Annotated in this window: 57 protein-coding genes (1 of these 57 only partly in view); 24 read left to right on the top strand and 33 right to left on the bottom strand. The window is 64.9% G+C overall.

Translation table 11 applies throughout. The features are described from left to right. The 4 genes in view from QQS38_RS18830 to QQS38_RS18815 are tightly spaced (each overlapping or abutting the next) and all read left to right on the top strand, a layout consistent with a single transcriptional unit that may run on beyond the window. On the top strand, positions 1 to 257 hold the final stretch of the coding sequence (locus QQS38_RS18830; RefSeq protein ID WP_479646864.1) for a carbohydrate ABC transporter permease. 679 nt of this gene lie to the left of the window's left edge; only the last 257 of its 936 coding nucleotides appear in the window; the start codon falls outside the window, past its left edge; its stop codon occupies positions 255 to 257. After that, positions 254 to 1,117, top strand: coding sequence for a carbohydrate ABC transporter permease (locus QQS38_RS18825; RefSeq protein ID WP_479646863.1), 864 nt, complete (start codon positions 254 to 256; stop codon positions 1,115 to 1,117). The genes QQS38_RS18830 and QQS38_RS18825 overlap by 4 nt, the downstream gene beginning before the upstream one ends. Then, positions 1,114 to 1,878: an HAD family hydrolase gene (locus QQS38_RS18820; RefSeq protein WP_479646862.1), complete on the top strand. Its 765-nt coding sequence runs from the start codon at positions 1,114 to 1,116 to the stop codon at positions 1,876 to 1,878. The genes QQS38_RS18825 and QQS38_RS18820 overlap by 4 nt, the downstream gene beginning before the upstream one ends. After that, positions 1,866 to 3,014, top strand: a complete 1,149-nt coding sequence (locus tag QQS38_RS18815; protein WP_479646861.1) for an ABC transporter ATP-binding protein — start codon at positions 1,866 to 1,868, stop codon at positions 3,012 to 3,014. Before QQS38_RS18820 ends, QQS38_RS18815 begins: the two co-directional genes overlap by 13 nt. Before the next feature lie 142 nt (positions 3,015 to 3,156). Here QQS38_RS18815 and QQS38_RS18810 read toward each other — a convergent pair whose 3' ends face one another. Beyond that, entirely contained in the window at positions 3,157 to 3,414 is a 258-nt protein-coding gene (locus tag QQS38_RS18810) for a BrnA antitoxin family protein (RefSeq protein WP_479646860.1), read from the bottom strand. Continuing rightward, positions 3,392 to 3,670: a BrnT family toxin gene (locus tag QQS38_RS18805; RefSeq protein ID WP_479646859.1), complete on the bottom strand. Its 279-nt coding sequence runs from the start codon at positions 3,668 to 3,670 to the stop codon at positions 3,392 to 3,394. The genes QQS38_RS18810 and QQS38_RS18805 overlap by 23 nt, the downstream gene beginning before the upstream one ends. A gap of 283 nt (positions 3,671 to 3,953) precedes the next feature. Between QQS38_RS18805 and QQS38_RS18800 the strand changes: the two genes are divergently transcribed. Then, the gene (locus tag QQS38_RS18800) at positions 3,954 to 4,400 is read left to right on the top strand and encodes an SRPBCC family protein (RefSeq protein WP_479646858.1); all 447 of its coding nucleotides are present in this window, start codon (positions 3,954 to 3,956) and stop codon (positions 4,398 to 4,400) included. Between the two features lie 126 nt (positions 4,401 to 4,526). On the opposite strand, the gene QQS38_RS18795 is transcribed toward QQS38_RS18800, so the two are convergent. The 10 genes from QQS38_RS18795 to kynB all read right to left on the bottom strand — a co-directional run bounded on the left by QQS38_RS18795 (position 4,527) and on the right by kynB (position 15,034). Then, a complete protein-coding gene (locus tag QQS38_RS18795; protein WP_479646857.1) occupies positions 4,527 to 5,528 on the bottom strand; it encodes a sugar-binding transcriptional regulator in 1,002 nt (333 codons plus the stop codon). 40 nt (positions 5,529 to 5,568) lie between these two features. Continuing rightward, positions 5,569 to 7,050 carry a xylulokinase gene (gene xylB, locus QQS38_RS18790; RefSeq protein WP_479646856.1) on the bottom strand — a complete coding sequence of 494 codons (1,482 nt, stop codon included), beginning with the start codon at positions 7,048 to 7,050 and terminating at the stop codon, positions 5,569 to 5,571. Between the two features lie 121 nt (positions 7,051 to 7,171). Then, complete coding sequence (dalD, locus tag QQS38_RS18785) at positions 7,172 to 8,569, bottom strand: D-arabinitol 4-dehydrogenase (protein ID WP_479646929.1); 1,398 nt, start codon at positions 8,567 to 8,569, stop codon at positions 7,172 to 7,174. Positions 8,570 to 8,704: 135 nt separating this feature from the next. Continuing rightward, positions 8,705 to 9,487 carry a metal ABC transporter permease gene (locus QQS38_RS18780; protein ID WP_479646855.1) on the bottom strand — a complete coding sequence of 261 codons (783 nt, stop codon included), beginning with the start codon at positions 9,485 to 9,487 and terminating at the stop codon, positions 8,705 to 8,707. Beyond that, a complete protein-coding gene (locus tag QQS38_RS18775) occupies positions 9,480 to 10,433 on the bottom strand; it encodes a metal ABC transporter ATP-binding protein (RefSeq protein WP_479646854.1) in 954 nt (317 codons plus the stop codon). The genes QQS38_RS18780 and QQS38_RS18775 overlap by 8 nt, the downstream gene beginning before the upstream one ends. Next, a complete protein-coding gene (locus QQS38_RS18770; protein WP_479646853.1) occupies positions 10,430 to 11,344 on the bottom strand; it encodes a metal ABC transporter solute-binding protein, Zn/Mn family in 915 nt (304 codons plus the stop codon). Before QQS38_RS18770 ends, QQS38_RS18775 begins: the two co-directional genes overlap by 4 nt. Positions 11,345 to 11,373: 29 nt before the next feature. After that, positions 11,374 to 11,847, bottom strand: a complete 474-nt coding sequence (locus QQS38_RS18765; protein WP_479646852.1) for a Fur family transcriptional regulator — start codon at positions 11,845 to 11,847, stop codon at positions 11,374 to 11,376. Between the two features lie 227 nt (positions 11,848 to 12,074). Further along, complete coding sequence (kynA, locus tag QQS38_RS18760; RefSeq protein WP_479646851.1) at positions 12,075 to 13,046, bottom strand: tryptophan 2,3-dioxygenase; 972 nt, start codon at positions 13,044 to 13,046, stop codon at positions 12,075 to 12,077. A gap of 19 nt (positions 13,047 to 13,065) precedes the next feature. After that, positions 13,066 to 14,316, bottom strand: coding sequence for a kynureninase (kynU, locus tag QQS38_RS18755; RefSeq protein WP_479646850.1), 1,251 nt, complete (start codon positions 14,314 to 14,316; stop codon positions 13,066 to 13,068). Between the two features lie 91 nt (positions 14,317 to 14,407). Next, a complete protein-coding gene (gene kynB, locus QQS38_RS18750; protein ID WP_479646849.1) occupies positions 14,408 to 15,034 on the bottom strand; it encodes an arylformamidase in 627 nt (208 codons plus the stop codon). 130 nt (positions 15,035 to 15,164) lie between these two features. Here kynB and QQS38_RS18745 point away from each other — a divergent pair, with 130 nt between their 5' ends. Continuing rightward, complete coding sequence (locus tag QQS38_RS18745; protein WP_479646848.1) at positions 15,165 to 15,653, top strand: Lrp/AsnC family transcriptional regulator; 489 nt, start codon at positions 15,165 to 15,167, stop codon at positions 15,651 to 15,653. 326 nt (positions 15,654 to 15,979) lie between these two features. Here the strand turns inward: QQS38_RS18745 and QQS38_RS18740 are convergent, their stop codons facing one another. Beyond that, positions 15,980 to 16,489 (bottom strand): flavin reductase family protein, encoded by a 510-nt coding sequence (locus QQS38_RS18740; RefSeq protein ID WP_479646847.1) that lies wholly within the window; start codon positions 16,487 to 16,489, stop codon positions 15,980 to 15,982. 286 nt (positions 16,490 to 16,775) lie between these two features. Between QQS38_RS18740 and msrA the strand changes: the two genes are divergently transcribed. Further along, entirely contained in the window at positions 16,776 to 17,327 is a 552-nt protein-coding gene (gene msrA, locus QQS38_RS18735; protein WP_479646846.1) for a peptide-methionine (S)-S-oxide reductase MsrA, read from the top strand. Between the two features lie 66 nt (positions 17,328 to 17,393). Here the strand turns inward: msrA and QQS38_RS18730 are convergent, their stop codons facing one another. The 3 genes from QQS38_RS18730 to pdxH all read right to left on the bottom strand — a co-directional run bounded on the left by QQS38_RS18730 (position 17,394) and on the right by pdxH (position 20,650). Beyond that, entirely contained in the window at positions 17,394 to 18,575 is a 1,182-nt protein-coding gene (locus QQS38_RS18730) for a DUF72 domain-containing protein (RefSeq protein ID WP_479646845.1), read from the bottom strand. A gap of 35 nt (positions 18,576 to 18,610) precedes the next feature. Beyond that, positions 18,611 to 19,831: a class I SAM-dependent methyltransferase gene (locus QQS38_RS18725; protein WP_479646844.1), complete on the bottom strand. Its 1,221-nt coding sequence runs from the start codon at positions 19,829 to 19,831 to the stop codon at positions 18,611 to 18,613. 180 nt (positions 19,832 to 20,011) lie between these two features. Then, positions 20,012 to 20,650: a pyridoxamine 5'-phosphate oxidase gene (gene pdxH / locus QQS38_RS18720; protein ID WP_479646843.1), complete on the bottom strand. Its 639-nt coding sequence runs from the start codon at positions 20,648 to 20,650 to the stop codon at positions 20,012 to 20,014. A 188-nt stretch (positions 20,651 to 20,838) separates the two neighbouring features. On the opposite strand from pdxH, the gene QQS38_RS18715 reads away from it, so the two are divergent. Further along, positions 20,839 to 21,720: a tRNA threonylcarbamoyladenosine dehydratase gene (locus QQS38_RS18715; protein ID WP_479646842.1), complete on the top strand. Its 882-nt coding sequence runs from the start codon at positions 20,839 to 20,841 to the stop codon at positions 21,718 to 21,720. A 78-nt stretch (positions 21,721 to 21,798) separates the two neighbouring features. Here the strand turns inward: QQS38_RS18715 and trxA are convergent, their stop codons facing one another. The 4 genes from trxA to tsaE all read right to left on the bottom strand — a co-directional run bounded on the left by trxA (position 21,799) and on the right by tsaE (position 25,886). Continuing rightward, positions 21,799 to 22,647, bottom strand: coding sequence for a thioredoxin (gene trxA / locus QQS38_RS18710; RefSeq protein ID WP_479646841.1), 849 nt, complete (start codon positions 22,645 to 22,647; stop codon positions 21,799 to 21,801). 124 nt (positions 22,648 to 22,771) lie between these two features. Next, positions 22,772 to 23,653, bottom strand: a complete 882-nt coding sequence (locus tag QQS38_RS18705; RefSeq protein WP_479646840.1) for a pirin family protein — start codon at positions 23,651 to 23,653, stop codon at positions 22,772 to 22,774. A 119-nt stretch (positions 23,654 to 23,772) separates the two neighbouring features. Continuing rightward, positions 23,773 to 25,356: an N-acetylmuramoyl-L-alanine amidase gene (locus QQS38_RS18700; protein WP_479646839.1), complete on the bottom strand. Its 1,584-nt coding sequence runs from the start codon at positions 25,354 to 25,356 to the stop codon at positions 23,773 to 23,775. After that, the gene (gene tsaE, locus QQS38_RS18695; RefSeq protein ID WP_479646838.1) at positions 25,338 to 25,886 is read right to left on the bottom strand and encodes a tRNA (adenosine(37)-N6)-threonylcarbamoyltransferase complex ATPase subunit type 1 TsaE; all 549 of its coding nucleotides are present in this window, start codon (positions 25,884 to 25,886) and stop codon (positions 25,338 to 25,340) included. The genes QQS38_RS18700 and tsaE overlap by 19 nt, the downstream gene beginning before the upstream one ends. Before the next feature lie 17 nt (positions 25,887 to 25,903). On the opposite strand from tsaE, the gene queG reads away from it, so the two are divergent. The 5 genes from queG (at position 25,904) to plsY (ending at position 29,962) form a co-directional block, all read left to right on the top strand. After that, positions 25,904 to 27,139: a tRNA epoxyqueuosine(34) reductase QueG gene (queG, locus tag QQS38_RS18690; RefSeq protein ID WP_479646837.1), complete on the top strand. Its 1,236-nt coding sequence runs from the start codon at positions 25,904 to 25,906 to the stop codon at positions 27,137 to 27,139. A gap of 27 nt (positions 27,140 to 27,166) precedes the next feature. Beyond that, positions 27,167 to 27,652, top strand: coding sequence for a methylated-DNA--[protein]-cysteine S-methyltransferase (locus QQS38_RS18685; protein ID WP_479646836.1), 486 nt, complete (start codon positions 27,167 to 27,169; stop codon positions 27,650 to 27,652). Positions 27,653 to 27,729: 77 nt separating this feature from the next. Continuing rightward, positions 27,730 to 28,656: a site-specific tyrosine recombinase XerD gene (xerD, locus tag QQS38_RS18680; RefSeq protein ID WP_479646928.1), complete on the top strand. Its 927-nt coding sequence runs from the start codon at positions 27,730 to 27,732 to the stop codon at positions 28,654 to 28,656. Positions 28,657 to 28,732: 76 nt separating this feature from the next. Continuing rightward, the gene (gene ybaK, locus QQS38_RS18675; protein ID WP_479646835.1) at positions 28,733 to 29,224 is read left to right on the top strand and encodes a Cys-tRNA(Pro) deacylase; all 492 of its coding nucleotides are present in this window, start codon (positions 28,733 to 28,735) and stop codon (positions 29,222 to 29,224) included. An 87-nt stretch (positions 29,225 to 29,311) separates the two neighbouring features. Beyond that, on the top strand, positions 29,312 to 29,962 hold the full coding sequence (plsY, locus tag QQS38_RS18670; protein ID WP_479646834.1) for a glycerol-3-phosphate 1-O-acyltransferase PlsY: 651 nt from the start codon (positions 29,312 to 29,314) through the stop codon (positions 29,960 to 29,962). Between the two features lie 40 nt (positions 29,963 to 30,002). Here the strand turns inward: plsY and QQS38_RS18665 are convergent, their stop codons facing one another. After that, a complete protein-coding gene (locus QQS38_RS18665; protein WP_479646833.1) occupies positions 30,003 to 30,488 on the bottom strand; it encodes a YajQ family cyclic di-GMP-binding protein in 486 nt (161 codons plus the stop codon). 238 nt (positions 30,489 to 30,726) lie between these two features. On the opposite strand from QQS38_RS18665, the gene murB reads away from it, so the two are divergent. After that, entirely contained in the window at positions 30,727 to 31,761 is a 1,035-nt protein-coding gene (gene murB, locus QQS38_RS18660) for a UDP-N-acetylmuramate dehydrogenase (protein WP_479646832.1), read from the top strand. Between the two features lie 55 nt (positions 31,762 to 31,816). Here murB and argF read toward each other — a convergent pair whose 3' ends face one another. Then, the gene (gene argF, locus QQS38_RS18655) at positions 31,817 to 32,746 is read right to left on the bottom strand and encodes an ornithine carbamoyltransferase (RefSeq protein WP_479646831.1); all 930 of its coding nucleotides are present in this window, start codon (positions 32,744 to 32,746) and stop codon (positions 31,817 to 31,819) included. Between the two features lie 235 nt (positions 32,747 to 32,981). Between argF and QQS38_RS18650 the strand changes: the two genes are divergently transcribed. Next, positions 32,982 to 33,311, top strand: coding sequence for a DUF3579 domain-containing protein (locus QQS38_RS18650; protein ID WP_479646830.1), 330 nt, complete (start codon positions 32,982 to 32,984; stop codon positions 33,309 to 33,311). Positions 33,312 to 33,518: 207 nt separating this feature from the next. On the opposite strand, the gene rpsT is transcribed toward QQS38_RS18650, so the two are convergent. Beyond that, positions 33,519 to 33,797 carry a 30S ribosomal protein S20 gene (rpsT, locus tag QQS38_RS18645; protein ID WP_479646829.1) on the bottom strand — a complete coding sequence of 93 codons (279 nt, stop codon included), beginning with the start codon at positions 33,795 to 33,797 and terminating at the stop codon, positions 33,519 to 33,521. 554 nt (positions 33,798 to 34,351) lie between these two features. On the opposite strand from rpsT, the gene murJ reads away from it, so the two are divergent. Both murJ and QQS38_RS18635 read left to right on the top strand, forming a co-directional pair. Then, positions 34,352 to 35,902 carry a murein biosynthesis integral membrane protein MurJ gene (murJ, locus tag QQS38_RS18640; protein WP_479646828.1) on the top strand — a complete coding sequence of 517 codons (1,551 nt, stop codon included), beginning with the start codon at positions 34,352 to 34,354 and terminating at the stop codon, positions 35,900 to 35,902. A 5-nt stretch (positions 35,903 to 35,907) separates the two neighbouring features. Next, a complete protein-coding gene (locus QQS38_RS18635) occupies positions 35,908 to 36,747 on the top strand; it encodes a SirB1 family protein (RefSeq protein ID WP_479646827.1) in 840 nt (279 codons plus the stop codon). Between the two features lie 128 nt (positions 36,748 to 36,875). Here the strand turns inward: QQS38_RS18635 and QQS38_RS18630 are convergent, their stop codons facing one another. The 5 genes from QQS38_RS18630 to lpxK all read right to left on the bottom strand — a co-directional run bounded on the left by QQS38_RS18630 (position 36,876) and on the right by lpxK (position 40,797). After that, a complete protein-coding gene (locus QQS38_RS18630; RefSeq protein WP_479646826.1) occupies positions 36,876 to 37,634 on the bottom strand; it encodes a 3-hydroxyacyl-CoA dehydrogenase in 759 nt (252 codons plus the stop codon). Positions 37,635 to 37,788: 154 nt separating this feature from the next. Beyond that, entirely contained in the window at positions 37,789 to 38,451 is a 663-nt protein-coding gene (gene adk, locus QQS38_RS18625; RefSeq protein WP_479646825.1) for an adenylate kinase, read from the bottom strand. A 264-nt stretch (positions 38,452 to 38,715) separates the two neighbouring features. Further along, entirely contained in the window at positions 38,716 to 39,534 is an 819-nt protein-coding gene (gene kdsB, locus QQS38_RS18620; RefSeq protein WP_479646824.1) for a 3-deoxy-manno-octulosonate cytidylyltransferase, read from the bottom strand. 44 nt (positions 39,535 to 39,578) lie between these two features. Beyond that, positions 39,579 to 39,788, bottom strand: coding sequence for a Trm112 family protein (locus QQS38_RS18615; protein ID WP_479646823.1), 210 nt, complete (start codon positions 39,786 to 39,788; stop codon positions 39,579 to 39,581). Next, entirely contained in the window at positions 39,769 to 40,797 is a 1,029-nt protein-coding gene (lpxK, locus tag QQS38_RS18610) for a tetraacyldisaccharide 4'-kinase (RefSeq protein ID WP_479646822.1), read from the bottom strand. The genes QQS38_RS18615 and lpxK overlap by 20 nt, the downstream gene beginning before the upstream one ends. 417 nt (positions 40,798 to 41,214) lie before the next feature. Between lpxK and xseA the strand changes: the two genes are divergently transcribed. After that, entirely contained in the window at positions 41,215 to 42,618 is a 1,404-nt protein-coding gene (gene xseA, locus QQS38_RS18605; protein WP_479646821.1) for an exodeoxyribonuclease VII large subunit, read from the top strand. Between the two features lie 308 nt (positions 42,619 to 42,926). Further along, positions 42,927 to 43,505 carry a superoxide dismutase [Fe] gene (sodB, locus tag QQS38_RS18600; protein ID WP_479646820.1) on the top strand — a complete coding sequence of 193 codons (579 nt, stop codon included), beginning with the start codon at positions 42,927 to 42,929 and terminating at the stop codon, positions 43,503 to 43,505. 118 nt (positions 43,506 to 43,623) lie between these two features. On the opposite strand, the gene clpP is transcribed toward sodB, so the two are convergent. Next, positions 43,624 to 44,259: an ATP-dependent Clp endopeptidase proteolytic subunit ClpP gene (gene clpP / locus QQS38_RS18595; RefSeq protein WP_479646819.1), complete on the bottom strand. Its 636-nt coding sequence runs from the start codon at positions 44,257 to 44,259 to the stop codon at positions 43,624 to 43,626. Positions 44,260 to 44,489: 230 nt separating this feature from the next. Between clpP and QQS38_RS18590 the strand changes: the two genes are divergently transcribed. Continuing rightward, positions 44,490 to 45,464, top strand: coding sequence for a sigma-70 family RNA polymerase sigma factor (locus QQS38_RS18590; protein WP_479646818.1), 975 nt, complete (start codon positions 44,490 to 44,492; stop codon positions 45,462 to 45,464). Between the two features lie 33 nt (positions 45,465 to 45,497). Here the strand turns inward: QQS38_RS18590 and QQS38_RS18585 are convergent, their stop codons facing one another. Both QQS38_RS18585 and QQS38_RS18580 read right to left on the bottom strand, forming a co-directional pair. After that, a complete protein-coding gene (locus QQS38_RS18585; protein ID WP_479646817.1) occupies positions 45,498 to 46,775 on the bottom strand; it encodes a sensor domain-containing phosphodiesterase in 1,278 nt (425 codons plus the stop codon). A gap of 246 nt (positions 46,776 to 47,021) precedes the next feature. Continuing rightward, positions 47,022 to 48,479, bottom strand: coding sequence for an aminotransferase-like domain-containing protein (locus tag QQS38_RS18580; protein WP_479646816.1), 1,458 nt, complete (start codon positions 48,477 to 48,479; stop codon positions 47,022 to 47,024). Positions 48,480 to 48,605: 126 nt separating this feature from the next. Here QQS38_RS18580 and QQS38_RS18575 point away from each other — a divergent pair, with 126 nt between their 5' ends. Next, complete coding sequence (locus QQS38_RS18575; RefSeq protein ID WP_479646815.1) at positions 48,606 to 48,947, top strand: DUF2917 domain-containing protein; 342 nt, start codon at positions 48,606 to 48,608, stop codon at positions 48,945 to 48,947. Positions 48,948 to 49,000: 53 nt separating this feature from the next. Here QQS38_RS18575 and QQS38_RS18570 read toward each other — a convergent pair whose 3' ends face one another. Then, on the bottom strand, positions 49,001 to 50,239 hold the full coding sequence (locus QQS38_RS18570) for a citrate synthase (protein ID WP_479646814.1): 1,239 nt from the start codon (positions 50,237 to 50,239) through the stop codon (positions 49,001 to 49,003). A gap of 125 nt (positions 50,240 to 50,364) precedes the next feature. Here QQS38_RS18570 and QQS38_RS18565 point away from each other — a divergent pair, with 125 nt between their 5' ends. Further along, positions 50,365 to 51,813 (top strand): CoA transferase, encoded by a 1,449-nt coding sequence (locus tag QQS38_RS18565; RefSeq protein WP_479646813.1) that lies wholly within the window; start codon positions 50,365 to 50,367, stop codon positions 51,811 to 51,813. A gap of 38 nt (positions 51,814 to 51,851) precedes the next feature. On the opposite strand, the gene QQS38_RS18560 is transcribed toward QQS38_RS18565, so the two are convergent. Continuing rightward, positions 51,852 to 52,601, bottom strand: coding sequence for a GntR family transcriptional regulator (locus QQS38_RS18560; protein WP_479646812.1), 750 nt, complete (start codon positions 52,599 to 52,601; stop codon positions 51,852 to 51,854). 223 nt (positions 52,602 to 52,824) lie between these two features. On the opposite strand from QQS38_RS18560, the gene QQS38_RS18555 reads away from it, so the two are divergent. Together QQS38_RS18555 and QQS38_RS18550 are read left to right on the top strand one after the other, a co-directional pair. After that, positions 52,825 to 53,667 (top strand): aldo/keto reductase, encoded by an 843-nt coding sequence (locus QQS38_RS18555; RefSeq protein WP_479646811.1) that lies wholly within the window; start codon positions 52,825 to 52,827, stop codon positions 53,665 to 53,667. Between the two features lie 189 nt (positions 53,668 to 53,856). After that, the coding region (locus tag QQS38_RS18550) for a hypothetical protein (protein ID WP_479646810.1) at positions 53,857 to 54,444 on the top strand (588 nt) is incomplete at its 3' end.

Genomic DNA, 54,444 nt, shown 5'->3' with positions numbered 1-54,444 from the left:
GTGCGATCGCCGTCGTGGTGATGATGGAGACGATCTTCTTGCTGTCGATCTTCGCCGAAATCTACACGACCACTTCGGGCGGCCCCGGCAATGCGACGACGATCCTTTCGTATTTGATCTATGCGCTGGGTCTGCAACAGTTCGACGTCGGTCTTGCCTCGGCGGGGGGGATTCTGGCCGTGGTGCTCGCCAATATCGTCGCGTTCTTCCTCGTGCGTATGCTCGCGAAGAACTTGAAGGGAGAATACGAAGCATGAGCCATCCAACCGTACCTACCGCGCGGGCCGGGCTCGCGCAAGCGCCCAACTGGGATACCGTCAAGCGGGCGTTGCCGGGCGTGCTCGCCTGGATCATCGCGCTCGCGTTGTTCTTCCCGATCTTCTGGATGACGATCACGGCGTTCAAGACCGAGCGCGATGCGTACTCGATGTCGCTCATCTTTACCCCGACGCTGGATAGTTTCCGAGAAGTCCTGGCGCGCAGCGACTACTTTCTGTTCGCGCGCAACTCGATCCTCGTGTCGGCGGGCGTCACCCTGCTGAGCCTGCTGCTTGCCGTGCCTGCCGCGTACACCATGGCGTTCTTCCCGACGCGGCGCACGCAACAGCTGCTGCTGTGGATGCTCTCGACGAAGATGATGCCGTCGGTGGGCGTGCTCGTGCCGATCTATTTGATTTGGAAGAACGCGGGACTGCTCGATACGGTATCGGGGCTCATCATCGTCTACACGTTGATGAATTTGCCGATCGCCGTCTGGATGGCGTTCACGTACTTCAACGAGATCCCGCGCGACATTCTCGAGGCGGGCCGGATCGACGGCGCGGCCACATGGCAGGAGATCGTCTATCTGTTGATGCCGATGGCATTGCCGGGATTGGCCTCGACTGCGCTCTTGCTCGTGATTCTGTCGTGGAACGAAGCGTTTTGGAGCATCAACCTGTCGAGCTCGAGCGCCGCGCCGCTGACCGTGTTCATCGCTTCGTACTCTAGTCCCGAGGGATTGTTTTGGGCGAAATTGTCCGCGGCTTCGCTGCTTGCGGTCGCGCCGATTCTGCTCGTGGGCTGGGTATCGCAGAAGCAATTGGTGCGCGGTCTGACGTTTGGAGCCGTCAAATGACGGCATCGACCCTCGACGCAGAGGCGTTGCGGCGCGATCGCGTGTTGATTTGCGATTGCGACGGCGTGCTCATCGACAGCGAAGCCGTCGCGGCGAAGATGCTCGTGCGCGAGCTCCAGCAGCGCTGGCCGCATGTCGACGTAGAGCCGGTCGTGTTGCCCCTGCTTGGCTTGCGCATCGAACGCGTGCTCGAAGCGAGCGCCGTGGCATTCGGCGAAACGCTCGCGGCCGTCGAGATGGATGCGATACGGCGCAGCGTCGAGGCGGCGGCGCAGCAAGCGCCGATCGTTGCGGGCGTGGAGGCGGCGCTTGCGCAAATCGCGCTGACCAAAGCCTGCGCGAGCAATAGCTTCACGGCTTATGTCGAAGCTGTGCTCGTGCGCACCGGCCTCGCACGATTTTTTGGCTCGCACGTGTTTTGCGCCGATCGCGTGCCGCGGCCCAAGCCCGCTCCCGATGTCTACATCGCTGCGGCCGGGGCGCTCGGCGTCGCGAGCGGCGCTTGCCTCGTCGTCGAGGACAGCGCGGCGGGCGTCGCCGCCGCCAGTGCGGCGGGCATGGTCGTGCTCGGTTTTGCTGGCGGCACACATGCGGGGCACGGCGGCCGGGCCCACGTCGACGCGCTCATGCAGGCGGGCGCACAGCAAGTATTCGACGATATGAGCGCATTGCCTGCGCTAGTCGATCAATGGATGGCCGGCTTCGCCGATACGGCGCGCACGGCGATGAATGGGAAAGGAGACGCATCATGGCAAGCTTGACGTTGCGCGGCATCGCCAAACGTTACGAGGAGCATGAGGTTTTACGCAACGTGAACCTCGATATCGCCGATGGCGAGTTCGTCGTGTTCGTAGGACCGAGCGGCTGCGGTAAATCGACGTTGCTGCGGATGATCGCAGGGCTCGAGGGCATCAGCGGCGGCGAATTGCTGATCGACACGGCGCGTGTCAACGACGTGCCGCCGGCAAAGCGCGGCATCGCGATGGTCTTCCAATCGTACGCGCTATATCCGCACATGTCGCTCTACGACAACATGGCGTTCGGGCTGAAGCTCGCGGGCGCCAAGAAGCCGGAGATCGACGATGCAGTGCGCAACGCGGCGAAGATTCTGCACATCGATCATTTGCTCGACCGCAAGCCCAAGCAGTTGTCGGGCGGCCAGCGTCAGCGCGTGGCGATCGGACGCGCGATCACGCGCAAGCCGAAGGTGTTCTTGTTCGACGAGCCGCTCTCCAATCTGGATGCCGCATTGCGCGTGAAAATGCGGCTCGAATTCGCGCGGCTTCACGACGAATTGAAGACGACGATGATCTACGTGACGCACGACCAGGTCGAGGCGATGACGCTTGCCGACAAAATCGTCGTGATGTCGGCAGGGAACGTGGAGCAGGTGGGCAGCCCCAACCGGCTTTATCATGCGCCGGCCAATCGGTTCGTCGCCGGGTTCATCGGCTCGCCGAAGATGAATTTCCTCGACGGCGTCGTCGAGCAGATCACCGGCGACGGCGCGCTCGTGCGCTATGCAACGGGGGAGACACAGCGCGTCGCAGTCGACACGCGCGCCGTGACTTCATCGGATGTGCGCACGCTGCAGCTGGGTGCGCGCGTGACCGTAGGCATTCGGCCCGAGCATTTGCACCCGCGGCAGGCGGGTGGCGCCAACGTGTACGGCGTCGCGGCACGCACGACGACCGTCGAATCGCTGGGCGACGCGGCCTACCTGTATGCCGAAACGCCGGTTGCGCCCGACGGGCTCGTTGCACGCATCCCGCCGCTGGAACGGCACGAGCGAGGCGAGACGATCATGCTTGGCGCCGAGCCCGAGCATTGCCACCTGTTCGACGAGGAAGGACTCGCATACGAGCGCAAGATCGTGGAGGTGTTGTCGGCGGCCTGAACGAAAGGGGCGGTCGAATCAAGTGAAAGCGCGCCGCCCGTCCTTCTGTCGGACGGTGCGGAGCGCGAAGTGCGGATCGCGTTGGCCTGGAACAGGTTTTTTCGAACGCATCGCTCGGCGCACTAGTCGAACCGCATCGCTGTTATGCGTGCCGCTCCTGATGCGCGAGCATATAGGCCCGCAGCAGTTTGTTGATGCGCGTTTGATAGCCTTGGCCTTGCGCCTTGAACCAGTTCAGCACGTCGACGTCGAGCCGCATCGTCACCGCTTGTTTCTGCGGGACGTGAAGTTCGGCGCGCGCGAAAAAATCCTCGCCCAGCTCGGGCATATCGCTGGTGTCGATGTGTTCGTCTGTCAGCTTCTCGACTCGTCTCCAGTCAGTTTTTGACGCTTTGCTCATAACGTTTAGCCTCATGCTTGGTTGCTTTGCGGGCGGAGACGATGCGTATGACCGGCCCGCAGCGCTCGACATATACGACGACGGCCATGATCGTCCTCATCCACCCGGGGGCGATCCAGCGCTCTTCACCATAGTCTTCGCGGCCATCGAACGCCGTGAGCACAGGATGGTTGAACACGTCGATCGCATCGGCAAAATCGATCCCATGTTTGAGAATGTTGATTCGATTCTTCCTTTCGTCCCATTCGAACTCCACAGCTCACCTACTTGCAATTGTATTGACATTTGTACGCACGTGCTAGGGGGCTTTACCCCAGCGTGCGAACGCTGGCGGTCCACCGAGCGGTTTCTGCCGCGCGAGAGAAGCGATTGGGGAATGTGAGGGATAAGGCGCCAGGGGCGCGCGCATCGGTGACTTAACAGGACGAAGGGAAAGGGCTCGAAGCGTCCGACCAGCGGCGCCCGGCCTTGTCGATTTTGGGCGGTTTCATTCGTCGAGTAGGATCGAAGGGGCTGTCCCTTCGTCCATGGAGCCCAACATGCCTACCAGCACGATCCGCCTGCACCGTGTTTTACGCGCCACGCCCGAACGTATCTACCGAGCTTTCCTCGACGCGGGGGCGCTAGCGAAGTGGCTTCCGCCCAATGGATTCACCGGCACCGTTCATCAGCTTCAGGCCGAAGTGGGGGGCAGCTACCGGATGTCGTTCACGAATTTCACGACTGGGGACGGGCATGCCTTCGGCGGAGACTATCTAGAGTTGGTCCCGCACGAGCGGATCCGCTACACGGGCAAGTTCGACGACCCGAACCTGCCCGGCCAAATGCAAACGACGGTATCGCTGACGCAAACGCCATTCGGCACGGAGATGAACATCGTGCAAGAGGGCATACCGGAAGTCATTCCCGAGCAAGCCTGCTACCTCGGGTGGCAGGAGTCGCTGGCCCTCTTGAAGTTGCTCGTCGAAGCGGAAATCCGGCAATAGCGAAGAATGCGGACGTGGGGGTGCGCGGCCACGCCAAGGCGGCGAGATGCTCGGCCACGGCCGCGTCTGCGGTTCTCGCTTCGTTCAGGTGAGCCTAGCGGCCGGGGCTCGAGCCTCGGGACGGCACTAGGCGCTTGCGTGCGCGCCGCGTCCTTTGGCCCGCTTGGTGGCCGCATGCTCCCCTTCATCGAGTGCAGCGCGGGCGCATGCCTCGTCGGTTACGAGCCCCGATAACCAGCCGCCCTTGAGCACCGCGAGCACGGCGCCATGTTTGCGCGCACCGCCGGCAAAGCCGATCGTCGGGCGCTTGGGCGGAGAGTCGAGCGGAACGCTCGTCACGCGCCGCCCCGTCGGCGCTTCGACTCGAGCGCCGTCGGCATCGATCGGCAGTCCCAACATTTCGGCCACGGCGCCGCGGCCGGTCAACTCGCCGACTTCGGCCGCGGTGATGAACCCGTCGATATGCAAGGGGCACTTCGGCCCGATGTCGCCGATGCCGACGAACGACACGTCCGCCTTCGCCGTCAACGATTCGACGATGCGGTAAAGCCGGTGATTGACCCACTGCGCGCGCTCGGCCTCGCTGTCCGCGATCAGCGGAGCAGGCAGCAGAAAATGCTTGCCGCCCGTCTTCTCGGAAATGTGCAACGCGACGTCGTAGCGGTTGGACGAACCGTCTTGCGCGATCGCGCCGACCATCGAGACGAGCCGATGTTGCGGCCGATCGATTTGTGCGAGCTGATCGACGGCGGCTTTCAGCGTTCGTCCGCTGCTGACCGAGACGATCATCGGTTTTTCCTCGGCCAAGTATCGCTCCATGACCTGCGCACCGGCGACGGCGAGCTTGCGATCGACCGCTTCGGGCGTGTCGTCGTCGACGGGAACGACTTCGCACATCGATAGGCCGTAGCGGGCTTTGAGCTGCTCGGCCAGCGTCAGGCAATCGGCGAGTCGATGCTCGATGCGCACCCGCACGAGATTCTTCTCGACGGCGAACGCAACGAGACGCTGCGCCACAGGGCGGGACACCTGGAGCTTTTCGGCGATCTCGTTTTGCGTATTGCCCGCGACGTAGTAGAGCCACGCCGCGCGTGTTGCCAGGTCGAGCTTTTCGTTGGATTTGGACACGATCGTATGCGCTGAACGGATGAGACTGCGACGGAGAAAATCAAGCCAACCGCGCGCGCGAGGGCTCGAACAGCGGCCGCACGTGGCGGTAGAGCTCGCGGTAGGCGGTTAGGCGCGCGCGCAATTGCGCGTGACGCTGCGGGTTCGGCGTGAACTGTGCGACCACGGGCGGTTTGGCCAGGACCTCTCGCGGCTCCCCGCCCGCAGCAAGCCAGCCCAAGCGCGCCGCACCCAGCGCCGCGCCGGTTTCACCGCCGCCGTGCTGACGTGTCGTGGTGGAGAGCGCGTCGGCCAAGAGTTGCGCCCAAAACGCGCTGCGTGCGCCGCCGCCGAGCAGCGAGAACGCGCTCGGCGCGGTGCCTGCCGCCGCAAGCGCGTCGAGCCCGTCGGTCAGCGCGAGCGTGACGCCTTCGAGCACCGCATAGCCAAGCAGCGCGCGATCGGTCGCGTGCGTCATGCCGAAGAAGACGCCTTGCGCGTAGGGATCGTTATGCGGCGTGCGCTCGCCCGAAAGGTAAGGCAGAAAGATAGGCGCCGATTCGAGCGCATCGGGCGTGAGCGCGGCGGCTTCGCCAACGAGCGTCGGCTCGTCCGTGCCGGTCAGCTTGCACACCCAGCGCAGGCAGCTCGCGGCCGAGAGCACGACGCTCATCTGATGCCAGCGGTCGGGAATCGCATGGCAGAACGCATGCACGGCAGAGGCCGGGTTCGGCGAAAAGCGGTCGCCGACGACGCACAAGACGCCCGAAGTACCGAGCGAGACGAAGCCATCGCCCGGTTCGGTTGCGCCGATGCCGATCGCGCTCGTCGCATTGTCGCCGCCGCCTGCCGCGACGACGACCTCCTTGCCGAGCCCCCATTCGCGCGCGATGTCGTGCCGCAACACCCCCGAGGGCGCGCTGCCTTCGCAAAGGGCGGGCATTTGCGCGCGGCTCATATCGCAGGCGTCGAGCAGCGCATCGGACCAATCGCGCCGCGCGACGTCGAGCCAGAGCGTGCCCGCGGCGTCGGAGGGATCGGAGACTTTCTCGCCCGTCATGCGCAGCCGCAGATAGTCCTTGGGTAGAAGCACGCACGCGATGCGCCGAAAAATATCGGGCTCGTGCCGGGCGACCCACAGCAGCTTCGGTGCGGTGAAGCCCGGCATCGCCAGATTGCCCGCCACCGCGTGCAATTGCGGCGCACGCCGGGTGAGCTCGTCGCATTCCGCGTCGCTGCGCATGTCGTTCCAAAGGATGGCCGGGCGCAGCACGCGATCGGCCGCATCGAGCAATACGGCGCCGTGCATTTGCCCCGAGAGGCCGATGCCGCGCACCTGTGCGAACGCGTCGGGGCACACGGCGCGTAGCTTCGCGATGGCCTCGCAGGTGCCGCGCCACCAGTCGGCCGGGTCTTGCTCGGCCCAGCGAGGGTGCGGGCGCGAGACGTGAAAGGGCGAGCCGGCCGTGGCGAGCACGCGTGCGTCGGGCGACAGCAACAAGACTTTGACTTCTGACGTGCCTAGGTCGATGCCGAGATACATGGCGGGCGGCCCCTTGGTCGATGCGGTGATTCGTGACGAAGACGAGAACGAAGACGACAAGGCGAATGCGCTACTTTAGCCGCGCAACACGCGATGCGCCAATGTGCTTGGCCGACGCGCGTCAGCGCGAGGCCAGCCAGGCGTCCACGCGTTCCAGCGCAGCTTCGATTACGCGCAGCAGCCGTGCATCTTGCGCCATGCTGCCCCAAAGCGTTCGCGCGGCGCAGAATTGCCCGAGCGGATTGGGCGCGGCGAACCATGCGCGCACTGCCGCTTCGTCGAGCAGTCCATCCTGATAGGCATAAGGCAACGCGCCTTGCCGCCAGCGGTCGAGGAAACGGAAGAACAGCGCCGGCAAGATCGCCGTGGCGTTGGGCTGAGCGTTGCGCGCGAAGCACTCCGCCAGCGTCGGTGCGATGAACCCGGGAATTTTCGAGAAACCGTCCGCCGCGACACGCTGATTCGTGTCCTGGATGTACGGGTTGCTAAAGCGATCGAGCACGACATCGCGGTATCGCGCCAGATCGAGCGGGCTCGGCGTCAAACAGGGGATCACGTCTTGCGTCACGTACTCGAACGCGAACCGGCGCACGTCGGGATCGACCGTGCCCTCGTGAATATAGGTGTGGCCGACGAGCGTGCCCGCCCAAGCGATGCAGCTGTGGCTCGCGTTCAAGATGCGGATCTTCGCTTCTTCGTACGGATGAACGGAATCGACGAGTTCGGCGCCGACGCGTTCCCACGCGGGCCGGCCCGCCTTGAAGCGATCTTCGATGACCCACTGGATGAACGCTTCGCCCATGACGGGGCAGGCGTCCGGCACGCCGGTCGCTTCGAGCACGCGGGTGCGCACTTCCTCGGTCGGGCGCGGCGTGATGCGATCGACCATCGAATTGGGGCAGGCGGTGTTGTGTTCGAACCAATCGAGTAGCGCCGTCTCGCCGCGCGCTGCGAGAAACGCCCGCATGCCGGCCTCGAAGCGCTCGCCATTGCTGCGCAAGTTGTCGCAGCTTTGCAGCGTGACGGCGCCCGAACCCGCCGCTCGCCGAGCCTCGAGGATCGCGGCGAGCGCGCCGTAGATCGTCGTGCGCCCGCCCGCCAAATCGGCGGCCAGGTCCGGATTCGCGGTATCGAGCCGATCGTGCTCGTCCAGGTAATAGCCGCCTTCGGTCACGGTAAACGAAATGATCTTGCAGGCCGGATCGGCGCCGGCTTCGACTAGCGGTGCAAGCGTTGCGGCCCATGGCAGCACGCGCTCGATAGAACGAATCGTTTCGTAGGCGCGTTCCCCTTGAGGCGTGACCGTCTCGAGCGTATAGACGCCTTTCTGTTTCGCGAGCGCATCGAGCGTGGCGTTCATATCGCCGCGAATATTGCCCACGACGAGAGACCAACGCGCCTCGCCCGGCGGCGTCGCGGCGGCGAGCCGATGTAGATACCAGGCCTGATGGGCGCGATGAAATGAACCCACACCCAAGTGCAAGATGAAATTCGAACCGCTGCCGCGCTCGCTAGCCATCATGTGTCTCCCGCTCCAAATCGGAGCTTTTGTTCTCCGGATGAGCGAATGATCGGTTTGCGGCGCGCGAAAGTCAAGGCGCGCTGCAACGAAGGCGAACTTCGAAACGAGGCGCCAAGGTGCGGGACTGCGCCGCTATCGCCGGCGCAGCAGGCTAGCGCCGTAAATGAGGGCAGACAGCGCGGTGATCCAAAAGCTCGTCGGCCAATCGGTGTAGAACGCCAACGTGACGCCGAGCCACGCCTGCACCAGCGCGAAGAGGGCGGCCAGGGCCACGCCCGTCGCCAGCCGCGTGGACAAGTTCTGGGCGGCGGCGGCCGGTCCCACCATCAAGGTGAAAACGAGGAGCACGCCGACGATTTGGGTGCAGGCCGCGACGGAGAGCGCCGCGATGGCGAGAAATAGGACCGAAACGAGGCGCAGCGAGACGCCCTTGGCTTCGGCGAGCTCCGGTTGAAGCGTTGCGAACAGAAGCGGCCGGGTGATTGCGCCCAATGCGAGCAGGCTCGCGGCGGCGATACCGGTGAGCACGAAGAGCGTCGAAGTCGTGACGCCCAGCACGTTGCCGAACAGCAGCGCCGTGACTTGCGTCGCGTAGGCGGTGAAGAAGTGCAGGAACAGTAGCCCGCAACCGAGGGCGAGCGAGAGCACGACGCCGATCGCCACGTCTCGGCCGGCCAGGCGTTCGCCCAGCGCGCCCATCGATATGCCTGCCGCCAACGTGAAGCCGATCATGCCCCAGAGCGGCGAGATGCCGACGAGCACCGCGCCGGTTGCGCCGGTGAACCCGACGTGCGACAGCGCATGTCCGGCGAACGTTTGTCCGCGCAAAACGAGGAAATAGCCGACGATGCCCGCGAGCACGGCGACGATTCCAGACGCCGCGAACGCATTCACCATGAAATCGTAGTCAAACATCGTGCGTGTGCCCCTGTCCATGTCCGTGTCCGTGCGAATGGCCATGATCGTGCGCGGCGCCGCTCGTGCGATTTGCTGGTTCCGCGCCGCTTTCATGCTCATGCCCGTGATCGTGCTTCTCGACTTCCACATCGCCGGACATGACGAAGATGCGTCCGCCCACGCGCACGACGTCGATGGGCGCGCCGTAGAGCCGCGACAGCACGGGCCGCGTGATCACTTCATCGACGGTGCCGAGCGCCGCCGCGCCGTTGCCGAGGTAAAGCACGCGATCGATGGCATGGAGCAACGGGTTCAGTTCGTGCGCGGAGAACAGAACGGTGATGCCCAGTTCGCGCTGCACGCGCCGCACCAGTTCAACGACGATTCTTTGACGATGGGGATCGAGGCTGATGAGCGGCTCGTCGAGCAACAGCAGCCGCGGTTTGCCGAGCAGGCACTGCGCGAGCAGCAGGCGTTGGCGCTCTCCGCCCGAAAGTTCAGATAGCGGGCGGGCGGCCAGCGCTTGTGCGCCCACCAGATCGAGCACGCGCTCGACGTCGGCTCGCGTTGCCGCGTCGGCGAGCGGTAGCCCCCACTTATGGCCGTCGGCGGCCATCGCGACAAAATCGCGTCCGAGCACGCGCCGGCTCGCGAGCGCGCTGCGCGTTTGCGGCATATAGCCGATAAACGGATTGCCGCGTTCCACGTTGCGCCCGCCGATGCGAATCGCGCCGCGCGCCACGGGGACGAGACCGAGCACCGCGCGCATGAGCGTGGTCTTGCCTGCGCCGTTGGGGCCGAGCACGCCGATGAACTCGCCTTCTTCGATGGCGAGGCTTGCATCTTTCAGGATCGTGCGCCCGGCGAGCGCAAGCGAAACGCGATCGAGTTCGAGGGCGGGGCTGCCCGTGCAAGGGCGGACGGCGGCCGCAGGCTGCGCAGGGAGTTGCCTTTCGTCGTTCATGGCTGGCTATCCCCCAGTGCTTTTGCGAGCAAGTCGATTTGCCCGCTCATCCACTGTTGATAGGTTTGTCCGGCCGGCTCGGTTTCGGTGACGCGCACGGCCGGCACTTGCGCTTGCTTGGCCAGCGCCAGCATGCGCTCGGTCAGTTTGCTGACGGCTTGGGCGTTGTAGATGAGTGCGCGGACGCGTTTGCCGCGCAAGTCTTGCTCGAAGGCGACGATGTCGGAGGCCGCGGGCTCGGTATCGTTCATGACCGACAGTTGAAAGCGGGTGTTGCGCATCCCTAGACCGATCGCATCGGAGAGATAACCGGCAACGGGCTCGGTCGCAGTCACGGGCGTGCCCGCATACGATTTGCCGAGTCGTGCGATGTGCGCCTCGATGGGCTTGAGCGATTCGATGAAGCGGGCCAGGTTCGCGTCGTATTGCGCGCGATGTGCGGGATCTGCCGCCGCCAGTGCTGCGCTCACCGCACGCGCGACGGCGGGCATGGTTTGCGGTTTGTACCAGAGATGAGGATTGTCGCCGGGTTTGGCGCCGACCAGCGTCGCCGCCACGATGACGGTGCGTTTGGCCGTGGGCGACGCGGCAAGCAGCTTTTCCATCCAAGGATCGTAGGCTGCGCCGTTATAGACGACGAGCGTCGCGCTGTGCAGTGTGCGCGCCGTTTTGGGGCTGGCCTCGAAGAGATGGGGATCTTGGTCGGGGTTGCTGAGAATGCTCGTCACGTCGACGTAATCGCCGCCTAGTTGTTTGACGACGTCGCCGTAAAAATTCTCGGCCGCGACCACGGTCACGCGGGCTTGCCCTGCGAACGCAGGCGTGCAAGGCGCAAATGCGGCCATGGTCGCGAGGCCCAGTGCCGTCCCGATGCGCACGGCAGCGCGCGCGATCGCGCGAATCGAATTCATTCGTTCTCCCGATTGAGCTTTGCTTGAGATCATCGCGGCGAAGCCGGGGCGCGTTTGCGCTTGCAGTCGCTGCACAGCCCGCTCAGTTCGACGACTTGCTTGTGCACTTCGAAGCCGTGTGCGGGCGGCGACGACGAGAGTCGCTCCGCGAGTTCTTCGCCCGGGATCTCGAGCGTTTCGCCGCAGCGTTCGCAGATCAGGAATTGGCTTTGATGCGGCTTGCCGATTTCGCAGCAGGCGACGAAGGCGTTGCGCGATTCGATGCGATGAACGAAACCGTGTTCGACGAGAAAGTCGAGCGCGCGATAGACGGTCGTGGGCGGTACGCGCCCGCGTTCCGGTTCGAGTGCGGCGAGCAGATCGTAAGCGCCAATGGGCCTGCCGGCCGCCGCGACGAGTGCGTAGACCTGGCGCCGCAATTGAGTGAGCGTCAGGCCGTGCTCGGCGGCGTATGCGTCGGCATGGGCGAGGCGCTCGTTCAAGGAGAGGGTATCGGCCGGCATGGTGTCGTCCCGGGTGATGTATCGATGACATGATATAACATATCAATCGATCGCACTCAGGTAAGTGCGACGCCTTATCCACGGCGAACTCGCCAAACTTGGCATAGGCCCGGGCACGCGAGCCGCTGACGGTGGAGCGCCCGAACGCCGGAAGCTATCCTTGCGCAAGGTAGCCGCGCGAACCGAGCTCACGCGCGGGCTCATGCGCAGGCGATGCGGCGCCGAACCTACAACACGGTCCGTACGTGCCAAAGCTCGGGAAACAGCACGACGTCGAGCATCTTGCGAAGATAGGGCGCGCCGCTCGTGCCGCCCGTGCCCTGTTTGAAGCCGATGATCCGCTCGACCGTCGTGACGTGGCGGAAGCGCCATTGCCGGAACGCATCTTCGAGATCGACCAACTCTTCGGCCATTTCGTACAGTTCCCAATGCTCGGCGGGGTTGCGATACACCTGCAGCCACGCTGCTTCGACAGAGGCGTCGTGGACGGTCGGCCCAGTCCAATCGCGGTCGAGCCGCTCGGGCGCGATCGAAAATCCGCGCCGCGCGAGCAGACGCACCACTTCGTCGTAGAACGAAGGCGCTTCGAGCGCGGCCTTCACATCGGCGAGCACGTCGGCCCGATGCGCATGCGGCTTGAGCATCTGCGCGTTCTTGTTGCCGAGCACGAATTCGATCTGTCGGTACTGATACGATTGAAAGCCCGACGACGAACCAAGATACGGGCGCATCGCCGTGTATTCCGACGGCGTCATCGTCGCAAGGACGTTCCACGCCTGCACGAGCTGCTCCATGATGCGCGAGACGCGCGCCAGCATCTTGAACGCGGGCGGCAGTTCGTCGCGCTGCACGCAAGCGAGCGCCGCGCGCAATTCATAGAGCGCGAGCTTCATCCACAGCTCGCTCGTTTGATGCTGAATGATGAACAGCATCTCGTTGTGGTCCGGGGAGAGCGGGTGCTGCGCATGCAGGATCGAGCCGAGCGAGAGGTAGTCGCCATAACTCATCGATTTGGAGAAATCGAGCTGCGCGTCGTGCCAGCCAAGGTCGTCTTGGGGCACGTGCGGCGCCGCCTTCAAAATGTCGCCCTCGGCTTCATCGGCGCCGGGACCCCCGTGTCCGAACGGGCAGCCGCCCATGCTCCGCGGCGCGCTTTCTTGCGTTTCGGGCAGGTCGGATAAGCGCATATGTTCAGTCATTTCGGGCTCCTTGCTTGATTCAGGTGACCGAATGCCGGGCGGCGAATTCGGGCGCGCGCCACGCATCGGTTTCCAGCACGTCGCGCAGCGTCTCGACGGCGTCCCACACATCGACGAAGCGCGTATAGAGCGGCGTGAACCCGAACCGCAACACGCGCGGTTCCCGGTAGTCGCCGATCACGCCGCGGGAGATCAAGGCCTGCATGACTTCATAGCCGTGCGGATGCTCGAAGCTGACGTGCGAGCCGCGCTGCGCGTGGGCGCGCGGCGTGACGAGCGTGAGCGGCTGCCCGGCGCAGCGGGTCTGCACGAGATCGATGAACGCATCGGTGAGCGCAAGCGACTTTCGCCGGATCGCCTGCATATCGGTGGCGAGAAAGACATCCAGCCCCGCTTCGACGAGCGACATCGAGACGATCGGCTGCGTGCCGCACAGAAAACGCCCGATGCCTTGCCCCGGCGCGTAGACCGGATCCATTTCGAACGGCGCGCGATGCCCCCACCAGCCCGACAGGGGCTGCGCAAGCGCATCCTGATGGCGTTTGGCGACCCATGCGAAAGCGGGCGAGCCGGGGCCGCCGTTCAAGTACTTGTAGGTGCAGCCGACGGCGAAGTCGGCATGCACGCCGTTCAGATCGACCGGCACCGCGCCGGCCGAATGGGCCAGATCCCAAAGCGCAAGCGCGCCCGCACGCTGAATGACCTGGGTGAGCGCGGCCATGTCGTGCATGTAGCCGGTTCGATAGTTCACGTGCGTGATCATGGCCACGGCCGTATCTTCGCCGATCGCGTCGGGCAACTGCGCCGGATCGTCGACGAGCCGCAGCGAATAGCCCCGGTCGAGCTGCTCGATGAGCCCTTGAGCGATGTAGAGATCGGTCGGGAAGTTGGCCCGCTCCGAGACGATCACGCGCCTGCGGGAATCGCGCTCGTTGGCCATCTTGAGCGCCGCTGACAGTAGCTTGAACAGATTGACCGAGATCGTGTCGGTCACGACGAGCTCGTCGGGCGCGGCGCCGACGAGCGGTGCGAGCTTATCGCCGAGACGGCGCGGCAACGCGAACCAGCCCGCCGCGTTCCAACTGCGAATGAGTCCTTCGGTCCACTCGTGCGCGATGACCGCTTGCGCTCGGGCGGCGGCGGCAATGGGCGGCACGCCGAGCGAGTTGCCGTCTAGATAAATGACGTCGGGCGTCAGCGCGAACCGGTCGCGCAACCGTGCAAGGGGATCGTCGCCGTCGCGCGCGATCGCATCGTTACGAGTCTTCATGTGTTCATCGAAGGTTGAAAGCAATGAAAGTCGGCGCGTGTGGGAAAAGCCGAGGGGAACGGTTCGAACTCGGCGAACGGGCGTGCCGCGGTTATCGCCTGAGCACGGCCCGCACGGGGCTCGCATCGAGCGTGGTGAACTTGAGCGGCAATGCGATCAACTCGTAATCGCCGGGGGCCACATCGTCGAGCACGAGCCCTTCCAAGATCGACATCCGTTGGGCGCGCACGCGCCCGTGAGCGTCCATCGCCTTCGACTCTTGCGGGTCGAGCGATGGCGTGTCGATGCCGATCAGCATGACGCCGCGCTGCGCAAGGAAGTCGATGCTTTGGGGAGCGACGGCGCAAAAAGCGCTGTCCCAGCGCGTGGCCGGGGCATGCGCGTACGTGCGCAGGAGGACGCGCGGGGGCAGGGCGTCGGCGTAAGGGGCGAGATGTTCGGGCAAGACGAGCGGCGCGGCGCCGAGACAATGGATGACGCGGCACGAGCCCAAGTAGGGAGCGAGAGGGACGGCTCCGATTGCGGCGCCCTGCGCGTCGTAATGCAAGGGTGCGTCGGCGTGCGCGCCCGTGTGCGGCGAGCAAGTCAGCCGCGCCACGTTCACGGGAGAACCGGCCTCCATGCGCCAAACGCGCTCGACGCTCACCGGCGTGTCGCCGGGCCAGACCGGCGTATTCGGTCCGATCGGGGCAGAGATGTCCCAAATTGTCTCCTGCATGTCTCCTCACTCGTCGGCAAGCCTTGCGTCGATGATAGGCAACTTCGCGCGCAAAGTGCTTGCGAAATTCTCGCCACCGACCGGCCGGACTAGAACATAATTCGAGATAAACCTAAAACGGGGGCCAAAAATGAACGCGATCTCGCTAGACGCCACGGATTGCCGCATCCTCAGCGTCCTACAGAACGAAGGCCGGATCAGCAATCTGGACCTTGCCGACCGCATTTCTCTGTCGCCGTCGGCGTGTTTGCGCAGGCTGCGGTTATTGGAAGAGCAAGGCGTGATCGAGCGTTATCGGGCGTGCCTGAACCGGGAGGCGCTGGGTTTCGAACTCGAAGCTTTCGTCCAGGTTTCAATGCGCAACGATCAGGAAAATTGGCATGAACGGTTCGGCGACGCGGTGCGCGCCTGGCCGGAAGTCGTCGGCGCGTTCGTCATCACCGGGGAAAGTCATTACCTGCTGCATGTGCTCGCGCACAATCTCAAGCATTACTCCGACTTCGTGCTGAACAAGCTGTACAAGGCGCCCGGCGTCATGGATATCCGCTCCAATATCGTGCTTCAGACATTGAAAGAGGACTCGGGCGTGCCGGTCGCCGCGGAAGGCGGCCCCCGCTAGGACGCGCCGAGCCTAAGAAGAATCGAAAATGGCGCGCGGGCGAGGGGAATTCCGTCCTAGATGACGGTCCGAATGCACTTGCCCGCGAACGTCGACGTATGTTGTGCGCTCTTTGCGACCTTGCATGGAGGAGGCACAAATGAAGTGGAAAGAAGCAGCTATCGTTGGCAACCGCTTCGTCGTGGCGCCTGGCGGGGCGAGCCGGCGTTACGGCACGCAAGCGACTTGGGTGTGATCGCGGGCCCCGGTGGCGCGGCCGTCGTAGCGATGAAAGTTACGCGATCCGCGCCCCGAGCATCGCTGCGGCGCTAAAGGCCGAGGGGAGCCTAGAGCGGCTTGACCTCGTGAAACGCCCCGCCATGAAAAATGAGCGGGGCGATTTCGTCGGCGTTCGGATGCACGCCGCAGCGTTCGACTTCGCCGACGAAGATCACGTGGTCGCCTTCCTCGTAACGGCTACGGTTGTGGCACTCGAACCACGCGAGCGCACCGTCGAGCACCGGCATGCCCGTATCGCTGGCCGCATGCGAGACGCCGGCGAAGCGGTCGCCCTTCACCGTTGCGAAGCGTTTGCACAGATCGAGCTGCTCGGCCGCCAGCACGTTGACCACGTAATGGCTGTTCATCTGGAACACGGGCATCGAAGCCGATTTCGTGGCGAGACTCCAGAGCACGAGCGGTGGGTTGAGCGATACCGAGTTGAAGGAGCTGGCCGTGATACCGATCAGTTGCCCCGAAGGCGCGCGCGTCGTGATGACCGTCACGCCTGTAGCGAACTGACCGAGCGCGCGGCGGAAGGCGGCGACGTCGAAATTCGGAGGGCTCGCGCGTTTCATAGGGCCGCGGCTCCGGTTGGCGAGGCTGCCACCGCAGGCAACCCATACGAGAGCGCAGGCGAAAAGAAGAAGTCCAAAATTGAAATTTCGTTGCGTGAGCTGGCGAGTAAGCTGAGATTTTAAAGGAATCGGGGCATCTTGCCGCACCTGGCATCCGCGCCGTCGCCGTCGAGCGCAGATCGCCGTCGCAGGTTGTCTCAAAACGCACTAAGCTTGACTGTCTGAGTGCAGCGCGCGAGCGCTCGCGCGCTGCCGGTGTCGTGCTTGAAATAGGAGAGCGAAAGCCATGAGTCAGACGAGCGAAACCGCCACGTTGGGCGGCGGATGCTTCTGGTGCCTGGAGGCCGTCTACGTCGATGTCGAGGGAGTGAAGGGCGTCGAATCGGGCTACGCGGGCGGCGCGCTGGCGCATCCGACGTACGAGCAGGTGTGCGACGGTGGGACCGGGCACGCCGAGGTGGTCAAAATCGAGTTCGATCCTGCGCAGATCAGCTATCACGAGATTTTGAAGATCTTTTTTGCAATCCACGATCCGACGCAACTGAACCGGCAGGGGAACGACGTGGGCGAGCAGTATCGATCGGTCATCTTTACGCATGACGATCGCCAGCGCGACATCGCGCTCGAGGCGATTCGCGAGCTCGAGCGCGACAATGTCTACGACGCGCCGATCGTCACGCGGGTCGAACCGCTCGACGGCAATTACTGGCCGGCCGAACCCTATCATCAGCGTTATTTCGCGCAGCATCCCGAGCAAGGCTATTGCACGTTCGTGGTCGCACCGAAGGTGGCCAAATTCCGTGCGAAGTTCGCGAGTTGGATGCGCCCTGGCGCGTGAGTCGGCCCCGGCGCGCGCCGTGCCTACGATGCCGGCCGCCGGGCCGGCGCCGCAGCCCGCTCGTGCCTATGCCGCCGCCTCGCCCCCGCTCGGCCGCGCCTCGTCGCGCAACCGCGCGTAAGCCGCGGCGATTTCGCGTGCGAGCGCGGCGCAGGTCAGCGGCGCCGACCCCTCCGCTTTATTGTTCGTGACGATCAGCACGGGCTGGCCCGCGATGGCATACCGGGCGGCTAGTTCCGCGAGCGCGGCGCGCGTTGCCGGGTCTTCGTCGACCAGCTTGTCGAACGGTTCGTACTTGGCCTTCGCTTGTTCATACTTGAAGCCCCCATGCAGGCTCCAGCGCACGATGAGCGGCCCTCGCGGCGCGTCGCCGTCGAGCAGCGCAAGGGCCGCCGCCTGGCGCAACGGTTCGGGCATGCGCGCATGCAGCCCGACGCAATAGCGCACGCCGCGTTCGCGCAGCATGCGGATCAAACGCGGTGTAAGCAGGCAGGCATCGCGGATTTCCAACGCGTAGCAGGGATCGGATGCGTTGGCCGGATCCGCGCTGAACGAGGGTAACGGGGGCAGCGCGTCGAAGAACGCACCGAGTCTGTCGACGAACGCGGCGGGATCGGCCAGGATGCGCTCGGGTAATGGCGGGAATTGGAACACGAGCGCTCCCGCTTTCGCGCCGAGCCCTTCCAAGCAAGGTGCGACGAATTCACGGGTGGCGAGGTGCGCGTCGAGGAAGCAGGGATTGTCGGCGATCGGCGCGCCGCGTTCGGCCCGCAGCGTCGCATCGGTCACCGAGGCAGGCGCCTTGATGACGAAGCGAAAGTCGTCTGGAACCTGTTGCGCATAGCGTAGATAGTCGGTCACGGAAAGCGGCGCGTAAAACGAACGGTCGATGCTGACCGTGCGCAGCAGCGGGTGCGCACCGTACGCGCCAAGGCCGTCGCGCGCGAGCTTGGCGTCGCTATAGGCTTGCCCATAGACGATGCCTTCCCAACCAGGAAAAGACCACGAAGAGGTGCCCAGACGCACCAGCCGCGGCAGCGCCTGCGCCGCTTCCGCTACTTCGGGGCAGGGGGGCGCAGGCAGCACGGCTCGAGCGCGGCGCAGCCTCTGGCCGGGCGTGTCCTCGCCGGCGGCGGCGCCGCGGCCGCTCGTGCGCGGATTGGGCGCGCAAGGCGACGCCGGCTGAGGCGAGCCGGCCTGCGAATCGCCGAATAAATCGAATTGCGGGTCGTCGTTCTCTTCTGCCATCGAATGCGGGGCCCGCCCATGGGCCCAATTCCACGCTATGCGCCAAGCGGCCGATCGTACATGTAGCGGCGCGACCAAGGCAACGTTTGGGCGCTGCGGCCGGCTTTACGGCAGACGATTTGGAACAGCGAGACGTCGTCGTGTTCGAAGGCATAGGCGCAGCCCGCAAGATACACGCGCCAAATGCGGAACTTCTCCTCGTCGACGAGCCCTTTCAACGTTTCGCTCTTGGCCTCGAAGTTCTCGGTCCAGATTTCGAGCGTGCGCGCGTAATGGCGCCGCAAGCTTTCGGCGTCGAGCGCCTCGAGACCGCCGCGCTGCATTGCTTCGAGCGCGAGGCTGATATGCGGCAGCTCGCCGTCGGGGAACACGTACCGATCGATGAAATCGCCGCCGCCGAGCGCCGTTTCGCCGCTGTCGTAATCGGTCGAAGTGATGCCGTGGTTCATGGCGATGCCGTCGTCGGTGAGCAATTCGCGAATCTTGCCGAAATAGACCGGCAGATTCTTACGCCCGACGTGCTCGAACATGCCGACGCTCGTGATACGGTCGAATTGGCCTTCGATATCGCGATAGTCTTGCAAACGGATTTCAATCCTATCGGCGAGGCCTGCCGCTTTCACGCGTTCGGTGGCCAAGTCGAATTGATTCTGCGACAGCGTCACGCCTACGCAACGCGCGCCGAACTTGCTCGCCGCGCGCAACACGAGGGCGCCCCAGCCGCAGCCGATGTCGAGCAGGCTGTGGCCCGGTTGAACTTGGATCTTCGTGAGGATGTGATCGATCTTTTTGATCTGCGCGGTAGCCAAATCTTCGTCGCCGTTCTCGAAGTAGGCGCACGAATAGACCATGTTCTCGTCGAGCCAAAGCTTGTAGAACTCGTTCGAGACATCGTAGTGATACTGGATCGCTTTCTTATCCGACGCTTTCGTGTGATTGAAATAGCGCCGCACCCGGGCTAACTTGCTCGCGCTCGTCACGGTACTTTTGGCGAGCGAATAGCCGATCGTGATGATGTCCGAGAGCTTGCCCTCGATGTCGATCTTGCCTTTCACGTAGGCTTCGCCGAGATTGTCGAGACTTGGCTCGAGCAAAAGCGGCAATGCCGAAGCGGTATTGACCTTGAGCGTGACTTGCGGCGCGGCGAAACTGCCGAAGTCGAGTTGCTGCCCATTCCATAAGACGAGACGCGCCGGCAGGTTCGTCTTGTCGCGTACGTCGTCCACCCACTGCGCTAGCTTTTTCTCCCAGAACATGCGTTTTCTCCGTATTCGTCGTTGAAAATGCAAAGCAGAGCAAAGCAGCCGTCCGCAGCTCGCGCGCGAACGCGGGCGGCGATTTCGATTTCTTGCAGCGACGCGAGGGCGGCACGCCCTAGCGCACGACGCTCGCGGCCGGAGAACCCGGGGACTTCGTGCGGCGTATCGCGCTCGCCGTCAAGGCGCAAGGCGCGAGATGCGCCAGTCGCCGGCACTCTCGCGCGTGTAAAGGATCCGGTCGTGCAGCCGCGACGGCCGTCCTTGCCAAAATTCGATGGTCTCGGGCACGAGCCGGTAGCCGCCCCAGTGCGGCGGGCGCGGCGGGTTTTCGCCGAAGCGTTCGGCGAACGATTTTTCGCGCGCTTCGAGCAACGCCCGGCTCTGGATCGGACGGCTTTGCTCCGACGCCCATGCGCCGATGCGCGAGCCGAGCGGACGCGAATGGAAGTACGCGTCGCTTTCGTCGGCGCCGGTCTTGACCACGGTGCCCTCGACACGCACTTGGCGTTCGAGCTCGATCCAATAGAACAGCAGGCTCGCGTGCGGATTGACCGCCAAATCGGCGCCCTTGCGGCTTTCGTAGTTCGTGAAGAAGACAAAGCCCCGTTCGTCCACACCCTTGATAAGCAGGATTCGCGCCGAGGGATAGCCGCGCGCGTCCACGGTGGCGAGCGTCATCGTATTCGGTTCGGGCAGCTGCGCATCGAGCGCTTGCTTGAACCAAGCCTCGAATTGGCGGATCGGATCGGCCTCGACGCTCGTTTCATCGAGCGAGCCGCGGGCATAGTCTTTACGGAGATCGGAGAGGGTAGTCATATTCTTATGTGACCGCTTCAGTCGGGGGTCAGTATAGCCAACCCGGGGAAAACGTGCCGCGTGCCGATCGGCCGCAATGAGCGGATCGGCGCCGGGTTCGCCGGCGCGCCGCGCCGGAGGGGCGTAAGCGGTTCGGCGCGGGCCGATGAGGCACAATACGAGCTTCGTTCGCATCATTGTCACGCACCATGCCCAGCCTTCACGCCACAGCGCTCAATCCGGATCTTACTCCCGCGCCGGCGCTTGTCGACGCACCCGAAGCCGCGGACCGCGAGCGCCGCTTCGGCGGCGTCGCGCGGCTTTACGGGCCGAGCGCGCTCGCGGCGTTCGAACGCTCGCATGTGGCCGTGATCGGCATCGGCGGGGTGGGCTCTTGGGCCGTCGAGGCGCTGGCGCGCAGCGCGGTGGGCAAGCTGACGCTGATCGACCTCGACAACGTGGCCGAGAGCAATACCAACCGCCAGATCCACGCGCTCGACGGCAATTACGGGAAGCCGAAAGTCGATGCCATGGCCGAGCGCGTCGCGCTCATCGACAGGCAGTGTCAGGTGGTGCGTGTCGAGGACTTCGTCGATCCGGAGAACTTCGACGCGTTGCTCGGCGGCGGCTTCGATTATGTCGTCGACGCGATCGACAGTGTGCGCACCAAAACGGCGCTGATCGCGTGGTGCGTCGCGCACGGGCAGCCGCTCGTCACCGTGGGCGGGGCCGGCGGCCAATTCGATCCGACGCGAATCCGGATCGATGACCTCGCGCTGACGATTCAAGACCCGCTGCTTTCGAAGGTGCGCGCTCAGTTGCGCAAGCTGCACGGCTTTCCGCGCGGGCCCAAGGCGAAGTTCAAGGTCAGCGCGGTGTATTCGGACGAGCCGCTCGTCTACCCCGAAGCGGCCGTTTGCGATATGGACGACGTCGCTCAGCACGTCACGACCTCGCCCGGGCATGCGGGGCCTGTGGGGCTGAATTGCGCGGGGTTCGGCTCGAGCGTCTGCGTGACCGCGAGCTTTGGATTTGCCGCCGCGGCCCACGTACTGCGCACATTGGCCAGAACGGCGAACGCCGCCGCCTGAGGGGCGGCGGCTAACGGTTTTCGCGCGATACGGCCGGCTAGCGGGGCCGTTGGGGCGCAGCGGGGAGCCGCGGCTGCGTCAATGCAGCGCAGCGCTGAGCTTGCGGCGCCACGCGGCGACGAGTTCGTGGTCGTGCGCCGCCAAGTCGAACACCGACAGCATGGTCTTGCGGCCGATATCGTCCCGGAACGCGCGGTCGCGCTTGACGATTTCGAGCAGATGGCCGAGCGCCGGTTCGTACACGCGCCGCGCAATCAGCGCGTTGGCCAGGTCGAAGCGCGCTTCCAGGTTGGCCGGGTCGGCGGCCACGGCGGCTTCGAGCGCGTCGGTCGGCGGTAGCTCCGCCACTGCATCGAGCGCGTCCAGCCGAGTCTTCAGCGCGTTGTAGCGCACGTCGATGCCCTGCGTCGTCTTCGGCGAAAGCAGCCCCGCTTCGCGGCGCGCGTCCTCGCTCCGATCATCGTCGAGCAAGAGTTCGATCAGATCGAGCCGTGCCTCGTCGAAGCCCGGATCGAGCGCGAGCGCGGCCAGCAAGTGATCGCGCGCCACCGCGCGCTGGCCTTCTTGCAAGGCATGGAGGGCGGCTCGCCGCTCGATCTGCGCCGGATTCGGCACGATGCGCTCGATAAAGGCGCGCAGTTGGCTTTCGGGCAGCACCCCCGTGAACTGATCGACCGGCCGTCCGCTCGCAAACGCGACCACATGCGGAATGCTGCGCACCTGAAAATGCGCGGCGAGTTGCGGGTTCTCGTCGACGTTGACTTTGACGAGGCGCCAGCGGCCGGCATACTCATGCTCGAGTTTCTCGAGCAGCGGGCCGAGCGCCTTGCACGGGCCGCACCACGGCGCCCAGAAATCGACGAGGACGGGAGCGAGCGCCGAAGCGTCGATCACATCGTTTTCGAAAGTGGCTAGGGTGGTGTTCATGATCTCCCTCGTTAGGCGTTGTTCAATGGCGCAGATAGGGGCCGGCGCACGCCATTTCAACGGTGGGGCGGTTCAGATGGTGGGAGGTCGCAGCGGCCTATGCAGGCGGGCGTCGGGCTGCCCGCTAATGCGACGGGCGCTCGGGAAGCGGGATCCATTCGGTTTCGCCCGGAACCTTCCCCATCGTTTGCGCAGCCCAAGCTTGTTTCGCCCGTGTAATTTTTTCTCGGGAGCTCGCGACGAAATTCCAGTCGATGAAGCGCTCGCCTTCTAGCGGTGCGCCGCCGAGCAGCATCACCGTCGCGCCCGTACGGCTCGATAGCGTGACCGTCTCGCCGGGGACGAGCACGGCCATGTGGGTGGCGGCGAGCGGCTCGCCGTCGAGCGCGAGGTCTCCCTCGACGAGATAGACCCCGCGTTCCTCGTGTTCGGGCTCTAACGCCAGTGCGCCGTCGGAGGAGAAGCTCGCGGCGACGTACAGGGTGGGCGAAAACGTGCGGGTCGGCGCTTGCGCGCCGAAGGCGCTGCCCGCAATGACGGTCAACGTGACCCCGTTGCGTTCGAGTTGCGGCAGCGTGGCCGCCGCGTGATGCTCGAATGCCGGTTCCGTGTCTTCGTCGGCGAGCGGCAGCGCGACCCAGGTCTGGATGCCGTGCAGGATCTGGCCTCGCTCTCGCTCTTCGTCGGGCGTGCGCTCGGAATGGACGATCCCGCGGCCGGCCGTCATCCAATTGACATCGCCCGGCGTGATTTTTTGCACGGAGCCGACGCTGTCGCGATGAAGCATCGCCCCTTCGAACAGATACGTGACGGTTGCGAGGCCAATGTGCGGGTGCGGCCGCACGTCGACTCCGGTGCCGGGCGCATGGCTCGCGGGGCCCATGTGGTCGAAGAAGATGAACGGGCCGACGAGCCGGGCGGCAAGTGCCGGCAGGACGCGGCGAACCGTGAGGCTGCCGATGTCGCGGATGGACGGCTTGAGAAGGGCTTTGACGGATGACGGCAAGACGCGCTCCCTAGAGTGGGCGGATCATTGTACTGCGCCGTACGGCGGGCGGCGCGCCGCGAGCCGCGCCTCACCGCACGCCAAGCCGCGCACAGGCGCGTGCCCCGCTTCCCGCGCCGTCACGCCATCCGATTCTTGGCGAGCGGCGGGTTAGCCGCGAAGTAGCGTTTGATGCCCTTCAGGATCGCGCTCGCCATTTCATTGCGATAGCCGTCGTCGTTCAAACGAGCCTCTTCGTCGGGATTGCTGATGAACGCGGTTTCGACGAGGATCGACGGAATATCGGGCGCTTTGAGCACGGCAAAGCCCGCTTGTTCGACCGAACCCTTGTGCAGCTTGTTGATCTCGCCCACTTCCTTGAGCACGAACGAGCCGTAGCGCAGCGAGTCGCGAATCTGGGCGGTCGTCGACATGTCGAACAACGCGCGGTTGACGGCTTCGTCCGCCGTCTTGACGTTGATGCCGCCGATCAGGTCAGACGAATTCTCCTTGTTGGCCATCCAGCGCGCGGCAGCGCTCGACGCACCGTGCTCGGACAGCGCAAACACCGACGAGCCCCGCGCCTGAGGCGTCGTGAAGGCGTCGGCATGGATCGAGACGAAGAGGTCCGCGCCCACGCGCCGCGCCTTTTGCACGCGCACTTGCAGCGGCACGAAAAAGTCCGCGTCGCGGGTCATCATCGCGCGCATGTTCGGCTGGGCATCGATCATCGCGCGCAGTTTCTTGGCAATGTCGAGCGCCACGTGCTTCTCGTAAGTGCCGGCGCTGCCGATCGCGCCCGGGTCTTCGCCGCCATGTCCCGGATCGATCGCCACGGTCAAGAGCCGTACGGTCTTGCCGGTCTTCGGCGTGGTGAAAGTGTAGGTGTCGCCGTCGCCTTCGGCCAGGCCGTCGCTGCGCGCATTGTCCCCCTCGGGCTTGCGCTGGGCGAAGGCGGGCGGCTGAGCCGGGGGCTTCGCCGGTTTGCGGGCGTTACCGGCGGCGCCGTTCGCGCTCGAGCCGGCAGTGCCCGGCGCGCTCGGCGGCGTGCCCTGCGCATAGCGCTCGAAGAAGGCTTCGCTGTTGTCCGACGCGGGTGGCGGCGGGGCCGTGGGCCCCGCGAGCGGGGCGGGCGCCGGCTGCAGCGCGTTTTCGCTACGCTCATTCTGATTCAAGCGCTTCTCTTTACGCTCGGTCTCCGCCAGCAACTCCATCAGCGGATCGGGCGCGACGGTCGGGTACAGATCGAGGACCAAACGGTAGCGATAGGCGCCGACGGGCGGCAGCGAGAAAACTTGCGGCTTGACCGAGCCCTTCAGATCGAAGACGAGGCGCACGACGTGCGGCTGAAATTGGCCCACACGCACGGCGCGCAGTTGGGGATCGTTCGGCGTGATCTTGGACACGAGATCGCGCAGCGCCTGATCGAGATCGAGGCCGTCCAGATCGACGACGAGGCGGTCGGGTCCTTGCAGCAACTGTTGCGTGGATTGCAGCGGCTGGTCCGACTCGATCGTCACGCGCGTGTAGTCGCGCGCCGGCCAGACGCGCACGCCCAGCACCGAGCTAGCCAGCGCCGAGCGCGCGAGACCGAGCGACGTGGCGAGCCCGACGATGAGCGTGGACGCTCCCGCGCGCAGCATTTGGCGGCGGCGCCAATTATGGGTGGCCGTCGCGGCCGATTCGATCGACCTGAACGGCTTGATCAACATCTTTCGAGACATGCTTTTCCTGATTCGCTGTACGCGCGTGCGTCGAGCAGGCGCCGCTCGTCGTCGAGCGTATCGAGCGCGAAGACCAGATCGGGCGTAGCGAGCAGCGCGCCCGCCTTCTGTGGCCATTCCACGAGGCAAATCGCGCCTCGATCGAAGTATTCGCGAAAACCGGCGTCGGCCCATTCCGCCGGATCGGCGAAGCGGTAGAGATCGAAGTGAAACACTTCGAGCGAGCCGCCTTCGCTAGTTTCGCGCTCGAGCGTGTAGGGCTCGACGAGTGTGTAAGTGGGACTGCGCACTCGGCCCGAATGGCCGAGCCCTGCCAAGATGGCGCGCACGAGCGTGGTCTTGCCGGCGCCTAGATCGCCCAGCAACTGCACATGCAAGCCGGTAAAGCCTTGCGTTCGACGAACCCCGTCGATGGCATGCGCGAAGCGAGCGCCGAATGCGTCGGTGGCCGCGAGGTGATCGAGCGTGAAGCGACGCTCGAGAAGCACTTTCGCGTGTGGAAAAAACGACGGATCGGGCGAGGCGGGCATTCTCGTAAAATAGCGGGATGAAACGAAGTTCCGAACAGGCCGCCGCCGGCACACTTGCGCTGGGCGATGCCGGCCCCGCTACCCAGCCTCTCGACGATGCCGCTTTGGCTGCGCTTGCGCAGCGCATCAAGGCATGGGGCCGCGAACTCGGGTTCGGCGCCGTCGGAATTAGCGACACCGATCTTTCCGACGCCGAAGCGGCGCTGGCCGCTTGGCTCGAGGCGGGTTGCCACGGCGAAATGGATTATATGGCCAAACATGGCGCCAAACGCGCGCGGCCGGCCGAGCTTGTGGCCGGTACGCGACGGGTCATCACCGCCCGGATGGCTTATATGCCCGCGGCGACGCTGGCGCCCGCCGGATCTGAAAGCCCATCGTCAGCTGCGCCGGGCGGCGCGAAGCCCGATTGGCGCGCGCACGAGTGGGCGCGTCTGGCCGATCCGTCGGCGGCAGTGGTTTCGGTTTACGCCCGCGGCCGCGATTACCACAAGGTGCTGCGTCAGCGTCTGCAACGATTGGCCGAGCGCATCGAGGGCGAGGTCGGCGCGTACGGCTATCGCGTGTTCACCGATTCGGCGCCGGTGCTCGAAGTCGCACTTGCGCAAAAGGCCGGCATCGGCTGGCGCGGCAAGCACACGCTGCTGCTCGAGCGCGATGCGGGTTCGCTGTTTTTTCTCGGCGAAATCTACGTCGACGTGCCATTGCCGACCGATGCGCAAAGCGCGCCAGAGCGCGCGACGCGCGAGGCAGGCGCCCATTGCGGGCACTGCACGCGCTGTATCGACGCCTGCCCGACAGGCGCAATCGTCGGGCCGTTTCGGGTCGACGCTCGCCGTTGCATTTCGTATCTGACGATCGAGCTCGAGGGCAGCATCCCCGAGCCGCTGCGCCCGCTGATCGGCAATCGCATCTATGGCTGCGACGATTGTCAGCTCGTGTGCCCGTGGAACAAGTTCGCCCAGGCCGCACCCGTCGACGATTTCGATGTGCGCCACGGGCTCGATCGAGCGCGGCTCGTCGATCTATTTGCGTGGAGCGCCGAAGCGTTCGACGAGCGCATGCAAGGCAGCGCGATCCGGCGCATCGGCCATGAGCGATGGCTGCGCAATTTGGCGGTGGCGATGGGCAACGCGCTGCGGGGCACGCTTGACCCGGATGAAAGAGCGCGCATCGTCGCGGCATTGCGCGCGCGCGCCGACGACGCGTCTCCGCTCGTGCGCGAGCACGTGCATTGGGCGCTCCAAGCGGCGTAAGCTTGTGCCCGTTACCGGAGAGAAGCGATGTACAACGCTGTCGTGACCGCGCCGTTCGGCAAGGTCGGCGTGCAAGTGGACGCTACGGCCGGCTTCGTGCGCGAGATCGTCTATCTGGACGACTCGATCCCCGCAGCGGCACCCGATTCGGCGCTGGCCGAGCAGGCGGCGCGTCAGATCGAGCGCTATCTCGCCGATCCGGCCGCGCCGTTCGAGTTGCCGCTGGCCGATGTCGGCACGCCGTTTCAACGGCGCGTGTGGCAAGCGATGTGCGAGATCCCCCTCGGCAGCGTCCTCACTTACGGTGCGCTCGCGCGGCAGGTTGGCGGCGTGCCGCGCGCGGTAGGGCAAGCGTGCGGCGACAATCCGTTTCCGCTCGTGATTCCATGTCATCGGGTCGTGGGCGCGAGCGGACTCGGCGGGTTCTCGCATCACGGCGGCGACGGCTTCTACCCGCGCGTCAAGCGCTGGCTGCTCATGCACGAGAGCAACCAACTCGCGCTCGCCCTATGAGCGAGACGACTCCGCCCCTGCCCGCGGTCCCGCTCGGCGTTCCGGAGACATCGAACGATGCGGCAGCGCTAGGCGAGATGCCGCCCGATGCCGCTACGCCCGCGCTGCAGTTGCCGTCCAGCAACCAGCGTTCGATCGACGCCTTCGCCGATGCGCTATGGCTCGAGCACGGGCTTGCACGCAACACCCTCGACGCCTATGGGCGCGATCTGCGGCTTTTCGCCGATTGGCTCGCGCGCACGCACGGCGTCGGCATCGATGCGGCCGCCGAGGGGCACGTCAATGGCTACCTCGCGGCGCGCAGCGACGGCAAGACGACTTCGGCCAACCGCCGTCTTTCGGTTTTTCGCCGCTACTACGCGTGGGCGTTGCGCGAGCATCGCGTGGCGAACGATCCGACCATGCGGATTCGCTCCGCGAAGCAAGCGCCGCGCTTTCCGTCGACGTTGACCGAAGCGCAGGTCGAAGCGCTGCTGGCCGCGCCCGACGTCGACACGGCGCTGGGCCTGCGCGATCGCACGATGCTCGAACTCATGTATGCGAGCGGCCTGCGCGTGAGCGAGCTCGTATCGCTCAAAACCGTCGAAGTGGGCTTGAACGAAGGCGTCGTGCGCGTCATGGGCAAGGGTTCGAAGGAGCGGCTCGTTCCGTTCGGCGAAGTGGCCCACGGCTGGATCACGCGCTACCTGCGGCAGGGGCGGCCCGCATTGATGGCCTCGCGCGCGGCCGACGCGCTGTTCGTGACCGCACGCGGCGAAGGAATGACGCGCCAGCAATTCTGGAACATCATCAAGCGGCATGCGCGCGCGGCCGATGTCCGAACGCCGCTTTCGCCGCATACGCTGCGCCATGCGTTCGCGACGCACCTCATCAATCACGGGGCCGATTTACGCGTGGTGCAACTGCTGCTCGGCCATGCCGATATTTCGACGACGCAAATCTATACGCACGTCGCGCGCGAGCGTTTGAAGACACTGCATGCAACCCATCACCCGCGCGGGTGAACCGCTCCCGCGCCCTGGGGCGATGCGCCCGGGCCGCAACGTGAAATAACGACGCCGTTGCGCTTACAATGCGCCGATGAGCAAAAGCAAACATATCTCGGAGACCCAGGCGACGCAGTTCTTGCGGCGCCATAACGTGAGTTTCGGCGAACACCCGTACGACTATGTCGAGCACGGCGGCACGGCCGAGTCGGCGCGTCAGCTCGGCGTGGACGAGCACCTCGTCGTGAAGACGCTCGTCATGGAAGACGAGCACGGAAAACCGCTGATCGTTCTCATGCATGGCGATCGCACGGTGTCGACCAAGAACCTCGCGCGGCAAATCGGTGCAAAGCGCATCGAGCCGTGCAAGCCGGAGGTCGCCAATCGCCACTCGGGTTATCTCGTCGGCGGCACCTCGCCGTTCGGCACGAAGAAGACGATGCCGGTCTACGTCGAATCGAGCATTCTAGAACTCGATTCGATCTATCTGAACGGCGGACGTCGCGGCTACCTCGTCAGTCTCGCGCCCTCGGTGTTGACCGCGTTGCTCGATGCGCGGCCGGTGCAGTGCGCGAGCGTCGAATGAACCGTGCGTCGCGAGCTGCGAGCCGCGTAGAATGAGCCGCCCGCGCGTTTACCGGGCGTTGCCCGTCAAATCGAAAGAGTGTCGTTTATGCAAATGTTGATCGCTACCGTTGCCGCATACCTGATCGGATCGATCTCGTTCGCCGTGATCGTCAGCGCCGCCATGGGGCTGGCCGATCCGCGTTCCTATGGATCGAAGAACCCCGGCGCGACGAACGTCCTGCGCAGCGGCAACAAGGCCGCCGCCGTCCTCACGCTGCTCGGCGATGCGTTCAAGGGCTGGTTGGCCGTTTGGCTCGTGGCCCGCATCGGCCCGCGCTACGGCCTTGACGACACGGCCGTGGCGCTGGCCGCGATCGCCGTCTTTCTCGGGCATCTGTATCCCGTCTTTTTCAAGTTCAAGGGCGGCAAGGGCGTGGCGACCGCTGCGGGCGTGCTGCTTGCCATCCACCCGGTGCTCGGCCTTTCGACCGTGCTGACCTGGCTCATCATCGCGTTCTTCTTTCGGTATTCGTCGTTCGCCGCGATTGTCGCCGCCGTCTTCGCGCCGCTGTTCGACCTGTTCCTATTCGGCCCCAATCGCATCGCTTGGGCCGTGTTCGCCATGAGCGCGCTGCTCCTGTGGCGTCATCGCGCCAACATAGCCAAGCTGATCGCCGGCACCGAAAGCCGGATCGGAGAGAAGAAGGCGGCCGGCGCGAAGCGCGATGGCGGCGCCGCCCACGCGCGCAAGCACTGAGAGCCGGGCGGGCACGCCGGGCGGGCGCCCGCCGAACGCGTCAGTCGCGGAAGTTGTTGAAGTCGAGCGGCGTGTCGGTTACGTCCTTGCGCAGCATGGCAATGACGCTTTGCAGATCGTCTCGCTTGGTGCCCGTCACGCGCACGGCGTCGCCCTGAATGCTGGCCTGCACTTTGATCTTGCTGTCTTTCACGAGCTTGACGATTTTCTTCGCGAGATCGCCCGAGACGCCCTTCTTGACGGTGACGACCTGCTTGACCTTATCGCCCCCGATCTTCTCGATCTTGCCGTAGTCGAGAAAGCGCACATCGACGTTGCGTTTGGCCATCTTCGATAGCACCACGTCTTTGACTTGGCCGAGCTTGAAGTCGTCGTCGGCGAACATCGTCAGTTCGCGTTCCTTTTGCTCCACTCGCGCGTCCGATCCCTTGAAATCGAAGCGCGTGGAGATTTCCTTGTTGGATTGCTCGATCGCGTTCTTGACCTCGATCATATTGGCTTCGCAGACGACATCGAACGACGGCATATTCGTTTCTCCAGACTGTGTGTGGGACGGCTGCGCAACGCTAGAAGCGCCGACGGCCGCCGCAATGGCTTGCATGCGTGCGCAGCCGTGGCACGGCGCGCACTCGCTATAATCACGACCGACCGCTATTTTACCGACGCCTTTCTTCCGAGAAAACGCCGGACGGGCATCGCGCAGCGACATGCATCGCATTGTGCGACTGTTTGTCCGGCTGCACACACGAGCGCGCCCTCTGCCGATGTCCGTTTCCGATTCCGTACCGCCCCTTTTGCCCCACTACCCCTTGCGTGCGCACAACACGTTCGGTCTCGAGGCGTATGCGCGCTGGTTCTGCCGCATCGAATCGCCCGAGCAGTTCTCGGCCGTCTTGTGCGATCCGCGCGTGGCGGGCTTATCGCAGTTGGTGCTCGGCGGCGGCAGCAACATCGTCCTCACGCGCGATTTCGAGGGCGTTGCGATGCTCGTTTGCCTTGCGGGCAAACGTCTCGTGCGGGAAGACGACCAAGCTTGGTATGTCGAAGCGGCCGCGGGGGAAAACTGGCACGAGTTCGTTGCGTGGACGCTCGCGCAGGGGCTGCCGGGCCTCGAAAACCTTGCGCTGATCCCCGGGACGGTGGGGGCCGCGCCGGTTCAAAACATCGGCGCTTACGGGCTGGAGATGGCCGAGCGTTTCGCCTCGCTGCGCGCCGTGGAACTCGCGACGGGCGAAACCCACGCACTCGATGCGGCGCAGTGCCGCTTCGGTTATCGAGATAGTTTTTTCAAGCGGGAAGGGCGCGGGCGCTTCGCGATCATCTCCGTTACGTTCCGCTTGCCGAAGGCGTGGACGCCGCGCGCGGAGTACGCCGATCTCGCGCGCGCCCTTCAAGCCTCTGGCGCCGAACCGTCGCCGCAGGCGATCTTCGATACGGTGGTGGCGGTGCGTCGCGCGAAATTGCCCGATCCTGCGCAGCTTGGCAACGCCGGCAGCTTCTTCAAGAATCCGGTTGTCGACGCGCCGACGTTCGAAGCGCTGCGTGCAAGCGAGCCGCACATCGTGTCCTATCGGCAAGCCGACGGGTGCTTCAAATTGGCGGCCGGCTGGCTCATCGATCGGTGCGGCTGGAAGGGGCGGGCGATCGGCGCGGCGGCAGTGCACGAGCGACAGGCGCTCGTGCTCGTGAACCGCGGCGGCGCGACGGGTGCGCAAGTGCTCGCGCTCGCGCAAGCCATCCAGGAAGACGTTCGCGCGCGTTTCGGCGTTTGCCTCGAAATCGAGCCCGTGGTGATCTGAACGCCAGCACGACGGAACGACGGGACGATAGAGCCCGCTCGATCCGCCGAGGCCGTTAGTGGTTGAGCTTGCCGAGCAGCAAGAACTCCATCAGCGCCTTTTGAACATGCAGCCGGTTTTCGGCTTCGTCCCATACGACGCTTTGCGGGCCATCGATGACTTCGGCGCTCACTTCCTCGCCGCGGTGTGCGGGCAGGCAGTGCATGAACAGCGCGTCGGAGCGTGCGCGTCCCATCATGTCCGCATCGACGCACCATTGCGCGAACGCGGCCTTGCGCGCCTCGTTCTCGGCTTCGAACCCCATGCTGGTCCAAACGTCGGTGGTGACGAGATCGGCCCCTTCGCATGCGACGTTCGGATCGTCGAATTCCTCGTACGCCGACTCGCTTGCCGGCGCCACGAGCGCCGGGTCGAGCTTATAGCCGGCCGGGGTGGACACGCGCAGCTTGAAGTCGAGAATGTGCGCCGCTTCGATCCACGTGTAGAGCATGTTGTTGGCGTCGCCTACCCAGGCCACGGTCTTGCCGGCGATGGGCCCGCGGTGCTCGTAGAACGTGAAAATGTCGGCAAGCACTTGGCACGGATGATATTCGTTCGTCAGGCCATTGATGACGGGCACGCGCGAATTTTCGGCAAAGCGGCGCAGGATGTCTTGCCCGAAGGTGCGGATCATGATGATGTCGACCATGCGCGAGATCACCTGGGCGGCGTCTTCGATCGGTTCGCCGCGACCGAGCTGAGTATCGCGCGTGCTCATGAACACCGCATGGCCCCCGAGCTGAAAAATGCCGGCTTCGAAGGATAGGCGCGTGCGCGTCGAGTGCTTCTCGAAAATCATCGCGAGCGTGCGGTCGTGCAGCGGGTGATAGGTCTCGTAGTTCTTGAACTTGCGTTTCAGGATGCGCGCACGCTCTAGCACGTACTCGTAGTCGTCCCGAGAAAAGTCGTTGAACTGCAGGTAGTGACGGATTTGTTTGGCGGCCATGAAAACAAATACGGCGGGCTTGACCCGGTGCGCCGGCACCGGACGGCGCCGCCGTCGGATGTGGTAACTCCATGCAGCATAAAGGATTTTTTCCCGTTTGACGAGCCGCCAGGGCGGCCGCCATGGAGCAGCCCCGTTTGTGTGCAGTGCGGCAAAGACCCGCCGCGGTGATATAATCGACGAGTTTTCCCAAGCCCGGCGGGCAGGCTTCGGGCAAGTCTCATGGGTTTCTTACATGGCCGAAGCACCCCACACTGAATACTTCATTCAAGGCGTCACGAAGAACGGAAAGAAGTTCCGTCCAAGTGATTGGTCCGAGCGTCTTGCGGGCGTCATGTCCTGCTACGGCCCGGGCGCCCAAGGTCCCAACGCGCGGCTGCAGTACTCGCGCTACGTTCGTCCCATTCTTCTCGGCGATCTAAAGTGTGTCATCGTCGATTCGCGTCTTCGCGATATCGAGCCGATGGCGTTCGACTTCGTCATGAATTTTGCGAAAGATAACGAACTGGTCGTCACGGAGGCGTGCGAATTGCCCGACGATCACGGGGCGTCCCGACGGAGATAGCCGAATGGCGGCTTGGGGTTCGAGCGAACCTCGAACCTGCCGGGTGCGGCGCCGCACCGAACATGAATCGCTCGAATATCAATGCGCAAAAAGGCCCGCAGTTGCGAACTGCGGGCCTTTTTGCTGATGGGTGCTATTGCTGCGGGCACGCCCGATGGACGTTCCGCGCATGCAGCGAGGCGCCGCGCGCCTCGCTGCGTCGCATCCTTACTGCGCGGCGGCGGCTTGCAGGCCCTTGATGGCTGCTGCCAGGCGGCTCTTGTGGCGCGCGGCCTTGTTCTTGTGAACGATCTTCTTGTCGGCGATGATGTCCATCGTCTTCGACGACGCGCGGAAGAGTTCCGCTGCCTTGGCTTGATCGCCGGCGTCGATCGCCTTGCGAACGGCCTTGAGCGCCGTGCGGTACTTCGAGCGCAGCGCCGAGTTGTGCGAGTTCGCCTTGGCGGCCTGACGGGCGCGCTTGCGTGCTTGTGCGGAGTTAGCCATGAGAGTTCCTTGTCCTGTACTGTTTCGGCGCCCGGCCGGTAGGCCGATCGAGTGCCGCTTTTTGGTCCATACCCCTGGAAGCGATTGCCCAGAGGCGCAAAAAACATCGGCGTAGCGTGTTGACGGGTTTTCGCGCGGTTTTCGCGAATGGCCGTGAACGACGCACGCGCCTAGTCACTGCGCGACACTGCTCGCCGCGAGTCCTTAGCCGGCCTTTCGGGCGGCAACCTAGGCCGACTGAAAACGAGAAAAAGCCGGCTGGCGACCGAGGTCGAGCTTCGAAACGCGCGAGTATAGCAACAAAATCAGGCACCTGGCAAGCGCCGGGCTCATCGCGCATGCTTGCAACCCGCCGCAGCTTTGCGGGTCGAAACGCCCGGATCTCCGTTCGGCCGGGCCGCTTGCGCCCACGGCGCGCTGCCCGCAAGCTGCGCTTGCCGTGACGCGAGCGCATGCTCGCCGATCTCTCGAACCCCGCCGATTCGGCGACGACGCGGCCCGCCGGCTTCCGATACATGTAGCCGCGCCGCGGGTGTCCGTATAATGAGCGCCCCATGAATCTATTCCGAGCCCTGCTGACGGTCAGCGGCTTCACGCTGCTGTCGCGCGTGACCGGTCTGGCCCGCGAAACGCTGATCGCCCGCGCGTTCGGCGCCAGCCAATTCACCGACGCATTTTACGTCGCCTTTCGCATTCCGAACCTGCTGCGGCGCTTGTCCGCGGAAGGCGCGTTCTCGCAGGCTTTCGTGCCGATCCTCGCCGAGTTCAAGAATAGCCAAGGGCACGATGCCACCAAGGCGCTCGTCGATGCCATGTCGACGGTCCTTGCGTGGGCGCTCGCGCTCGTCTCGCTGCTCGGCGTGCTCGGTGCGTCATGGGTCGTCTACGCGGTCGCTTCGGGCCTGCGCGACGACGGGCAGGCTTTCGCGCTTGCGACGTCGATGACGCGCATCATGTTTCCGTACATCATCTTCATTTCGTTGACCACGCTCGCCTCCGGCGTGCTCAACACCTACGGCAGCTTTTCCTTGCCGGCGTTCGCGCCGGTGCTGCTCAACCTCGCGTTCATCGTCGCGGCCGTTTTTGTCGCGCCCCATATGAAAGTGCCGGTGTTCGCCCTTGCATGGGCGGTCATCGTCGGTGGACTGCTGCAGTTTCTCGTGCAACTGCCCGGGCTCCGCAAAATCGACATGGCCCCGCGCATCGGGCTCAATCCGTTCGCGGCGCTCGCACATCGGGGCGTCAAACGCGTGCTGATGAAAATGGTGCCGGCAACCTTCGCGGTGTCCGTCGCCCAATTGAGTCTGATCATCAACACGAATATCGCGTCGCGCTTGGGGCCTGGCGCCGTCTCCTGGATCAACTACGCCGATCGGCTCATGGAGTTTCCGACGGCCTTGCTCGGCGTCGCGCTCGGCACGATCTTGCTGCCGAGTCTGTCGAAGGCGCACGTCGACCAAGATCCGCACGAGTATTCGTCGCTGCTCGATTGGGGTTTGCGGGTGACCTTTCTGCTCGCGGTGCCGAGCGCGCTCGCGCTGTTCGTGTTCGCCGAGCCGCTCACCGCCACCCTCTTCAACTACGGGCACTTCGACGGCCGCTCCGTCGTGATGGTGGCGCGCGCGCTGACAGCCTACGGCGTCGGGTTGATCGGACTCATCTTGATCAAGATTCTCGCGCCGGGTTTCTATGCCAAGCAGGACATCAAGACGCCCGTGAAGATCGGCATCGCCGTGCTGGTCGTCACGCAGTTGTCGAACTACGCGTTCGTGCCGGTGTTCGCCCATGCGGGATTGACGCTCAGCGTCGGGCTCGGCGCTTGCGTCAACGCATCGTTGTTGTTTATCGGATTGCGCCGGCGCGGCATCTACAAGCCGTCGAGCGGTTGGCTGCGCTTTTTCGTGCAGTTGGCCGGCGCCTCGTTGATCCTCGCGGGCGCCATGCATTGGTGCGCGATCAACTTCAACTGGATCGGGCTGCACGCGCGGCCCGCCGCGCGCATTGCATTGCTCGCGGCGTGTGTGGTGCTGTTCGCCGCGCTATATTTCAGTATGCTTTGGCTGATGGGCTTCAAATACGCGTACTTCAGAAGGCGCGCCAAGTGACGGCTATGACTTCCGTTCTCGATTACTTCGCCACCCTCGTTGCCGACGACGACACCCTGCCGCTCACGGAGACGGCGATTTCTCTCGCGCAGGATGCGTACCCCGATCTCGATCTCGAAGCGGTGCTGGCCGAGCTTGACGAGTTGGCGTTGCGCTTGAGGCGGCGCTTGCCCGAGGCTGCGGATCTGACCGAAAGAATCAGCGTATTGAACCGCTTTTTCTTCCGCGAGCTTGGCTTCGCCGGCAATCTGAACGACTACTACGACCCCGACAATAGCCATCTGAATATCGTGCTCAAGCGCCGGCGCGGGATTCCGATTTCGCTCGCGGTGCTCTATCTCGAGTTGGGCGAGCAGATCGGCGTTCCCGTGAAGGGCGTCTCGTTCCCCGGCCATTTCCTGATGCGCGTCACGCTGCCGGAAGGCGATGTCATGCTCGATCCTACGACGGGGCAGTCGCTGTCCGAGGCGCAAATGGTCGACATGCTCGAGCCGTACATCTCGCACACGGAGCAGTCGGTCGGCACGGCGCTGCGCATGTTGCTGCAGCCGGCCACGCCGCGCGAGATTCTCGCGCGCATGCTGCGCAACCTGAAAGCCGTCTACCTGCAAACCGAACGGTGGCAACGGCTGCTTGCGGTGCAGCAACGGCTCGTCGTTTTGCTGCCGGAGAACATCGAGGAAGTGCGCGATCGCGGCTTCGCCTACGCCCGGCTCGATTACTTGCGGCCGGCGCTGGAAGATCTCGAGCGCTATCTGGAGGAGCGGCCCGATGCCGAGGATGCAACGGCGGTCGAATCCCAATTGAGCGAGTTGCGCCAGCGGACGAGCCCCAGCGGCGACTGACCGCCTATGCGCGCGCTGTTGCGCGCGTTGCTCGCTAGCACCGCTTCAGACGACACAACGCCCGCTCGGCGCTTGCGCGCCGGCGGGCGTTTGGCATTCCTGAGGGCGGGGCCGCCGCCTCGGTGAGGTTACTTCGGCTGCATCCGGATGGCGCCGTCCAGACGGATCACTTCCCCGTTGAGCATCGGATTGTCGAAGATCTGCTTCACGAGCATCGCGTACTCGCTGGGTTTGCCGAGCCGAGGCGGGAACGGAACCATGGCGCCAAGCGCATCCTGCACTTCTTTCGGCATGCCGAGCAGCATGGGCGTTTCGAAGATGCCGGGAGCGATCGTCATCACGCGGATCGCATTGCGCGAGAGGTCGCGGGCGATCGGCAGCGTCATGCCCGCCACGCCGCTCTTGGAGGCTGCATACGCGGCTTGCCCGATTTGTCCGTCGAAAGCGGCAACCGAAGCCGTATTGACGATCACGCCGCGCTCGCCGTTCGCGTTGGGCTCGTTCTTCGCCATCGCGGCGGCCGCAAGCCGCAGCATGTTGAATGTGCCGATCAAGTTGATTTCGATCGTGCGCTGGAATTTGTCGAGCGGATGCGGTCCGTCCTTGCCGACCGTCTTGATGGCCGGCGCAACGCCCGCGCAGTTGACGAGCCCGACGAGCGGGCCGAGCCCCGTAGCCGCTTGGACCGCTTGCGTGGCATCGGCCTCGCGGCTGACGTCGCATTTGACGAAGACGCCGCCCAACTCGCTGGCGAGCGCCCGGCCGGCATCTTCGTTCAAATCGGCGATCACGACTTTGCCGCCTTGTTCCGCGAACAGGCGTGCCGTTGCCGCGCCCAAACCCGACGCGCCGCCGGTGATCAAAAATGCGTTGCCGCGAATCTCCATGCTAAAGGCTCCTTACGTGTTCTGAGAGGGTGCATGCCCGGTTCCGCACGGCTCGTGACCGCTTGGTGTTCGGGCCGCCGACGATTGTATACGGTCGCAGGCGCAAAAAAACCCGCCGGCGGGGCGGGTTGCACGGCGTTGCCGGCGCGTTACGTTACTTCAGCGCCTCGAACACGCGCTGACGAATTTCGTCCACGCTGCCAAGGCCGGAGATGCGGCGATATTGCGGGGCGCTCAGGCCATTTTCGATGCCGCGCTGCGCCCATTGCTGATAGTAGTCGACGAGCGGTTTGGTTTGCGCGACGTAGACATCGAGACGCTTCTTCACCGTTTCCTCTTTGTCGTCCTCGCGCTGGACGAGCGGCTCGCCGGTCAGGTCGTCCTTGCCTTCGACCTTGGGCGGGTTGAACTTGACGTGATAGCTGCGGCCCGAAGCCGGGTGCGTGCGGCGGCCGCTCATGCGGACGATGATTTCATCGAAAGGGACGTCGATCTCGAGCACGTAATCGATCGCGACACCGGCGTCTTTCATCGCTTCCGCTTGCGGCAGCGTGCGCGGAAAACCGTCGAACAGATAGCCGTTCTTGCAATCGTCTTGTAGCAGGCGCTCTTTGACGAGGTTGATGATCAGCGTGTCCGGCACGAGTTCGCCCGCGTCCATGTACCGCTTCGCTTCAATGCCGAGCGGTGAGCCCGCCTTGACGGCGGCGCGCAGCATGTCACCGGTCGAAATCTGCGGGATCCCGAATTTTTCTTTGATGTAGTTAGCCTGGGTTCCCTTGCCGGCGCCCGGTGCGCCCAACAGGATCAAACGCATGCTCTTTCTCCGAATCGTGTGTGAATGCTGCGGCGCGAAAAGCAAGACGCAATGGCCAAGCGCAATACGCTTCCACGAATCGGGCCGTCGGCGGCGCAAACGCGCGGCGGCCGCGCATGAGGCTCGTCGCATCGTTCGGAACGAGGCGCAAGCCGCTCACGGGCGACACGGCGGACGAACGGGAATCGGAAGCGAATAGTGCGAATGCTCGCGCAATCGGCCCTGATTATGCCATGCGTTAGGCCTTCGACAGGAAAAAGAACGTCAGCGTTTCGACAGGAAAAGTGTGCGCACGCGCTCCAAATCCGCGGGGGTATCGACACCCGGCGCCGGTGCTTCGTGCGTGACGCGCACCGCGATGCGCTCGCCATGCCACATCGCCCGCAACTGTTCGAGCATTTCTGCTTGCTCGATCGGCGCCTGCGCGAGGGTGGGATAGGTGCGCAGAAAGCGCGCACGGTATGCGTAAAGGCCGATGTGCCGGAAGACGGTGTCGGCGGGTGGGGCGGGCATCGCGCGGACGTCGATCGCGCGCTCGCTCGCTTGGCCTTGATAGGCGTCGCGCAGCCAAGGGATGGGCGCGCGCGAGAAGTACAGCGCGACGGCGCGCGCGTCGAGCACGACCTTCACGACGTTCGGGTTGAAGACTTCGGCCGGATCGGAGATGGGGTGAGCGGCCGTGGCGATCGCGCAGTCGGGGTGCGACGCTAGGTGCGACGCAACGTCGCGCACGAGCGCCGGGTCGATCAGCGGCTCGTCGCCTTGCACGTTCACGACGATCGTGTCGTCGGCCAAGTCGAGCCGCACCGCGACTTCGGCAAGGCGATCGGTGCCGGACGGATGATCGGCGCGCGTGAGCAAGGCTTCGAAGCCGTGAGTTTGCGCGGCTCGAAGCACGCGCGGATCGTCGGTGGCGATCAGCACGCGCTCGGCGCCCGCTTCGCGCGCACGTTCGGCAACGCGCACGACCATCGGTTTGCCGGCGATGTCCGCGAGCGGTTTTTCCGGCAAGCGCGTGGAGGCGAGGCGAGCAGGGACGACGGCGACGAAAGGCGGCGCGTCCGGAAGCGTGGAGGCGGTCATCGGATACGGGCGAGCAGAGGCAATTCGCGTCGGGCCGCGGCGCGTCAGGCGCCGCTCGACGCCGGGTCGAGCGGCTCGACCGGCGTGCCTTCGACCGTCTGGCGCGCTTCGTCCACGAGCATGACCGGGATGCCGTCGCGAATCGGATAGGCGAGCTTATCGGCGTGGCAGACGAGCTCTTGCTGCGCCCGGTCATAGGTGAGCGGACCCTTGCAGATCGGGCAAACGAGGATTTCAAGCAAGCGAGCGTCCACGGAGTTTCTCCACAACCAAAGCGATGAGGCGAGCAGGGAGCGTGGCTTCGACCGGTACGACCCAGATCCGAGCGTCACGCCAAGCGCTCAATTTTACTGCATCCTTCTCGGTCACCAGGATTGCGTCGACCGGCTCGTTGACGAACGGGTTGTCGCGAAACGCGTAGTGATCGGGTAGCGGCCGCGTGTCCGGAGCGATACCGGCGGCGCGCAGGGTCGCAAAAAAACGCTCGGGCGAACCGATGCCGGCCGCCGCCAGCACGCGCGCGCCGGAGAACTGAGCGAGCGGGCGGCGCAGGCTCGGTTCGCTCAAATGCCAGGCGTCGCCCGGCGCCAGCGTCAGCGCGAAGGTATCGGGCCACGGCGGCAGCGCGCGCTCGAACGGGTTGTTGACGAGCGTCGCGTCGCGGCGGCGCGACAGCGGCTCGCGCAAAGGCCCGGCGGGCAACAGAAAGCCGTTGCCGCCCAGACGATGATCGAACACGACGATCTCGACGTCGCGGGCCAGCGGGTAATGCTGCAGGCCATCGTCGCTGACGATCACGTCGACGTCGATGTGCGCGGCGCGCAGCGCCTGCGCACAAGCGACGCGATCGGGCGACACCCACACGGGCGCGCTCGTGCGGCGAGCGATCAAAACCGGTTCGTCGCCCACCTGCTCGGGCGCCGAGGCCGAAGTCACGGGGCGCGGCTCGCGGCCCTTCGCGCCGTAGCCTCGCGACACCACACCGGGCGTGAACCCGGCCGCGCGCAGCGCTTGAACGAGCGCGATCACCGTGGGCGTCTTGCCCGTGCCGCCTACCGTGACATTGCCAACCACGATGACCGGCACGCCCACGTCGACACGCTCGCGCCAGCCGAGTGCGAAGGCGCCCCGCCGGACGGCGGCGATGGCGCCGAATACGCAAGCGGCAGGCGTCATGGCCCAAGCGAATGCGCCGCGGCGCTGCCATTCGCGCGTCACGTACGCTTGCACGCGGGCTTTGAGTCGATCGGCGAAACGGTCCATGGTGGTTGCGGTCGTGAGGGCGTCCAAAGGTCATGGCGCGGAGCCGGCACTGTAGCCCGGCCCCTGCGCAGCCCGCAAGCCGCTTTGGCGGCAGCTAGGCCATCGGGCCAATCTGCCGGCGACATATCAGATCCGGACAGCCTGTGGATAACTCTGTGAAGAACTTCGCCCGTCGCGCGCGGGAAGGCCGATAAATCAAGCTTCTTATCGGGCGCGACTAAAGTCCTACTAAAAAATTTTCTTTATAAATCATCACATTACGATGGAAAAGCACGGTTTTTAGCGGTTCCGGCGGGCCTTCGATGCGGATCTGCGCGGCGCTCCGCTATGTGGGAAACCTTGCACGAATTTGCGTGCGCACTGGACGGCGGCCGTCCGACGGTCTATCGTCTGACCGGCCGAAAAACAAGGTTCCGCATGCCATCCCGTTCTTCATTTCCGCCCGCGGCCGGCGCCGCGCCGCTTGGCCCGGGGTCGTTCGAGGCCGATGTCGCCGTTCCCGTGTCCGTGCTCAACCGCGCGATCGGCACGATGCTCGAACGCTCCTTCCCACTCGTCTGGGTGGCGGGCGAAGTTTCGAACTTCACGCGCGCCGCCAGCGGGCATTGGTACTTTTCGATCAAGGACGCGCAAGCGCAGATGCGCTGCGTGATGTTCCGCGGGCGAGCCCAGTACGCCGAGTTCATTCCGCGTGAAGGCGACAAGATCGAAGTACGCGCGCTCGTGACGATGTACGAGCCGCGCGGCGAGCTTCAGTTGAACGTCGAAGCCGTGCGACGGACCGGCATGGGTCGTCTCTACGAGACGTTCTTGCGGCTCAAGGCGCAACTCGAGGCCGAGGGGCTGTTCGCGCCCGAGCGCAAACGGCCGTTGCCGTCGCATCCTCGTGCGATCGGCATCGTGACTTCCCTGCAAGCCGCGGCGCTACGCGATGTGCTGACGACGCTCGCGCGCCGCGCGCCGCATGTGCCCGTCATCGTCTATCCCGCCCCCGTGCAGGGCGCCGGCGCAGGCGAAAAACTCACCGCGATGATCGAGGTAGCGAACGCGCGCCGCGAAGTGGATGTGCTCATCGTCTGCCGAGGCGGCGGCTCGATCGAAGATCTGTGGGCGTTCAACGAGGAGGCGCTGGCACGAGCGATTGCCGCCAGCGCGTTGCCGATCGTCAGCGGCGTCGGCCACGAGACCGATTTCACCATCGCCGACTTCGCGGCCGACGTGCGCGCGCCGACGCCCACGGGCGCCGCCGAGCTCGTGAGCCCGCAGCGCACCATGCTGCTGCGCGAGCTGGATCACCGTACGGCGGCGCTGGCACGCGGGTTCGGCCGGCTGATGGAGCGGCGCGCCCAGCAGCTCGATTGGCTGGCGCGCCGGCTCGTCAGTCCAGCCGAGCGCTTGCGCCGGCAGCGCACGCATCTACAGCAGTTGCAGGTTCGCCTCGCCTCGGCGGGGGCGCGTCCGTTGCGCGATGCGCAGGGGCGCTTCGCACTCGTCAGGTTGCGCTGGCAGCGCTGGCGGCCGGATCTGTCGGCGCCGCGTGCGCTCGTGCTTGGATTCCGCCGGCGCCTCGATTCCGCTTTCGAGCGCAACTGCGAGCGTCGGGGCGCGAAGGTCGCGGCGCTCTCGGCTCGGCTCGAGGTGCTGAGCCCGCAGCGCACGCTCGAGCGTGGTTACGCCGCGCTCATCGACGCGCAGACGGGGCGCGCGGTGCGTTCGCCTACAGCGCTCAAGCGCGAGCGGCCCTTCACGGTTCATGTCGCCGAGGGCTCGGCCGACGTCACGCTCAAAGACGTGCAACCGAGATTGACCGACGGTTTCTGATCGGGGGCCGGGCGAGTGTTCTGAGAGGGGATGCGCCGAATTCGGGGCGCCTGCTCACCGCTGAAACGCACTGCAAGCCGCCGAGTGCGTCGATCGGAGCGCGACCGTGCTCCGATCATCGGTCATCTTCACCCATCCGCTGCGACGAAATGCACCTTGCCGAAGCATTTTTTACGCTAATTGCGGAACATGACGGTCAATGCTGCGCATAAAGGCCGCTGGTTTGCGGGGTTATTCCAAGTCGCCTACAATCCAGTGCTCTACAGCGTTAGCCGCCTACATCCCCATAACACACAAGGATCAGCACCATGGAACATACGCTCCCGCCGCTGCCGTACGCGAAGAACGCGCTCGCTCCGCATATGTCGGAAGAAACGCTCGAATACCACTATGGCAAGCATCACCAAGCCTACGTCACGAACTTGAACAACCTCATCAAGGGCACCGAGTTCGAGAATTTGCAGCTTGAAGCGATCGTCAAGAAAGCGTCGGGCGGCGTCTTCAACAATGCCGCGCAAGTCTGGAATCACACCTTTTTCTGGAACTGCCTGAAGCCGCAAGGCGGCGGTGCGCCGAGCGGCGCGCTGGGCGACGCGATCAACGCCAAGTGGGGTTCCTTCGACGCGTTCAAGGAAGCGTTCTCGAAGGCTGCCGTCGGCAACTTCGGTTCCGGCTGGACGTGGCTCGTGAAGAAGGCGGACGGCGCGCTCGACATCGTGTCGACGAGCAACGCCGCCACGCCGCTGACGACCGATGCCAAGCCGCTGCTGACGATCGACGTCTGGGAACACGCGTACTACATCGACTACCGCAATGCGCGGCCGAAGTTCGTCGAAGCGTACTGGAACCTGGTGAATTGGGAATTCGCGACGAAGAACTTCGCGTAAATCGGCGCAATATGCCGATAGGCGGGCGCGCATGGCGCCCGCTATGACGAAACGACAAAGGGCTCTGCAAGTGTGGAGCCTTTTTTCATGGGCCGGTTGCATGCGCCGGCTAGCCCGATTACAGCATCGTATGGCGTGCGATGTCGGCTAACGAATTGCGATCGTTGAGCACGTCGTCGATCAGCCCATACTCCTTCGCTGCGGCTGCCGACATGAAGTTGTCGCGATCCGTATCCTTGGCGATCTGCTCGACCGACTGTCCCGTGCGCTCGGCCAGCACCTGATTGAGCCGCTCGCGCAAAAAGAGGACTTCCTTCGCCTGAATTTCGATATCCGCCGCCGTGCCTTGGCTGCCGCCGGACGGTTGGTGAATCATGATGCGGGCGTTGGGCAGCGCGAAGCGTTTGTCTTTTGCTCCCGCGGCCAGCAAGAATGTCCCCATGCTCGCGGCGAATCCCGTGCAAAGCGTCGACACTTGCGGCTTGATGAACTGCATGGTGTCGTAGATCGCTAGTCCGTCGTAGACCGACCCGCCCGGCGAATTGATATAGAAAAAGATGTCCTTGTCGGGGTTCTCCGATTCGAGAAAGAGCATCTGCGCGACGATGAGGCTGGCTGTCTGATCGGTGACGGGGCCGACCAGAAACACGATGCGCTCGCGCAAGAGCCGCGAATAAATGTCATAAGCGCGCTCGCCGCGGCCCGATTGTTCGATGACGGTCGGCACGAGCTGGTTTTGAGGGTAAGAATGCATGGGGCGCTTCCTCGCATGAGATCGATGGTGGCCACGGTTCGAGGATACTCGCCCGCGGCCTTCCTTGTCATGACGCCCGGTTGCTCGCCGATGTGACAAAAGCCGGCGATATTCGCGAGCGCCGCCGCGAAAACAAAAAAAACCGGGGAAGCGCGTAACATCAGCACGTGCTCGAACGTCAACGCAATGAGGTGCGGCATGCGCCGCTCGCTCGCCTTTGGAGCCACTCAATGACGAAAGAAGAAGCAGACAAAATATCGGCTTTCGAAGCTGCTCGCACGCGGCTCACATCGATCGCTTATCGCATGCTGGGCAGCCGGGCCGAAGCTGAGGACGTCGTCCAAGACGCCTGGCTGAAATGGCATGCGGCGGCGCGCGACGAACTGCGTACGCCGCTCGCATGGCTAACGACGGTTACGACGCGGCTCGCCATCGACCGCATCCGGCGCTTGCAATCGGAGCAGACGGCGCGAACAAGCGGGTGCTCCACGCAGCCGTGGCTCGACGAATGGGCGCCCTCGGCCGAGGATGCCGCGCTGCATGCGTCGGCGGTTTCGGAAGCCGTGGCGCGCTTGTTCGAGCGGCTGTCCGCCGACGAGCGCGCAGCATTCGTGCTGCACGAGGCGTTCGATTGCGACTACGCGCAGATTGCCGAAGTGGTGGGCAAGACTCCGGGGCATTGCCGGCAGCTTGCGCATCGGGCCCGCCAGCGCTTGCTGGGCGAACAAACACGGCGCATGGACGGGCAGGCAAGCAGGCCGGCCGGCGAAGCTCGCATGGCGAACCCCGAGGGTTTGCGCGAGGCGATCGTTCGCGCCGACGCGGTGGCCGCGATGCAACTGTTGGCGACACATGAGCCGGTGGTCGCGGCGGCGCAGACGTGCGATGCGGCTCGGTCGGCCGGTGCGCATACGCTGCTGCGCGCGCAGGATGCTGCGGCGCTCGCAGCCTATGCCGAGGTCGAAGCGCACCCACTGCCGTCCAGTTTTGGCTCAGGCATTGCGCTCGTGCTCGCATGCGAGGTCGTTGCGATCGTGCGCGTGACGTCGCTTGCGTCGAGTTCCACGGGCAAGGCGTGCGCGATTGCAATCGTGACCGATGGCGCCCTAGTGCAAGCGCTCGATGCACGCTTCGGTTTGCGCGCGATCAAGCATCTATTGGCACGCATCGCGGGCGCTGAGGCCGCGGCAGGCTGCGCCATTTGACAGCGTTGCGCGACGATTCCCCCACACGCTGACTCACCGCGCGCGCGAAGCCCCTTCCCAATCGATATCGACGCAAAGCACTTGCAGCCCATGCGCCGTTTCGGCCGCGACCGACGCCGTCACGCACAGATGCGCTTCGTTCAACGAAAGATAAGGCGCTGTCACATGGACCGGCCCCGGCGCGCGAACGGCCTCGGTGAAATACGGCCGGTGCGCCCAACTCGCGCCTTCCGAGTGCAGCAGCGGGCTGAAACGCTTCGCGCGCCGCGAGACGACGCGCCCGCTCGGTATGACGTTGTCGCCGATCTGCCGGCCATGCGCGTCGAGCACGAAACAGCGCGCCGTGTCGGGAAGCTCGAGCAACGCCTCGCAGGCCGTCGCCACCGGCGTCCCATCCACGAAACTCGCACAGGCTCGTGCGAGCGATTCGATGTACGGCGCGAGACGCTGGGCTTGCTTGCGCTCCCTGCGGGCCACCCGTTCTCGCAGCGCTGCCGAAAGGGCGTCGATGAGGCCGGCTGCGGCCTGAGGTTGCACGGGATCGACACTCGGCTCGGCGAAGTAACTGCCTTGCACGAAATCGACGTTGCATTCGAGCGCGATCAGCGCATCGCGTTCGGTCGTGAGCCCCCCCATCAGCACCAGTTGTCCCGATTCGTGCAGCAGCGACACGAGCTGCGGCAGCACGCGCTCGAAATGCGAATGCTCGCTCGCTTGCGCGAGAATGCCGCGATCCAGCGAGACGATGTCCGGATGCAGATGCCACACACGGTCGATGTTCGAGTGCTTCGCGCCGAAGCCGCCGAGCGCAATCAGGAACCCGGATTTGCGCAAGCTGTCGACGATCTCCGCGAAGCGGCTAGTCTCCCCGCCGGCTTGCTCGGGCACTTCCAGCACGACGCGCTGGGGCGGCAAGCCTAGCGATTTCAGATTGGCGAGCAGTGCATCGCCGTAGCTCGTATCCATGAGCGCGGCCGGATGCAAGCTCAGAAACAGCCATTCGTCGTGGCCGTCGATCGCGCTGAAGTTGCCGAGATGCAGCGACTCGGCCAAGCGGCCAAGCTCGAGCAGATCGCCGCGCCGGGCCGCCTGCGCGAACACGTCGCGCGAGGGTGCCTGCAGGCCGTGTTCGTCGTTGGCGCGCAAGGAGGCGTGATAACCGATCGCGCGACGGTGCGAGACCGAGAACACCGGCTGGAAGACGCTGAACACGGTGTAGCCGCCATAGACAACGGTGCGGCGGCTACCCGCGTCGTCCGCGACGGGACGCGGCGGCTGAAAGCCGGGAGGATCGAGATCGACCATGCTCATAGAATTCGGAGGAATGAAAACGGCGCCGGAGCGCGTACTTGCCGTCGCGCCAATCGGTACTTATTGCAAACTGTACAGCATACGACAGCAAGATTTATGCGAGATGTCAAAGCGTCGCGTGACCGCTCTGCCGCATGGGCCGCTCGCACAAAAGCGCCGCAATCACGCACACGAATGGTGCTCTCGCCGGTCTCGGCGCTCGAGCGCAGCGCCCGCTTGCCCCAGGGGAGCACGCGTGAGTCGAACTCAATCGATCAACGTCATCGCGCCCTCGCGTGCACTGGCGGATGTGTCGCTGTTCGGTTCGAGCGCTGCTGCGCGCTCAAAAAAACGTAGCGCGCGCGGATCTTGCGCGTAGGCCGCGTTGATGCGGATCCACGGGCTCGGTTCCCCGTGCGGGCGGAAGTAGCTTCCCGGCGCAATCGTCACACCGCAGGCGGTGGCGCAGTCGATCAGTTGCTGCTGATCCTCGATGCGCGGCACGCGAGCCCACACGAACTTGCCGCCGAGGGGCGACGCAAACAGCTGCCAGCCGCAGGCTTCGAGCGAACGCGTGGTCGTGCCGAGCGCATCGCTCATGCGCCGGCGCAGCCGCTCCAAGAACTTGCGATAAGCGCCCCGCTCGAGCATGGTCAGCGCGACCGCCTCTGCGAAAGGCGATCCGCTGATGCTCGTGAGCATCTTGATGTCGCCTAGGTCTTTGACGATGCGGCGGCTCGCGGCGACGAAGCCGATTCGCAGCGACGAGGACAAGGTTTTCGACAAGCCGCCGATATAGACGACACGTTCGAGTTGATCGAGCGCGGCCAGCCGGTCCGTCGCTTCGCCTTGAAAATCGGCGTAGATGTCGTCTTCGACGAGTGTGAAGTCGTACTCGTGCGCGAGCTGCAGCAGGCGGAACGCAACGGACGGCGCGAGCACGGTACCCGTCGGATTGTGAAAAACCGAATTGACGAACATGGCGCGCGGCCGATGGCGTTTCAGTTCGGCTTGCAGCACCTCGATATCGGGCCCGGACGCCGTGCGCGGAATTCCGACCACGTTGATGCCGTGTAACTTCAGAAGGCCGAACAGATTGTAGTAGCCGGGATCTTCGACGAACATGGTGTCGCCGGCGCGCAGCAGGTAACGCACGATGAGATCCACCGCTTGGCTCGCGCCGAAGGTGATGAGAATCTGCGAGGCGTCGGCGTGAATCCCGAGCGGTGCGACGCGCGCCTGCAAATGCTCGCGCAATGCGCCACTGCCGAGCGGCGTCGCATAGTCGGTCAACGCGCTTTGATCGGCGCGCGCGACATGACGTACCGCCTGCGCGATTCCGTCCATATCGCGCCACGCTTCGGGGATGAAGCCGCTGCCCAGTTTGAGCGTGTCGCCAGGGTGATTGAACTGCTGCAGGATGTAGTTCGACTCGTCCTCGGCGCGTCGCGGGTCGGACGCGCCGCAGCGATCGAGCGCCGCGTGCGCGCGTGCGCTCACGTAAAAGCCCGACCCATGGCGCGATTCGATGTAACCGAGCGAGACCAGCCGATCGTATGCCTCGATCACCGGAAACCGGCTGATCCCGCAGTCCAGCGCGAGCTGCCGGATCGACGGGAGCTTCGCTCCCGCATGCGCTTCGCGCGAGCGAATCCATTGCTCCATGGACGAGACGATTTGCTCGGTCATCGGCACGCCGCTCTCCCGGTCGATCGCAATCTTCATCGCCGCTCCCAACTGTTCGGTTTTTTGGCTGAACAGTTTCGATAAAACTGTTCGTTACTGTGCATGTGATTGTAGCCGCCCAATCGCAATAATGCGTAGACGAAATGTTTTTGAAGGAGTAGGGCGATGCGCGAAATCCGGACGTTCGAGATGGGATACGACGAACCTGCCGCGGTGTGGCGGGTGGAGCAACCGCTGATCGTCGAAGTGGCGCACGGCACGCTCTGGTTGACGCTAGAGGGCGACGCCGAAGATTACTTGCTCGATCCCGGGCAGTCGTTTCTGTTGCCCGTCGGCGCGAAGGCGTGGATCGGCTCCGGCCGGGGCGACGTGCGCTTGACGGTAAGGGGCGCCGGCGCGAGGAACCCGGCTTACGAGAGCGCAGCGCTCTTGCGTCCGAGCATCGAGCCGAGTCACGGCCGGTCCGCGCGCATGTCGACGCCACGTTGGCGTCAGGCCGCGGCTTGACACGGCAGCGGCTTGACACGGCTGTCGCCGGCTAGCGAGCGGCGCGGCGCACGTCAAGCCGCGCGTTCGTCGGGGCCGACGTAACGCGCGCGCGGGCGGATCAAGCGGCCGTCGTCGTATTGCTCCATGGCGTGCGCAATCCAGCCCGCCGCCCGGCCCAACGCGAACATCGAGAAGGCCGCGCCTCGCGGCAAGGCGAGCACGCGCTCGATCGCGGAGAGCGCGAAATCGACGGTGGGCGCGAGTCCTGTTGCAGCGTGCGCCGCACGTACGAGCGCATCGATCTCGGCGAGCATGTGGCGCTGTGCACCTGCGGCCGCGCTTTGTGTCAGCAGTTCCCGCAACAATGCGCCGCGCGGATCGCCTTTCGGGTACAGCATGTGGCCGAAGCCGGGCAAGACGGTGCGCTGCTGCGCGTCGCAGTGCGCGAGCCGCGCCGCCACATACCGATCGAGCTCGCCCGCTGCGCTCGCCTCTCGAAACAACGCGGTGACGAGCATCGTTTCGCCGCAATGGCGCGGCCCTGCCAAGGCTGCAAGGCCGCCTGTGACGGCGCCGAACAAATGCATGCCCGTCGAGGCGATGCAGCGCACCGTGAAGGTCGACGCGTTCAATTCGTGATCGGCGCACACGACGAGCGCGGCGCGCAGCAATTCGACATGGCGGCGATCGCGTACTCCCCATGCGGCGGCAAGCTGCCGATGCAGCGGCTCGCGCGCCGGTTCGCGTGCGATTAGGGCGGCGGCGAGCACGCGCAGCAACGTGGCGGCGGTTTGGAGCAATTGCGCTTGGTCGCCCCCTGCGAACAACTGCGGCAAATGCGCGGCGGCCATCGGCAGCATCGCCAGCGCGCGCTCGTGGGGCGAACCGGCGCCAGCCTGCCGCAGCCACGCACGCCACGCCGCCCGCGTGAGGGGCACCTCGGGTGTTTCGTCGAAGCAGGCGCGATCGCTATCCCAAAGCAGTGCGGCAGCCTCTTCGAGCGTGGCCTTGCGCGCCAACTCGATGGCGTCCCGGCCGCGATAGATGAGCCGCCCGTCCGCGATGAGCGTGATCCTCGATTCGAGCACCGGCACGCCCCAATCGAGCACCTTCTGCGCCACTTTCCCCGCTCGCTTGCCGTCGGCTTTGCGACGCGCGAGACGTCGCACTTCGTCGGCCGCATACAGTCGGCGCTTGCTCGCCGTATGCGGGGCCGAACTCAGCATGCCGCGGCTGACATAGGAGTAAAGCGTGGGCACGCTGACGCCAAGGGTCGCGGCGGCTTCGGCAGCGGTCAGGTAGAGGGGCATGGTCGCGCACGTCGTCGAGAAGAAACCAAACTAATCGATATATGTTGATTATTCGAATCAAGATTGATCGGCAGCGAACCCGATTCTAGACTCGCCGACATCTTCATTGCGATTGGTTTTCGATCATGACTGCCTTCAATGCGCTCGAGCACATTTGGTCGCTGGCCGGCTGCGAGGCCACAGCGCTTGACGACATCCGCCTCCTGGGCGAAGACCCCGGACTGCCGTCCGTCTATCGCGTCGGGGCGCTTGCCAACGCGACCATCGGCGCGGCTGGGCTGGCCGCGGCCGAATACCATCGGTTGCGCACCGGCTGTCGGCAACGGGTCGAAGTCGAGCAGCGGCGTGCGCTCGCGGTGTTTCGCAGCGAGCGCTATCTGCGCATCGACGACGGTCCCCCGCCGCAGTTGCGCGATCCGTTGATGGGCTTTTACGAGACTCGCGACGGCCGTTGGATTCAGTTGCATACGAACTTTGCGCATCATCGAGCAGGCGTCGTCGCGCTGCTGGGGTGCAAGGAGGATCACGCGTCGGTGAGCGCGGCGATCCGCGAGCGCGACGGCGCCTCGCTCGATCAGGCTCTCGCCGACGCGGGTCTTTGCGCCGCATTGATAAGGAGTCCAAATGAATGGGCGGCGCTTGCGCAAGCCTCGGCGCTCGCGTCGTTGCCGCTGTTCGAAATCGAGCGAATCGACGCGGCGGGCAGCTACGATCCGGAGCGGGCACCTCGCGGCCGGGACGCATCGGCTCTCGCTGCCACGCAACGTTTGTCCGGTGGGTCGAGTGCACGGCCGCTGGACGGCGTGCGTGTGCTCGACTTGACCCGAATCATTGCGGGTCCCGTCGCCGGGCGGACGCTAGCTCAGCATGGCGCCGACGTCATGCTGGTGAATGGCCCCCATCTACCGAACATCGCACCGCTCGTGATCGACAACGGACGGGGCAAACGATCCGTGTTCCTCGACTTGCGGCGCGAAGCCGAGCGAGCGATGTTGCATGCCTTGGTGCAAGAGGCCGATATTTTTCTGCAGGCTTACCGTCCCGGGGCGTTGGCGGGGCACGGTTTTTCGCCCGAAGCGCTGGCGCGTGCGAAGCCGGGCATCGTCTATGTTTCGATCAGCGCGTACGGGCCGACGGGCCCTTGGGCTCAGCGGCGCGGGTTCGATTCTCTCGTGCAGTCGGCGAGCGGTATCGCCTGGACGGAAGCGCAGGCGGCCCGCACCCCGGCACCGAAGCCCCTGCCGTGTCAGGCGCTCGACCATGCCACGGGATATCTCGCTGCGTTCGGCGCGATGGTCGCGCTGATGCGGCGGGCAACCGAAGGCGGTAGCTGGCATGTCAAGGTGTCGCTCGCCCAGACGGGGCAGTGGCTGCAATCGCTGGGGACGATTGCCGATGGATGGCGTGCGCCCGACGTATCTCTGGACGACGTACGCGATCTGATGCAAACGATGGACACCCCGTTCGGCAAAGTGCTGGCGGTGGCGCCGGCGGAGACCCTATCGGCCACCCCGCCGCGCTTTGAGCGCCCGAGTGTGCCGCTGGGTACGGATGCGCCGTCCTGGGCCGTTTAGCGATTCGATCGTATGAACGGTGCGCGGCGCGTGCGCCTTCACTTGCGCAGTTCCGCGACGAAGTCGTAGTAGTCGTTGCGGCAGTAGGTATCGGTCAATTCGATCGCGCGCTGATCGGCGCAGTAGCCGATACGCGTGATGAGCAGCAAGGCGTCGTGCGGCGCGATGCCCATCTGCTGCGCGATTTCATCGTTCGCGTTGACGGCGCGAAAGTGTTGCAGCGCGCGCACGATGCCAAGGCCGCGTTGTTCGAGGTAGCTGTAGAGCGAATCGCCGATCGCATTCGGATCGGGTATGACGGAGGCGGGCAGGGTGGAATTTTCGACGGCCATGACGATGCCGTTGGCGAGGCGCAGCCGCTTTAGCCGCGTCACCGCGGCCGCGGGCGACAAGCCGAGTTGGATCACTTCGTCGCGGCTCGCGGGCTGGATCTCGCGCGAGATCCATTTGGAGCTCGGCTTGAAGCCGCGACGACGCAGCATCTCGCTGAAACTGGAAAGACGCGAGAGCGGATCGTCGTAGCGCGGCGTGATGAAGCTGCCCGCGCCTTGGGTGCGGCGGATCAGCCCTTGTTCGACGAGCAGCGCGATCGCTTTGCGCGCGGTGATGCGCGATACGCCTAGCGCGTCCGACAGCACGCGTTCGGAAGGCAGCGCTTCGCCCGCGTTCCAGCGATTCTCGTGGATCGCTTGGCCGAGCTTTCGTGCCAACTGCAAATAGAGCGGCGTGTCGTTGTCGGGATCTGGGCGAAGATCGCGCCAGCGGTCTTCCGAGGAAGCGGTTGTCATGGAGTTCGCGCGGCGAGGGGCAAGCGGCAATTCTAAGGCATCGCGGTCCAGGTGTGCCGCGTGAGCGATTTGTCCAACGATCGATCTTGCTGCGCGCGAAGTGCGGCGCGGCGGCAGCAAGCGGCGTGAGCGCGGGCGATTGCGGTGGTTTGGAGATGCGGGCGCGGACCAGCGATCGGACGACTACACTTCACGGGTCGTCGATCGTTGAAAGGAGGCTGGCATGACTCGCGCCGACGCATTCGTCACACTGCCGGATGGAGAACGCATCGCCCGGCTGGGGCAGGGCACATGGGAGATGGGTGAGCGCCCCGAGCGGCGCGCCGCCGAGATCGAGGCGCTGCGCGCAGGCGTCGATCTCGGGATGACGGTGATCGATACGGCGGAAATGTATGGCGAAGCGGCAACGGAAACATTGCTCGGCGATGCCCTCGCAGGGCTGCGCGAGCAGGTCTTCCTCGTGAGCAAGGTCTACCCGCACAACGCGAGCCGCCGTGGAGTTGTCGCTTCGTGTGATGCGAGCTTGAACCGCTTGAAGACCGATCGGATCGACCTTTATCTATTGCATTGGCGCGGCGAGGTTCCGCTGGAGGAGACGGTGGAAGGCTTCGAGACGTTGCGTCGCCACGGCAAGATCCGGCATTGGGGCGTCAGCAACTTCGACGTGGACGACATGGAGGCGCTCAGGGCTGCCGGAGGCCTCGCGTGCGCAACGAATCAGATTCTCTATAACGTCGCTCGGCGCGGATCCGAGTTCGACCTCCTGCCTTGGATGAGCGCGCACAACATGCCGGCGATGGCGTACAGCCCAATCGACCATATGCGCTTGCCCAAGCGGTCGGCGCTCGATGAGATCGCGCGCGCTCGCCAACTGTCGGTGGTTCAGATCGCGCTGGCTTGGGTGCTCGGGCGTCCGGGCGTATGCGCGATTCCCAAAGCGGGTAGCGTCGAGCACGTACGCGCCAATAGGCAGGCGCTCGAGGTGGCGTTGAGCGAGCAGGAACTCGCGGCGATCGATGCCGCGTTCAAGCCGCCGCGCAGAAAGACGCCCCTCGAAATGTTGTAGCTGTGGACGTTCCGTGACGGGTGGCATGCATCGCACGAAGTGCGATGCCAGTCGGTACGTTCGCGCACCGTCAGGGAGACCGCCCCGAGCGGGCGGGGCGCCGATGATGACGCAAGATTGAGACAGGCGTTTCGGTATGGCGAGCGATCGAACAGCGGTGGCCGCAACGCGAGAACCGCCGTTCGATACATGGTGTCAGTGACCGCCGCCGGAGCCGCGGCCGCCACCGGAGCCGTTGCCGTTTCCACCGCCGGAGCCGTGACCGCCGCCCGAGCCGTTGCCGCTTCCACCGCCGGAGCCGTTGCCGTTTCCGCCACCGGAGCCGTGACCGCCGCCGGAGCCGTTGCCGTTTCCACCGCCGGAGCCGTGGCCGCCGCCCGAGCCGTTGCCGTTTCCACCGCCGGAGCCGTGACCGCCGCCCGAGCCGTTGCTGTTTCCACTGCCGGAGCCGTGACCGCCGCCCGAGCCGTTGCTGTTTCCACTGCCGGAGCCGTGACCGCCGCCCGAGCCGTTGCCGTTTCCACCACCGGAGCCACCACCGCAGCCGCAACCGCCACCTCCGTGCCCGCCGGAGCCGCCGCCGGAGCCGCCACCTCCGTGTCCGCCGGAACCACCGCCGGAACCACCGCCAGAGCCGCCGCCGGAACCACCGCCGGAACCACCGCCGGAACCACCGCCGGAACCACCGCCGGAACCACCGCCGGAACCACCGCCGGAACCACCGCCGGAACCACCGCCGGAACCACCGCCGGAACCACCGCCGGAACCACCGCCGGA

This window comes from Trinickia sp. Z7 (assembly GCF_056498045.1).
This window is presented reverse-complemented; position numbering and strand designations above follow the sequence as displayed.

What these genes read in the sequence shown, in the direction of transcription:
- pdxH (WP_479646843.1), bottom strand. Translation starts at nt 20,650, where the DNA reads ATGACTACCCTCTCCGATCTCCGTAAAGACTATGCCCGCGGCTCGCTC.
- QQS38_RS18630 (WP_479646826.1), bottom strand. Translation starts at nt 37,634, where the DNA reads ATGGAGATTCGCGGCAACGCATTTTTGATCACCGGCGGCGCGTCGGGT.
- QQS38_RS18650 (WP_479646830.1), top strand. Translation starts at nt 32,982, where the DNA reads ATGGCCGAAGCACCCCACACTGAATACTTCATTCAAGGCGTCACGAAG.
- QQS38_RS18765 (WP_479646852.1), bottom strand. Translation starts at nt 11,847, where the DNA reads ATGCCGGCCGATACCCTCTCCTTGAACGAGCGCCTCGCCCATGCCGAC.
- plsY (WP_479646834.1), top strand. Translation starts at nt 29,312, where the DNA reads ATGCAAATGTTGATCGCTACCGTTGCCGCATACCTGATCGGATCGATC.
- QQS38_RS18745 (WP_479646848.1), top strand. Translation starts at nt 15,165, where the DNA reads ATGAACGCGATCTCGCTAGACGCCACGGATTGCCGCATCCTCAGCGTC.
- QQS38_RS18585 (WP_479646817.1), bottom strand. Translation starts at nt 46,775, where the DNA reads ATGAGCATGGTCGATCTCGATCCTCCCGGCTTTCAGCCGCCGCGTCCC.
- QQS38_RS18555 (WP_479646811.1), top strand. Translation starts at nt 52,825, where the DNA reads ATGACTCGCGCCGACGCATTCGTCACACTGCCGGATGGAGAACGCATC.
- QQS38_RS18575 (WP_479646815.1), top strand. Translation starts at nt 48,606, where the DNA reads ATGCGCGAAATCCGGACGTTCGAGATGGGATACGACGAACCTGCCGCG.
- QQS38_RS18825 (WP_479646863.1), top strand. Translation starts at nt 254, where the DNA reads ATGAGCCATCCAACCGTACCTACCGCGCGGGCCGGGCTCGCGCAAGCG.
- QQS38_RS18775 (WP_479646854.1), bottom strand. Translation starts at nt 10,433, where the DNA reads ATGAACGACGAAAGGCAACTCCCTGCGCAGCCTGCGGCCGCCGTCCGC.
- rpsT (WP_479646829.1), bottom strand. Translation starts at nt 33,797, where the DNA reads ATGGCTAACTCCGCACAAGCACGCAAGCGCGCCCGTCAGGCCGCCAAG.
- argF (WP_479646831.1), bottom strand. Translation starts at nt 32,746, where the DNA reads ATGGCCGCCAAACAAATCCGTCACTACCTGCAGTTCAACGACTTTTCT.
- clpP (WP_479646819.1), bottom strand. Translation starts at nt 44,259, where the DNA reads ATGCATTCTTACCCTCAAAACCAGCTCGTGCCGACCGTCATCGAACAA.
- QQS38_RS18730 (WP_479646845.1), bottom strand. Translation starts at nt 18,575, where the DNA reads ATGGCAGAAGAGAACGACGACCCGCAATTCGATTTATTCGGCGATTCG.
- QQS38_RS18590 (WP_479646818.1), top strand. Translation starts at nt 44,490, where the DNA reads ATGACGAAAGAAGAAGCAGACAAAATATCGGCTTTCGAAGCTGCTCGC.
- kynB (WP_479646849.1), bottom strand. Translation starts at nt 15,034, where the DNA reads ATGCAGGAGACAATTTGGGACATCTCTGCCCCGATCGGACCGAATACG.
- QQS38_RS18815 (WP_479646861.1), top strand. Translation starts at nt 1,866, where the DNA reads ATGGCAAGCTTGACGTTGCGCGGCATCGCCAAACGTTACGAGGAGCAT.
- QQS38_RS18770 (WP_479646853.1), bottom strand. Translation starts at nt 11,344, where the DNA reads ATGAATTCGATTCGCGCGATCGCGCGCGCTGCCGTGCGCATCGGGACG.
- xylB (WP_479646856.1), bottom strand. Translation starts at nt 7,050, where the DNA reads ATGTATCTCGGCATCGACCTAGGCACGTCAGAAGTCAAAGTCTTGTTG.
- ybaK (WP_479646835.1), top strand. Translation starts at nt 28,733, where the DNA reads ATGAGCAAAAGCAAACATATCTCGGAGACCCAGGCGACGCAGTTCTTG.
- QQS38_RS18810 (WP_479646860.1), bottom strand. Translation starts at nt 3,414, where the DNA reads ATGAGCAAAGCGTCAAAAACTGACTGGAGACGAGTCGAGAAGCTGACA.
- QQS38_RS18780 (WP_479646855.1), bottom strand. Translation starts at nt 9,487, where the DNA reads ATGTTTGACTACGATTTCATGGTGAATGCGTTCGCGGCGTCTGGAATC.
- xseA (WP_479646821.1), top strand. Translation starts at nt 41,215, where the DNA reads ATGCCATCCCGTTCTTCATTTCCGCCCGCGGCCGGCGCCGCGCCGCTT.
- QQS38_RS18565 (WP_479646813.1), top strand. Translation starts at nt 50,365, where the DNA reads ATGACTGCCTTCAATGCGCTCGAGCACATTTGGTCGCTGGCCGGCTGC.
- kynU (WP_479646850.1), bottom strand. Translation starts at nt 14,316, where the DNA reads ATGAAGACTCGTAACGATGCGATCGCGCGCGACGGCGACGATCCCCTT.
- adk (WP_479646825.1), bottom strand. Translation starts at nt 38,451, where the DNA reads ATGCGTTTGATCCTGTTGGGCGCACCGGGCGCCGGCAAGGGAACCCAG.
- murJ (WP_479646828.1), top strand. Translation starts at nt 34,352, where the DNA reads ATGAATCTATTCCGAGCCCTGCTGACGGTCAGCGGCTTCACGCTGCTG.
- murB (WP_479646832.1), top strand. Translation starts at nt 30,727, where the DNA reads ATGTCCGTTTCCGATTCCGTACCGCCCCTTTTGCCCCACTACCCCTTG.
- QQS38_RS18740 (WP_479646847.1), bottom strand. Translation starts at nt 16,489, where the DNA reads ATGAAACGCGCGAGCCCTCCGAATTTCGACGTCGCCGCCTTCCGCCGC.
- trxA (WP_479646841.1), bottom strand. Translation starts at nt 22,647, where the DNA reads ATGAACACCACCCTAGCCACTTTCGAAAACGATGTGATCGACGCTTCG.
- tsaE (WP_479646838.1), bottom strand. Translation starts at nt 25,886, where the DNA reads ATGCCCGCCTCGCCCGATCCGTCGTTTTTTCCACACGCGAAAGTGCTT.
- QQS38_RS18700 (WP_479646839.1), bottom strand. Translation starts at nt 25,356, where the DNA reads ATGTCTCGAAAGATGTTGATCAAGCCGTTCAGGTCGATCGAATCGGCC.
- QQS38_RS18560 (WP_479646812.1), bottom strand. Translation starts at nt 52,601, where the DNA reads ATGACAACCGCTTCCTCGGAAGACCGCTGGCGCGATCTTCGCCCAGAT.
- QQS38_RS18725 (WP_479646844.1), bottom strand. Translation starts at nt 19,831, where the DNA reads ATGTTCTGGGAGAAAAAGCTAGCGCAGTGGGTGGACGACGTACGCGAC.
- QQS38_RS18570 (WP_479646814.1), bottom strand. Translation starts at nt 50,239, where the DNA reads ATGCCCCTCTACCTGACCGCTGCCGAAGCCGCCGCGACCCTTGGCGTC.
- QQS38_RS18685 (WP_479646836.1), top strand. Translation starts at nt 27,167, where the DNA reads ATGTACAACGCTGTCGTGACCGCGCCGTTCGGCAAGGTCGGCGTGCAA.
- dalD (WP_479646929.1), bottom strand. Translation starts at nt 8,569, where the DNA reads ATGGCTAGCGAGCGCGGCAGCGGTTCGAATTTCATCTTGCACTTGGGT.
- kdsB (WP_479646824.1), bottom strand. Translation starts at nt 39,534, where the DNA reads ATGACCGCCTCCACGCTTCCGGACGCGCCGCCTTTCGTCGCCGTCGTC.
- QQS38_RS18820 (WP_479646862.1), top strand. Translation starts at nt 1,114, where the DNA reads ATGACGGCATCGACCCTCGACGCAGAGGCGTTGCGGCGCGATCGCGTG.
- queG (WP_479646837.1), top strand. Translation starts at nt 25,904, where the DNA reads ATGAAACGAAGTTCCGAACAGGCCGCCGCCGGCACACTTGCGCTGGGC.
- msrA (WP_479646846.1), top strand. Translation starts at nt 16,776, where the DNA reads ATGAGTCAGACGAGCGAAACCGCCACGTTGGGCGGCGGATGCTTCTGG.
- QQS38_RS18800 (WP_479646858.1), top strand. Translation starts at nt 3,954, where the DNA reads ATGCCTACCAGCACGATCCGCCTGCACCGTGTTTTACGCGCCACGCCC.
- QQS38_RS18715 (WP_479646842.1), top strand. Translation starts at nt 20,839, where the DNA reads ATGCCCAGCCTTCACGCCACAGCGCTCAATCCGGATCTTACTCCCGCG.
- QQS38_RS18635 (WP_479646827.1), top strand. Translation starts at nt 35,908, where the DNA reads ATGACTTCCGTTCTCGATTACTTCGCCACCCTCGTTGCCGACGACGAC.
- QQS38_RS18665 (WP_479646833.1), bottom strand. Translation starts at nt 30,488, where the DNA reads ATGCCGTCGTTCGATGTCGTCTGCGAAGCCAATATGATCGAGGTCAAG.
- sodB (WP_479646820.1), top strand. Translation starts at nt 42,927, where the DNA reads ATGGAACATACGCTCCCGCCGCTGCCGTACGCGAAGAACGCGCTCGCT.
- QQS38_RS18580 (WP_479646816.1), bottom strand. Translation starts at nt 48,479, where the DNA reads ATGAAGATTGCGATCGACCGGGAGAGCGGCGTGCCGATGACCGAGCAA.
- xerD (WP_479646928.1), top strand. Translation starts at nt 27,730, where the DNA reads ATGCCGCCCGATGCCGCTACGCCCGCGCTGCAGTTGCCGTCCAGCAAC.
- kynA (WP_479646851.1), bottom strand. Translation starts at nt 13,046, where the DNA reads ATGACTGAACATATGCGCTTATCCGACCTGCCCGAAACGCAAGAAAGC.
- lpxK (WP_479646822.1), bottom strand. Translation starts at nt 40,797, where the DNA reads ATGGACCGTTTCGCCGATCGACTCAAAGCCCGCGTGCAAGCGTACGTG.